The 53,348-nt window shown below is 69.3% G+C and carries 41 protein-coding genes and 2 pseudogenes; 20 read left to right on the forward strand and 23 right to left on the reverse strand.

Annotated features, from left to right (window positions below):
• The first annotated feature begins 98 nt into the window (after positions 1 to 98).
• The 4 genes from ACWGJ2_RS32980 to ACWGJ2_RS32995 all read left to right on the forward strand — a co-directional run bounded on the left by ACWGJ2_RS32980 (position 99) and on the right by ACWGJ2_RS32995 (position 4,088).
• Complete coding sequence (locus ACWGJ2_RS32980) at positions 99 to 908, forward strand: hypothetical protein (protein ID WP_453349992.1); 810 nt, start codon at positions 99 to 101, stop codon at positions 906 to 908.
• The gene (locus ACWGJ2_RS32985; protein WP_453349993.1) at positions 905 to 2,947 is read left to right on the forward strand and encodes a hypothetical protein; all 2,043 of its coding nucleotides are present in this window, start codon (positions 905 to 907) and stop codon (positions 2,945 to 2,947) included. Before ACWGJ2_RS32980 ends, ACWGJ2_RS32985 begins: the two co-directional genes overlap by 4 nt.
• Before the next feature lie 95 nt (positions 2,948 to 3,042).
• On the forward strand, positions 3,043 to 3,705 hold the full coding sequence (locus tag ACWGJ2_RS32990; RefSeq protein WP_453349994.1) for a hypothetical protein: 663 nt from the start codon (positions 3,043 to 3,045) through the stop codon (positions 3,703 to 3,705).
• Positions 3,702 to 4,088, forward strand: coding sequence for a hypothetical protein (locus ACWGJ2_RS32995; protein ID WP_453349995.1), 387 nt, complete (start codon positions 3,702 to 3,704; stop codon positions 4,086 to 4,088). The genes ACWGJ2_RS32990 and ACWGJ2_RS32995 overlap by 4 nt, the downstream gene beginning before the upstream one ends.
• 227 nt (positions 4,089 to 4,315) lie before the next feature.
• On the opposite strand, the gene ACWGJ2_RS33000 is transcribed toward ACWGJ2_RS32995, so the two are convergent.
• Positions 4,316 to 6,580 carry a Helicase associated domain protein gene (locus ACWGJ2_RS33000; RefSeq protein WP_453349996.1) on the reverse strand — a complete coding sequence of 755 codons (2,265 nt, stop codon included), beginning with the start codon at positions 6,578 to 6,580 and terminating at the stop codon, positions 4,316 to 4,318.
• A gap of 82 nt (positions 6,581 to 6,662) precedes the next feature.
• The gene (locus ACWGJ2_RS33005; protein ID WP_453350029.1) at positions 6,663 to 7,070 is read right to left on the reverse strand and encodes a TetR-like C-terminal domain-containing protein; all 408 of its coding nucleotides are present in this window, start codon (positions 7,068 to 7,070) and stop codon (positions 6,663 to 6,665) included.
• 268 nt (positions 7,071 to 7,338) lie between these two features.
• Between ACWGJ2_RS33005 and ACWGJ2_RS33010 the strand changes: the two genes are divergently transcribed.
• On the forward strand, positions 7,339 to 7,632 hold the full coding sequence (locus ACWGJ2_RS33010; RefSeq protein WP_453349997.1) for a hypothetical protein: 294 nt from the start codon (positions 7,339 to 7,341) through the stop codon (positions 7,630 to 7,632).
• An 82-nt stretch (positions 7,633 to 7,714) separates the two neighbouring features.
• Here ACWGJ2_RS33010 and ACWGJ2_RS33015 read toward each other — a convergent pair whose 3' ends face one another.
• On the reverse strand, positions 7,715 to 10,567 hold the full coding sequence (locus ACWGJ2_RS33015; RefSeq protein WP_453349998.1) for a DUF4365 domain-containing protein: 2,853 nt from the start codon (positions 10,565 to 10,567) through the stop codon (positions 7,715 to 7,717).
• Positions 10,568 to 10,701: 134 nt separating this feature from the next.
• On the opposite strand from ACWGJ2_RS33015, the gene ACWGJ2_RS33020 reads away from it, so the two are divergent.
• Positions 10,702 to 10,827, forward strand: a complete 126-nt coding sequence (locus ACWGJ2_RS33020) for a hypothetical protein (protein ID WP_453350032.1) — start codon at positions 10,702 to 10,704, stop codon at positions 10,825 to 10,827.
• 102 nt (positions 10,828 to 10,929) lie between these two features.
• Here the strand turns inward: ACWGJ2_RS33020 and ACWGJ2_RS33025 are convergent.
• Together ACWGJ2_RS33025 and ACWGJ2_RS33030 are read right to left on the reverse strand one after the other, a co-directional pair.
• Positions 10,930 to 11,148 (reverse strand): annotated as a pseudogene (locus tag ACWGJ2_RS33025) (AAA family ATPase); the annotation flags it as partial.
• Position 11,149: 1 nt separating this feature from the next.
• The gene (locus ACWGJ2_RS33030) at positions 11,150 to 12,349 is read right to left on the reverse strand and encodes an exonuclease SbcCD subunit D (RefSeq protein ID WP_453349999.1); all 1,200 of its coding nucleotides are present in this window, start codon (positions 12,347 to 12,349) and stop codon (positions 11,150 to 11,152) included.
• Between the two features lie 290 nt (positions 12,350 to 12,639).
• Here ACWGJ2_RS33030 and ACWGJ2_RS33035 point away from each other — a divergent pair, with 290 nt between their 5' ends.
• The gene (locus ACWGJ2_RS33035) at positions 12,640 to 14,550 is read left to right on the forward strand and encodes an ATP-dependent nuclease (protein ID WP_453350000.1); all 1,911 of its coding nucleotides are present in this window, start codon (positions 12,640 to 12,642) and stop codon (positions 14,548 to 14,550) included.
• Positions 14,551 to 15,003: 453 nt separating this feature from the next.
• Here ACWGJ2_RS33035 and ACWGJ2_RS33040 read toward each other — a convergent pair whose 3' ends face one another.
• Entirely contained in the window at positions 15,004 to 15,981 is a 978-nt protein-coding gene (locus ACWGJ2_RS33040) for a hypothetical protein (RefSeq protein ID WP_453350001.1), read from the reverse strand.
• Entirely contained in the window at positions 15,978 to 16,514 is a 537-nt protein-coding gene (locus tag ACWGJ2_RS33045; RefSeq protein WP_453350002.1) for a hypothetical protein, read from the reverse strand. The genes ACWGJ2_RS33040 and ACWGJ2_RS33045 overlap by 4 nt, the downstream gene beginning before the upstream one ends.
• Positions 16,515 to 16,936: 422 nt before the next feature.
• Between ACWGJ2_RS33045 and ACWGJ2_RS33050 the strand changes: the two genes are divergently transcribed.
• Complete coding sequence (locus tag ACWGJ2_RS33050) at positions 16,937 to 17,620, forward strand: hypothetical protein (protein ID WP_453350003.1); 684 nt, start codon at positions 16,937 to 16,939, stop codon at positions 17,618 to 17,620.
• A gap of 371 nt (positions 17,621 to 17,991) precedes the next feature.
• On the opposite strand, the gene ACWGJ2_RS33055 is transcribed toward ACWGJ2_RS33050, so the two are convergent.
• Genes ACWGJ2_RS33055 through ACWGJ2_RS33065 form a run of 3 tightly spaced genes read right to left on the reverse strand, consistent with a single transcriptional unit; the run spans position 17,992 to position 21,450 of the window.
• Positions 17,992 to 18,720 carry a helix-turn-helix domain containing protein gene (locus ACWGJ2_RS33055; protein WP_453350004.1) on the reverse strand — a complete coding sequence of 243 codons (729 nt, stop codon included), beginning with the start codon at positions 18,718 to 18,720 and terminating at the stop codon, positions 17,992 to 17,994.
• The gene (locus ACWGJ2_RS33060) at positions 18,720 to 20,828 is read right to left on the reverse strand and encodes a hypothetical protein (protein ID WP_453350005.1); all 2,109 of its coding nucleotides are present in this window, start codon (positions 20,826 to 20,828) and stop codon (positions 18,720 to 18,722) included. The genes ACWGJ2_RS33055 and ACWGJ2_RS33060 overlap by 1 nt, the downstream gene beginning before the upstream one ends.
• Positions 20,829 to 20,853: 25 nt before the next feature.
• Positions 20,854 to 21,450, reverse strand: coding sequence for a helix-turn-helix domain-containing protein (locus tag ACWGJ2_RS33065; RefSeq protein ID WP_453350006.1), 597 nt, complete (start codon positions 21,448 to 21,450; stop codon positions 20,854 to 20,856).
• An 18-nt stretch (positions 21,451 to 21,468) separates the two neighbouring features.
• On the opposite strand from ACWGJ2_RS33065, the gene ACWGJ2_RS33070 reads away from it, so the two are divergent.
• From ACWGJ2_RS33070 to ACWGJ2_RS33080, 3 genes are all read left to right on the forward strand, one after another.
• Positions 21,469 to 22,320, forward strand: a complete 852-nt coding sequence (locus ACWGJ2_RS33070) for a hypothetical protein (RefSeq protein WP_453350007.1) — start codon at positions 21,469 to 21,471, stop codon at positions 22,318 to 22,320.
• A gap of 87 nt (positions 22,321 to 22,407) precedes the next feature.
• Positions 22,408 to 22,644, forward strand: coding sequence for a hypothetical protein (locus ACWGJ2_RS33075; RefSeq protein WP_453350008.1), 237 nt, complete (start codon positions 22,408 to 22,410; stop codon positions 22,642 to 22,644).
• A 105-nt stretch (positions 22,645 to 22,749) separates the two neighbouring features.
• Positions 22,750 to 23,706, forward strand: coding sequence for a hypothetical protein (locus ACWGJ2_RS33080; RefSeq protein WP_453350009.1), 957 nt, complete (start codon positions 22,750 to 22,752; stop codon positions 23,704 to 23,706).
• 459 nt (positions 23,707 to 24,165) lie between these two features.
• Here ACWGJ2_RS33080 and ACWGJ2_RS33085 read toward each other — a convergent pair whose 3' ends face one another.
• Together ACWGJ2_RS33085 and ACWGJ2_RS33090 are read right to left on the reverse strand one after the other, a co-directional pair.
• Positions 24,166 to 24,573 (reverse strand): DUF6527 family protein, encoded by a 408-nt coding sequence (locus ACWGJ2_RS33085; RefSeq protein WP_453350010.1) that lies wholly within the window; start codon positions 24,571 to 24,573, stop codon positions 24,166 to 24,168.
• Positions 24,574 to 25,056: 483 nt separating this feature from the next.
• A pseudogene (locus ACWGJ2_RS33090) lies at positions 25,057 to 25,727 on the reverse strand (DUF6791 domain-containing protein).
• A gap of 414 nt (positions 25,728 to 26,141) precedes the next feature.
• Between ACWGJ2_RS33090 and ACWGJ2_RS33095 the strand changes: the two are divergent.
• The 3 genes from ACWGJ2_RS33095 to ACWGJ2_RS33105 are packed head-to-tail and all read left to right on the forward strand — an operon-like array spanning position 26,142 to position 29,479.
• Positions 26,142 to 27,185: an ABC-three component system protein gene (locus ACWGJ2_RS33095; protein ID WP_453350030.1), complete on the forward strand. Its 1,044-nt coding sequence runs from the start codon at positions 26,142 to 26,144 to the stop codon at positions 27,183 to 27,185.
• Positions 27,182 to 27,631, forward strand: coding sequence for an ABC-three component system middle component 2 (locus ACWGJ2_RS33100; RefSeq protein WP_453350011.1), 450 nt, complete (start codon positions 27,182 to 27,184; stop codon positions 27,629 to 27,631). The genes ACWGJ2_RS33095 and ACWGJ2_RS33100 overlap by 4 nt, the downstream gene beginning before the upstream one ends.
• Before the next feature lie 3 nt (positions 27,632 to 27,634).
• Entirely contained in the window at positions 27,635 to 29,479 is a 1,845-nt protein-coding gene (locus tag ACWGJ2_RS33105) for a hypothetical protein (RefSeq protein ID WP_453350012.1), read from the forward strand.
• A 184-nt stretch (positions 29,480 to 29,663) separates the two neighbouring features.
• Here the strand turns inward: ACWGJ2_RS33105 and ACWGJ2_RS33110 are convergent, their stop codons facing one another.
• From ACWGJ2_RS33110 to ACWGJ2_RS33140, 7 genes are all read right to left on the reverse strand, one after another.
• Positions 29,664 to 32,363, reverse strand: coding sequence for an AAA family ATPase (locus ACWGJ2_RS33110; protein WP_453350013.1), 2,700 nt, complete (start codon positions 32,361 to 32,363; stop codon positions 29,664 to 29,666).
• A 204-nt stretch (positions 32,364 to 32,567) separates the two neighbouring features.
• Complete coding sequence (locus ACWGJ2_RS33115) at positions 32,568 to 33,272, reverse strand: HNH endonuclease family protein (protein ID WP_453350014.1); 705 nt, start codon at positions 33,270 to 33,272, stop codon at positions 32,568 to 32,570.
• Between the two features lie 52 nt (positions 33,273 to 33,324).
• On the reverse strand, positions 33,325 to 33,540 hold the full coding sequence (locus ACWGJ2_RS33120; protein ID WP_453350015.1) for a hypothetical protein: 216 nt from the start codon (positions 33,538 to 33,540) through the stop codon (positions 33,325 to 33,327).
• A gap of 105 nt (positions 33,541 to 33,645) precedes the next feature.
• Positions 33,646 to 34,122 carry a hypothetical protein gene (locus tag ACWGJ2_RS33125; protein ID WP_453350016.1) on the reverse strand — a complete coding sequence of 159 codons (477 nt, stop codon included), beginning with the start codon at positions 34,120 to 34,122 and terminating at the stop codon, positions 33,646 to 33,648.
• 14 nt (positions 34,123 to 34,136) lie between these two features.
• Positions 34,137 to 35,453 (reverse strand): hypothetical protein, encoded by a 1,317-nt coding sequence (locus ACWGJ2_RS33130; RefSeq protein WP_453350017.1) that lies wholly within the window; start codon positions 35,451 to 35,453, stop codon positions 34,137 to 34,139.
• Entirely contained in the window at positions 35,450 to 38,335 is a 2,886-nt protein-coding gene (locus ACWGJ2_RS33135) for an ATP-binding protein (RefSeq protein WP_453350018.1), read from the reverse strand. The genes ACWGJ2_RS33130 and ACWGJ2_RS33135 overlap by 4 nt, the downstream gene beginning before the upstream one ends.
• Before the next feature lie 7 nt (positions 38,336 to 38,342).
• On the reverse strand, positions 38,343 to 39,851 hold the full coding sequence (locus ACWGJ2_RS33140) for a hypothetical protein (RefSeq protein WP_453350019.1): 1,509 nt from the start codon (positions 39,849 to 39,851) through the stop codon (positions 38,343 to 38,345).
• A gap of 1,487 nt (positions 39,852 to 41,338) precedes the next feature.
• Between ACWGJ2_RS33140 and ACWGJ2_RS33145 the strand changes: the two genes are divergently transcribed.
• Positions 41,339 to 42,775, forward strand: coding sequence for a NucA/NucB deoxyribonuclease domain-containing protein (locus ACWGJ2_RS33145; RefSeq protein ID WP_453350020.1), 1,437 nt, complete (start codon positions 41,339 to 41,341; stop codon positions 42,773 to 42,775).
• A 72-nt stretch (positions 42,776 to 42,847) separates the two neighbouring features.
• On the opposite strand, the gene ACWGJ2_RS33150 is transcribed toward ACWGJ2_RS33145, so the two are convergent.
• Entirely contained in the window at positions 42,848 to 43,318 is a 471-nt protein-coding gene (locus tag ACWGJ2_RS33150; RefSeq protein ID WP_453350021.1) for a hypothetical protein, read from the reverse strand.
• 322 nt (positions 43,319 to 43,640) lie between these two features.
• Positions 43,641 to 44,312, reverse strand: a complete 672-nt coding sequence (locus ACWGJ2_RS33155; RefSeq protein ID WP_453350022.1) for an HNH endonuclease family protein — start codon at positions 44,310 to 44,312, stop codon at positions 43,641 to 43,643.
• Positions 44,313 to 44,636: 324 nt separating this feature from the next.
• Here ACWGJ2_RS33155 and lanKC point away from each other — a divergent pair, with 324 nt between their 5' ends.
• The 3 genes from lanKC to ACWGJ2_RS33170 all read left to right on the forward strand — a co-directional run bounded on the left by lanKC (position 44,637) and on the right by ACWGJ2_RS33170 (position 49,312).
• The gene (gene lanKC / locus ACWGJ2_RS33160) at positions 44,637 to 47,243 is read left to right on the forward strand and encodes a class III lanthionine synthetase LanKC (protein WP_453350023.1); all 2,607 of its coding nucleotides are present in this window, start codon (positions 44,637 to 44,639) and stop codon (positions 47,241 to 47,243) included.
• 37 nt (positions 47,244 to 47,280) lie between these two features.
• Positions 47,281 to 47,415, forward strand: a complete 135-nt coding sequence (locus tag ACWGJ2_RS33165) for a hypothetical protein (RefSeq protein ID WP_453350024.1) — start codon at positions 47,281 to 47,283, stop codon at positions 47,413 to 47,415.
• Positions 47,416 to 47,503: 88 nt separating this feature from the next.
• Positions 47,504 to 49,312 carry an ABC transporter ATP-binding protein gene (locus ACWGJ2_RS33170; protein WP_453350025.1) on the forward strand — a complete coding sequence of 603 codons (1,809 nt, stop codon included), beginning with the start codon at positions 47,504 to 47,506 and terminating at the stop codon, positions 49,310 to 49,312.
• On the opposite strand, the gene ACWGJ2_RS33175 is transcribed toward ACWGJ2_RS33170, so the two are convergent.
• Positions 49,296 to 50,096 carry an AfsR/SARP family transcriptional regulator gene (locus ACWGJ2_RS33175; RefSeq protein ID WP_453350026.1) on the reverse strand — a complete coding sequence of 267 codons (801 nt, stop codon included), beginning with the start codon at positions 50,094 to 50,096 and terminating at the stop codon, positions 49,296 to 49,298. The genes ACWGJ2_RS33170 and ACWGJ2_RS33175 overlap by 17 nt on opposite strands.
• 880 nt (positions 50,097 to 50,976) lie before the next feature.
• On the opposite strand from ACWGJ2_RS33175, the gene ACWGJ2_RS33180 reads away from it, so the two are divergent.
• Positions 50,977 to 51,447, forward strand: coding sequence for a DIP1984 family protein (locus tag ACWGJ2_RS33180; protein WP_453350031.1), 471 nt, complete (start codon positions 50,977 to 50,979; stop codon positions 51,445 to 51,447).
• 629 nt (positions 51,448 to 52,076) lie between these two features.
• Here the strand turns inward: ACWGJ2_RS33180 and ACWGJ2_RS33185 are convergent.
• On the reverse strand, positions 52,077 to 52,316 hold the full coding sequence (locus ACWGJ2_RS33185) for a hypothetical protein (RefSeq protein ID WP_453350027.1): 240 nt from the start codon (positions 52,314 to 52,316) through the stop codon (positions 52,077 to 52,079).
• Between the two features lie 851 nt (positions 52,317 to 53,167).
• Here ACWGJ2_RS33185 and ACWGJ2_RS33190 point away from each other — a divergent pair.
• Positions 53,168 to 53,317, forward strand: a complete 150-nt coding sequence (locus tag ACWGJ2_RS33190; RefSeq protein WP_453350028.1) for a hypothetical protein — start codon at positions 53,168 to 53,170, stop codon at positions 53,315 to 53,317.
• Positions 53,318 to 53,348: the final 31 nt, after the last annotated feature.

The raw sequence follows: 53,348 nt of genomic DNA on the forward strand, positions 1-53,348 counted from the left end.
CACGTGGGTGGTGCCCACTGGTGGGCACCACCCACGTGCCATCGGCCGCCAGCATGAGGCATCCCGCACGTTCCCTCACGAGAAAAGGCTGCTGCCTCATGGCATCTTCCGTTCCGGTCGACTCCGCCGATGTCCCGCCGGAGTACGCCCTTGTGGTCATCGACGTGGTGAAATACAGCCATCTGTCCGAGGAGAAGATGGCTCCGCTCCTGGCGGACCTGGACGACATCCTGTCCACCGTGCTCGCCGACTGCCGGATCACCGATCCCGCCTCCGTTCCAGACGCCGCCAAGGACCGGGGCGACGGCACACTGTTCGTCCTGCCGCACCGGCACGCAGCACGGCTTGTCGATCCCTTCCTCCCGCTGCTCAGCCAGGCACTGGAGCGTCGCGAGCAGGCCCGGCTGGCGAGCTCACCCTCGCTGCGGCTACGGGCGGGCGTACACGTGGGCGTCCTGGTGCCGCCCAACTACCGAGGCAATGCTGCCAACGACGTCTGCCGACTGGTCGACAGCGACGCGGTCCGCCATGCCTCCGCCGCTGCCACGGACAACCACCTGCCGCTGGCCGCCGTGGTCTCGGACCCGCTCTTCCGTATCGCCGTGGGCGCGGACCGCACCCGGGCCCTGAAGAGTCACCACTTCCAGCAAGCCACGCTCCGTATCACGGGCAAGCCCGAGTACGAGCAGACGGGCTGGCTCCTCGTCCCGGGACTGGCACCGACCGCGCTGCAGCCCTATCTCACCGAGGACGGCCCCTTCTCCCCCGGGCAGGCGGTGCCGCCGGACGCGAAGAAGGCCACAGGCGGCGGACGCAGTGCGGGCGTGCGGCAAAAGGGCAAGGCCCGTGGCAAGGCCCGGCTGCTGCAGGTCGGCGGCGACTACCGCAACGGCCAGGAGCAGTCATGACGAGCGCCCAGGACACCACGGCGGAAACGATCCAGCGGGGCAAGGCCACCGGCAAGGCCCGCCTGACGCAGATCGCTGGCGACTACGAGGAGCACAACCACCAGTACGTGCGCGGCTGGGAGTACCTGCGCGGGTCCACCGTGGACGGCAACGAGATGGAGTTGGTGAAGCACGCTTTCGTCGATCCGCCCGGTCCCGGCGGATCCGGCCAGACCGCGCACGCCCTGCGGCTGCTCACGCGGCACCACGCCCCGGCCCGGCTCCTGGCACTGTGCGGCGAGACCGGCACGGGACTGCGCGCCATCGCGATTCACCTGCTGCACAAGGCCGGGGTGCCGGACCAGAAGATCCGCTGCCTGGCGCTGGACTGGGACCGGCCGCGCACCGAGCAGATCCCCCATACTCCGGGCCATGGGTTCGTCCTGGACCTGCGGCGCTACCGCACGCTGCCCGAGGACTTCTACACCGGGCTCGCCAGCCTGCACAAGGCCGCCGAAGCCGCCGAAGCCATTCTGATCATCCTGGCCGACCCCGGCGGGTGGAATCCTGGCACGCTCGCCACCGTGCCCACCGTGCAGATGGTCCGCGCACACGCGCAGCAGATCGCCGAGACGCATCTGCGCCACCTCGCGGCCCACCGGGTGGACTGGCTCTCCGGCGATCCTTTGAAGCCGCTGCTGACCGACGCAGTTCAGCCGTCCGAGGCCGCCCGCCTGGCCTGGCTCATCGCGCAGGCCCGCGGTGACGGCGAGGAGGGCAAGAACGCGGTCGCGGAGGAGTTCACCGACTGGCGCGCCCATCTGGCGGGCTGGTTCGAGGATCATGCGGAGCCGGAAGAGCTGCGCGAGCGGTGTTTCCTGCTGGCCGCCGCCCTGCTGGAGGGTGCCCCGGCCGCTACTGTGCTGGATGCGGCGGACGTCCTCTTCCACGAGGTCGGCGGCAAGCTGCCGCCCGGTGGCGCACTGGCCGGACGTGATTTGGACAAACGCCGGGAGGTCATCCGCGCTTCCCTGGTGGAGGGCGAGGGTCTTTCCCTGGAAGCCGAACGGCACGGGCTGCCGCAGGCGGTCTTGACGTACGTGTGGGAGCAGCGGCCGCAGTTACGCAGCGTGCTGCTGGAGTGGGCCTCAAGGATCAGCGGTCCCAAAGGGACGGCCGTGCATCATCTGCGGCGTATCGCCGACTGTCTGGTGCAGTTGTCGCTGCTGCCCGGCGGCGCCGTGGTGGGATCCGTGGCCACCGAGTGGATCGAGGCGGGAGGAGCTGCGCACCGCCGTCTGGCCCGGGAGGTCCTGGAGACGATGGCGCTCCACCCGGTCACCGGTGTCGCCGTGCGCAAGCAGCTCTACGACTGGGCGCTCCAGAAGTCCACCAGCCAGAAGCTGGCCACGGCGGTTGCCCAGATCTGCGCGGGCCAGTTGGGCCGGCACTACCCTCGGGTCGCGCTCACCCGGCTGCGGCTGCTGGCCGCGCGCAGCGACGAGGCGGCCCGCGACGCCGTGGCCGATGCCGTGCGCACGCTGCTGGAGGTCCCCGAGCGGCGCATGCTGGTGCTCTCCGAGATCGTCGGGTGGGCCGAGGCCCAGGACGGCGACACCCGCAAGGCCGGTGCGCACACCTTCCTGGCGCTGACCGGCCTCGACGGCGACGCCCTCCCCCTGCGCCCCCCGGCGGCGGAAGCCAGCGGGGGGCCCGCAGACGGTACGGCTGATTGGTTCATCCGCGGCTGGCGGGCGGCCTTGGCGGAACCCGCCACGGCCGAGGCCGCCTACGGCACCTTGGAGGCATGGCTGGACTCCGAGGAACTGGCGGACGAGCTTGTGATGCCGCTGGCCACGGAGGTGCTGCGTGAACGTATCGGGCGGACAGGCGCCGCTGCCCTGCTGGTGGGCGCCTCCGCCAGCACCGAGACGGGGCGCGCCCGGCGCAGACAGTTGGTCAGCCGCCTGGTCTCACCGCCGTCCCCCGCCCCTGCCGGGCCTGGGCCGGAGCCGGCTGTTGCGCAGCCCGGCGGTAGGACCGGGCCCGCGGCCGAGTGAGCCTCCTGCCCCGGCGCCGTTGGCTGGCCCCACCCGTCCCGCCCTCTGTGGTGGGCGCGGGTCCGGCACATCCGCTCGCCGTCACCGGCGAGCGGATGGCCAGCCGCATTGCCAGCGTGTGCTTCACCGCCCGCATCGACGGCTTCTGGCACGAGGCAGGCGACTACGGACATCACGACCCGGAGGTGCAGGCGCGTGACTACCTGCGGCGGCAAGCCGCACAGATCACCCGCCACCACTGCGTCCTCGACCCCGCCGGCGCTCAGGACGCCGTCAACACCGCGCTGATGCAATGGAACCACCCGGCTCCGGGGCTGTCGGTGACCGGCCGGATCCGTCTGAAGGTCTCGGACCAGGACCGCGGTCTGGCGCAGGAGCACGCGCGGCGGCAACGGGCAGCCGATCTGGAACAGGAAGAGGAACTGCACCGCCTCCAGCACCTCCAGCAGATCCTCGCGGATCCCAGCCTGCGCCGGGTGTGGTGGATGGACCGCTTCCCCGACCGCCCCGACGGCCTGAACACGCTCAAGCAGGAGCTGGCCGACCTGCCGGAGCCACAGCGGCGTGTGGACGACGACCTGCGCTCGGACATCCGCCGCTTCACCGACCAGCTCGTCACCACCATGCACACACCGCAGCAGCGCGAGATCTTCCTCACCGCCCTCGTCCAGGCCCTGCGCGCCCTGGGCCACCACGACCTGCAGACCAGCGCCGACCGATGGCGCACCCGCCAAGACCCCGGGAGCACACCGGCATGACACTCCGCAACAGACGCTGGCTCCTCGCCCCCCTCCGGCAACTGCGCACCCAGCGCCTCATCGCCCGCCACGGCCCGACCCTCCCCTACGACACTGCGTGGGCCCTGATCGGCCTCAGCCAGGGTTCCGAAGGCGAGGGCGCAGCCGTGCGCACCTGGGCCCGGGAGAACCCCGACGGCCCGCCCGGCATCCATCACGACCACTGGCACGACCTGAGCGCAGCGGAACAACGGCGTCGCCGCAAGTGGCTGCAGCGCCACCGCCACTCCCCCGTCCAGCTCCTGCGCCTGAACGCGGCCCTCATACACAGCACAGGCCTGCACGTCCTCGACTGGGACCGCCCGCCCGAAGAAACGGCCGGCAGTCACCCGCACGGACGATGATGGCACCGCCCCGCGAACACGGATCCCGGGAAGCACATCTCATGCCTGGCTGGGTGCAGCTGTCCGTGGTGCGGGCTCCAGGTCATTCCCGGACCATGACGGAGCTGCCGCCTCGGGGTCCGCGGCCTCGGCGACAGACATGACGGCCCCTGTGTCGGAGCCCCACGCAGGTGGCAGGCCGAGCCGAACGTTGCGGCCCCCGGACCGGGCAGAGAGGGACGTGCTCCTCACTGCTCGGTGTGCAGACCGAGTTCGGCGAGTGCTGCCCGACGTTGGGGGGTGAGGGAAGAGCTGCGGCGGCGCAGGTTGGTCAGCCACTGGCCGAGGCGTACGGGGTCGCCGTCGATCTCTTCGGTGTGGCGCTGAGGGACGTTGAGGTGGCCTTCGCGGGTGAGGTAGGCGTGGGCTGCTGCCAGTCCGCGCTGGAAGGCGCGTTCCCTGGCCGGAAGGCGAGAGGTGCCGTGGGCGCCGGGTGCCTTGGGCGGTGCGGCGGGGGTGAGTGCGGGGTCGTGCAGGAGGCGGAGCTGGCCGGGGTGGAGGCGGGGGCCGCGGGCGCGTTGGGTCTTGAGCCACTCCCCTGCTTGGTGGTCTGCCGGGTCGTGGCCGAGAGTGCGGCGGGCGGAGTGGTAGGCGCGGTGCCAGGTCAGTGGCCAGGGCGGGTTCCACCAGGGGTCGAGTGCGGTGAGCGCTGCGGTGCGGTCGGGGGTGAGGTTTGCGGCGCGGGTGCGTTGGGTGGCGAGCCAGCGGCCGAGGGGGAAGCCGTCGTGGGACTCGTCGGTGCGGGGTGTGAGGTGACCGTGCTCGGCAGCGTAGGCGGTGGCGTGGGCCAGGGCGCGGTCGAATGCCTGCCGGCGGGGTCTCCAGATAATGTCCAGGTCGTCCAGGGCGCGGGTGCGGGCGGCATCGAGGGTGCCGGTGTGGTGCAGGTGGCGTTGCCAGTCCAGCCAGCGGCCCAGGGGGTAGTCGTGGTCGTCGGTGTGGTTCTGGGGGACGTCGAGGTGGTGGTGGGTGCGGTGGTAGCGGCGGGCCGCTTGCAGACCGCGGCGCCATTCGGCGCTCTTGGGCGCCAGGACGCGCAGCGAGAGGGCGAGGGCGACCTCGTCGGCGCGGACGGGGTGGTCGAAGTGGAGCCAGGCTTCGGGGTCATCGGGGGGTGCGGTGGGGCGGTGGGTGCGGGGGTCGGCCAGGCGGGCTTCGAGGCGGTTGTCGTGGGCGCGCAAGGCGGCGATGGTGCGCCACAGGGGGGTGTAGGCGTCGGCGCCGAGGAGGTCGTCGGGGTCTTCGTGGGGGGTGAGGTAGACGGGGACGACGAGGGTGGCTTTCTTTCCTGCGCCGGGGGGCTGGCGCAGGGCGCGGCCGACGGCCTGGACGGTGTCGACGGGACTGTTCTTGGGGTCGGCGAAGACGACGGCGTCGATGTCGGGCACATCGATGCCTTCTCCCAGGACGCGGGCGTTGGCCAGGACGGCGGGGGTGGTGTGGGTGGTGAAGTCGAGCAGGAGACGGCGGCGGTCCGCCGGGGTGTGGCTGCCGCTGATCCAGTCCGCCCACAATCCCTGGGGGCGCAGGTGTGGGGGGAGGGTGGCGGCGGTCGTGGTCAGGGTGGTGGCGAAGGCGCGGGCGTCGGCGACGCGGTGGTGGAAGGTGAGGATGCGGCGCAGCTTGTGGTCGTGGAGGGCGCGCAGGGCGGCGACCTGGCGGCCGGCCAGGTGGAGTCCGCCAGTTCCTGCGCCGGGGCCGGTGGCGAGCCAGTCGCGCAGGTCGGCGTCGGTGACGACGGGGACGAGGATGCGGTAGTCGGCCAGCAGGCCCAGATCGATGGCGTCGGAGAGGTTGAGGTGGTAGGCGACGGGGCCGAAGAGGGCTTGGTCGTCCATGGAGGCGACCGCCTCTCCTCCGTCGGCGTCGGGGGCCTGGTCGGGGTCCCACAGGCGGGGGGTGGCGGTGAGGTAGAGGCGGCGGGCGGCGGGGACCTGGTCGTCGTGGTGGACGGCGGCCCATGCCTTGCCCAGGCGGCCGGCGGTGCGGTGGGCCTCGTCGACGACGGTCAGGTCCCAGGAGGGCAGGAAGTGGTCGCGGTGGGCGGTGACCAGGGTGGGCAGGGAGGCGTAGGTGGCGTAGGCGGTGACCGGGCCGGTGCCGGCGTCCTGGACACAGGTGGCCAGGCGGGCGGGATCGGTGGTCATAGTGACCGTGGTGCTGACCGGCTGGTGCTCGTGGGCCTGCCGGGCGGAGCAGACGGCGAGGGCGGGGCCTTTGCGGCCCGCCGCGCGCCAGGAGCCGATCGCCTGGGAGAGCAGGTCCAGGGTGGGCACCAGGACCAGGACGCGCCCGCGTGGGGCAAGGCGGGCGGTGGTGCGGGCCGCGATGAGGGTCTTCCCGGTCCCGCAGGCGGCGATCACGCTCGCCCGGGCGTGCTGGGACAGGACGCGGACGACGGCCGCGACGGCGTCTTTTTGGTGCGGGCGCAGCGTCAGCTCGACGGGTGCCATGAGCGGTCGGGAACTCCTTGAAGGGGACGACAGGTGTGAAGGCAGCGGAGCAGGGGAGCGGTCTCCTCTCGCCGTGGAAAATCTAGCGGCCCGGCCGAGGGAGCGGGGCGTTCCCCGGGCCGCCCCACGTCGGTGCCAGCGCGGGCCCCCTCCCGGCTGAAGCCGCGGCCCGGGTCGGACGTCGATGGACACCAACTGCCGTGTCTGGGTTGCACCCTGGGCGCGCATTCAGCCGACCAGGGCGTATGTGCCACGCTCCCCCGCATGCCGAGCCTTCAGCACCAGGCACACGCGGGGGCCTACTGGCCAGCTGGCCGGGAGTGCCGATGCCGCGCATGAGGTTGTCGACGATCTGCGCCGGGATGTCCGCGGTAAGGGTGTCGGGGGCGGTGAATGCGCGGGCGTGCAGGGGGCCGATCAGGAGTTCCAGAACCAGCTGGGGGTCGAGGCCGGGGCGTAGTTCGCCGCGGCGTGCGCCGCGTTCTGTGATGCGGCGTCACCTCACGCTCCCTCAGCTGCAGGGCAGGGGTCTGCACTACAGTGCGCGCCGCCCCGACACCCAGTATCCTCCGCCGTCCCGGGCGGCCGAGGAAGGAAAAGCCGCCATCCGGCCCCGCATCCCCGCACCCTCGCCGCCGCGGACCTGGACCGTTCACCTCCGGACCGAGCCGGGCCTGGCCCGGCTGCACTGCTCCGCGTGCGGCGATCTCCCCCAGCCTTGCGGCGGTGTTCGACGAGCAGCCCTCGCCCACCTCGCCATGCACGCCCGCACCACCTCGCTCCCCCAGCACCTGCGCACCTGCCACTGCCCCGACATCGGCTGCACCAGCCACCCCCGCCACCGCGGCTGCGACGGCACGATCCTCCTCGCCCTCACCCACCGCCGGGGCAGCTGGCGACTGACGGACCTGTGCCACGCCTGCGCCACCGCCACCTCGCACACCGCGCCCGTGGCAGAACCCGTTCCGCGGCGGCCTGCACTGCCGTCGCCCGAGAGGGAGGAGGAACTCGCCTGGAACGCGGAAGAGTCCGGTGCGGAATGGCCCGCCTAGGAGACCGGAGCCGCCTCCGTGCACCGCCGTCCGCTGCGCTGGGCAGCACGGAAGGCGTGGCGGGAGACGCGCTCCGTGCCCCTCACCCGCCTCCACGAGAGCCGTCGAGAGGGTCCATCACGTTTCTGACCAGAGCTGACGGATGTCGGCCAAGCACAGCCACCAACTGCTGGCGGCGTTCGTTGTCAAGCTCGGACGGCAGTGCCTGCGCCACGGCCAATGGGACCTGGCAGCCATCGTCTCCTGCGGCATCTTCGACAACGGACAGGTGCACGGGATCGGCGTTCGGGGCGAGGGCTCGGGTGAGGGCGACAACAGCCGCCGCCCTCACTCCCGGGTGTGGATCGGCTGCCAGGGCAAGCAACAGGCCTTGGGCCGCGGGTCCCTCAGACCCTGTTCCAGCAGCGTGCGCCAGCATGCGGGCCGCCGCCGTCCGCTGCCTCGCGTCGCCGTGCAGCATGCGGGCCGCCGCCGTGATGGCCGAGGATGTCGCCAGCGTCCCCAGAGCAAGACCGAGCGCTGTTGCCACCTCCCGCAGGTCTGCAGGCGAGGGCGCGTCGAGGAGGTGAACGGCGCGCAGTTGCTCCGGCTGCGCCGCGGCGGACTGCCGGATGCTGTCCGCCGCCTGTGGCGGCAGCTCATGCACCCTGCGCGCCAGCAGCCGCAGCCCGCCGAACTTGTGGTCGGCGGCCGCGCACGGGTGGGTGAGAAGTGCGAGTGCCGTGGGCCAGTCGGCCTGGGCAGGGAGCGTCAGGTTGCACCAGACCAGCAGCCACCCCCAGTCGGTGCCGCCCATGCCCCAGCTGCTGCCTTCGGCTTCCGCGAGCTGACGTCGGCATCCTTCGACGGCGCAAGCGGTCAGCCGGCCGCTGGCCGCCTCGGGCTTACGGGAGTCGGGGATCTCGTCGAAGGCGTAGAGGTCGCCGGTACGAGCGCGGCGCAGGAGGGTATCGAGAGCGCCCTGGTCTCCCGCCCGCGCCAGCAGGCCGAGCATGGCCGCGGAGATTTGTCCATCACGCTGTCGCGCTGCGGCCTTCTTCCACTGCCAGACGCTGGTCTGCCAGGCGGCCGGCCGCAGTCGGCCTGTCAGGTGAGGGAGTTCTTCCCTTCGCACAGAGCGCTTGCCGAGATTCCGCCGCACTTGCTCTGCCGCCGCCTCGTGCGTGCTGTCGCTCGCGGCCGACAAAAGCCGCCACAGGGCCCGCATCGCGAAATGGTCGGGCTCGAAGGTGGGGCGCACTCGTTGTTCGAAAGCGTCAGAGTCGTTCAGGATGCTCAGGCATTCGGCCGCCGCCCGGTCGGCCTGCTCACGGGGTAGCAGGTCCCCCGCGGCGGCCCACAGGGCCAGTTTGGTGCGGGCCGTGGTGTGCCGCCACGGGGCGTTCAGGGAGCGGCTGAGGGCGTGGATCAAGCTCTGGGCCGGGCCGCTTCTCCACAGGCGTCCGACGGCGGATTGGAGGTCTTTGGTGCGTCCGTGGCGGCGCAGGACGTCGACGGCCTCGGTCAGCGCGTCGATGGCTTCCTGGTCTGTCGGCATGCTTCGCCAGGCCGCTTGATGACACCGCACGGCGTGATGCGCGTGGTGGGCTGCCGCTTCAGCCGCGCTGCGGCGGGCGCCGCTGAAGGCCGCTTGGACCCACACTCCGTGCAGCCGGTCTTGAGCCCAGGCCTGTGAAGGGGCGTCCGGCTCCTCCGACCGCCCCCAGGCGGCGAACGCCTGCGCCTCGTGGCCAGCCAGCGCCCAGGCGGTGGACTGATCGCGCCACCAGGAGGAAGCGGTGTCGCCCAGGGCAACGGTTTCCTCGGGGGCCGGCCGTCCTTGACGGCTCCAAAGGGCGGATTCGAAGAGGAAGGCGGCCGCTGCGGCGACGATGGTGCGGGCGGTGACGTCGTCGGCGTCGAGCTGCACGGCAATCTGGCAGCGGGCGGCCAGGCTTCGGGCAGTGGCGATGTCGCCGCGTTCACCGGCCAGCAGCGCTTGATGGAGCACGACCCAGGCATGGTCGACCGGCGGCAGTTCCTCCCCCGCCCGGGCGAGGACGTCCTCCGCCTCCGCCCAGCGCTCAGCCTCGGTAAGGAAGACGGCACAGGCTACCGCTGCTGCCGCGCTGCGGTAGGGGTGGTGGGGGTGCCGCGAGGAATCGGACGCCGCCAGCTCCAGCAGTCCGTCCAGGTCGCCGTGCTCGACGGCTCGGCGGTAGGCGCGGAAAAAGGTCCATCGCCAGCCGCTTTGCTGCCGCGGGGAGGGCAGCGTGCCCTTCTTGGCGTGCCGCTCGAGGTCACTGGTGCGCCCCTGGGTCACGAGCGCGACGGCCTCTTCCGGCCTCAGGTCACGGTCGGTCTTCGCGTTGGGATGCGGGGCGATGAGCCGCGGAGACACCAGAGCGTGGCGCAGGGCGCGTCCGGGGGCGACCACGTCGGCCCCCGCCCGCCACACCGTGCCTTCCAGGGACCAGCTCGTCTTCGCCGAGGCGGCGGCCTCAAGGAGGGCGGACAGGTGTTCGGGGGCCACCCACTGGGTGGCCGGAACCAGGATCTTGAATCCTTCGCCCGCGGACTCCACGTGCTGCGGGGTCACGTGCGCCCAGTAGGAGCGCCGGAGGTGGTGGTTGTGCAGGACCAGCAGATGAGGGAGGCCGTGCTGGACCCAGTCCTCGAAATGCCGGGCGTCCGCTTCCGCATACCACCAGCCCTCCAGCACGCCCTCGGCGTTGCGCGCGGGGCTGGTGAAGTAGCTGTCGCCGGCTTTGACCTGGGCCGTCATCAGCACCGTGCGGTCGAACCGCCGCTCGTCGCGGACCTGCAGGAACAGGTCGATTCCCAGGTCGTGCTGGTTGTTCTCCACCGGGCCCCAGCCCAGCTCCTCGAAGTCGGCCACCACCCGGTGGACGCCGGCGGATCCGGTGCTTTCCTGCGGGCTGCTGCGCATGGCCATGGGGCGGCTTCCTTCCTCAGCTGAGGTGACAAGCAAGGGGGTAGCGCGGTTGCCAGGTACGGATTTCCAGGTGGTGGATGCGGGCGTCCGCGTGGAGACGTCCGGTCTCGGTCAGCCACTGGTGGACGGCGGCAGTGACGTCCCCTCCGGCGGCGTCCACGCGGGCGGCGAAGTCGGCGGCGGCGAAGCCGCCGGTGGCCGTAGGAGCGTTCCTCGGTGTGGTCGGCGCGCTGGATGACCTCGCGGCGGATGCCGGGTGAGTCGGTGCGGCTGCCGGAGGGATGTACGTAGCCACTCTTGGCGAGGCGGACGGTGAAGGCCAGGCGCAGCCTCTGGCGGGCGGCTTCGGCGATCAGGGGGCGCAGGCGGGCGTGCGCGTGGTGGCTGCGCAGCAGCAGGTCGCGGTCGCCGGGCGGCTTGCCGTACAGGGCGAAGCAGATGCCGGCGAAGACGGTGCTCTTGCCCGCGCCGGTGTCGCCGTGCAGGAGGAAGAGGCCGTCGGCGGACAGGGTGTCGAAGTCGATGGTGTGGGTGGTGGCGAAGGGGCCGAAGGCTTGCAGACGCAGGCTGTGCAGGCGCATGTCAGACGGTTTCCTTGTGCTGCTCGTTCAGGCGGGAGGCTTCGACGGCCTGCTGGAGCAGGGCGTGTTCGCCCGGGGTGGGGGCGCTGCCGCGCATGCCGTGGAGGAAGTCGCAGGCGATGTCGAGGTCGCTGCGGCCGCGGATGCGTTCGCTGTAGGTGGGGGGTTTGGTTGCTTGGGCCGGGTCGTGGGCGGGCTGGTACTTGAGGGAGAGGGTGTGGGGGAAGCGTTGGCGCAGGCGGGCCATGGCCTCGAAGGGCAGCGCGGTGTCGGTCAGGGTGACCTCCAGCCAGGCGTCTTGCAGGGTTTCGTGGGCCGGGCTGGTCAGCAGTTCTTGCAGGGAGCCCGTCATGCGCTGGAGGCGGAAGGGGGCGGGACAGGGGCGGGGGGTGAGGGCGGGGGCGGTGTGTGGGGAGAGGTCGACCAGAGTGATCGATTTGGTGTGGCGGGTTTCGGAGAAGGAGTAGGGCAGCGGGGAGCCGCTGTAGTGGATGCGGTCGGTGACGTGCTGGGCGCCGTGCAGGTGCCCCAGGACCACGTAGTCGATCCCCTCGAAGATGGTGGCGCCCGCGTGGGCGACGCCGCCGACGGCGATGTCGCGCTCGCTGTCGGACTTCTGGATCTCATCGCGTTCACTGCTGTGCCCAGTGCCGGAGGTGATGAAGGCGTGGGCGAGGACCACCGAGCGGGTGCCGGGCGGCCGGCGGGTGGTGAGGTCGGCGCGGATCCGCTCCAGTGCGGCGGTCAGTACCGCGTGGTGGGAGGCGGCGTCGGCTTCCAGCTTCTCGCGGACCATTGACGGCTCGAGGTAGGGGATGCCGTAGACGGCGACCGGTCCGTCGGCGTCCTGGAGGAGGACGGGGCGGTCGCAGGTGTCCGGGTCGGTGTGCAGATGGATGCCGGTGCGGGCCAGGAGGCACGATCCGACGCCGAGACGGTGGGCGGAGTCGTGGTTGCCGCTGATTATGATGACCGGCACGTCGAGGTCAGCGAGTTGGTGCAGGGCACGGTTGAACAGCCGTACCGCATCCAGGCTGGGGATGGCCCGGTCGTAGATGTCGCCCGCGACGAGGACCGCATCAACGTGGTCGTCCCGGGCGGTGTCGGCCAGGTGGTCGAGGAAGGCGCGCTGGGCTGCTATCAGGTCTTCTCCGTGGAACCGGCGGCCCAGGTGCCAGTCCGAAGTGTGCAGAAACCGCATGCGCACAGACCGTAACCATGGATGCGGCAGCTACGGGCGGTTTCACGGTGACGAGCAGTGGGTGGAGGGAAAAAGGGCTGTTTGCCGGAGGTGGGGTAGTCCGTGGGACGTACCGGTGTCCGGGCGTTGGGTGGTAGCGCCGTGTCCACTGCGGAACGAGGTACGCGAGCAGGTGCACGGGACAGAAGCGACCGGGGTGGCGGGGCCCCTAAGATGAGGCATTCGATACGGAAGGCGGCCGCTCCCGCACCGCATCCGGCACTTGGTCGCGCACACGGCCTGCGGGAGTGGTGGCGCAAGTCGCGGAGCAGGGCGGGCAGTTGCATCTCAGGAGTTTCACGGTCACCGGCTTCCGGTGCCTGACGGACATCGCCAGTATCCCGGTGAGCAGCCCGACCATCCTTGCCGGCCACAACGACGGCGGGAAGAGCGCCCTGTTGGACGCTCTCGCCTTCCTGCTCGGAGCACGCAAGCTCGAAGACGAGGACCGCACCTACACCGGACCGGCCGCGGACGACGCGACGGTGGCGGAGCGCTGCGCGCAGACCACGGTCACCGGCACCTTCGACCTCGACCCGTGGGAGCAGGAGACCTTCGCTCTGGGCGCCCAGGTGCAGGTGCGCCGCCGCTGCGGTGAGGACCTCGTGGCGCATCTGGAGATCTTCGGGCCGCTGGCGGACGACGAACGCCTGCGGGATCTGGCGTCCCACCTCGTGCCCGCCCTCAAGGAACTTGTCAGCGAACTGGGACTCAACCCCGTCAGCCAACGACGCGCCGACCTGGAAGAGAGCCTCAGAGCCCATGCCGCGGCCCACTCCAGCAGCCAGGGCTGGATGTCGGCTCCCGCAGGGCTGGACAAGCGCATGCCGCGGCTCCTGCCCTTCGACGGCAAGACCGCTCACCCCGATGCCGCCGTCAAAACCGCCCTCACCGGCCGCTTCCACAGCCACATGGAGGACCCGGAACTCAGCGGCCGCCTGCACCAGCTCGAGGACGACGTCAAAGAACGCCTGCGTATCGACGCCAAGTCGCTGTGCGACCACATCACCCAGCGCTGTCCCGAACTGCAGCAGGTGACCGTCGACCCGGACATCTCTTTCGGACAGGGCTTCCGCGCCGCACCGCTGCGCCTCTCTCGCAGGCCCGGAGAATCCGTCGGCCTGGACCGCTCCGGGCTGGGCAGCAACCGCCGTGTCTCGCTGGCGATCTGGGAGTGGACCAGTGAACTCCTCGCGGGGGAAGAAGCCGGCGACCACTCCCCCGGCCCCGCCGGTGAGACAGCGGAACCCCAGGCTCCGCCCCTGCAGAGCATCGTCGTCTACGACGAGCCCGACACCCATCTGGACTACCACCACCAGCGCAAGGTCATGCAGCTCATCCGGGAGCAGAGCGCACTGCCCCATGTGAATGTCCTGGTCGCCACCCACTCGATGAACCTCATCGACGGGGTCGACATCTCCGATGTCGTCCACCTGAAACTGCACGAACACCGCACCATCGTCGAACGCCTGGCCTCCGGGACGGTGGGTGACGATGTCGATGTGCATCTGGGGCGCATCGCCGCGGCCGTCGGCCTGCGCAACTCCGTACTGCTGCACGAGCGCTGCTTCCTGGCCGTCGAGGGAGAGACCGAGCAGCAGGCGTTTCCCCTGCTGTTCCGGCTGAGTGAGGGCCTCTCCCTGCAGGCGGCCGGGATCGCCCTGTGGGCCTGCTTCAACAACGAAGGCGCTCTGCATCTGGCCCGGTATCTCGCCCAGCACGGCCGGAGCCTGATGCTCGTGGTCGACGCCGACAGCCGCAACGTTGCCAAGAGTATCTTCAAGCCCGCGAAACTCACCCAGTTCTTCGGGCCCGCAGCGTCCGATTACGTGAAGTTCATCGGCGAGTCCGAGGAGGCGGGCGGGGAGATGTACAACGAACTGGAGGAGATCTTCCCCGACACCCTCTGGGCCAGCACAGCCAACAAGATCTGGCCCCGGCCCGTCGCACAGGGCCCATGGGCACCCGCAGACTTCGCGGCGCTGCGGGAATCGGGGAAGTTCAGCGCGCGCGTCCAGGAACTGCTCCAGGCGCAGAGCAGTGACGGGCCGGGCGGCAAGCCGGAGATGATGTACCAGCTGTCCATGTCCCTGCAGGACCCGGACGATGTTCCCGAGCAGCTGCGCCAGATCTTCCGTGAGCTCAGGCAGCTCGCAGCGTAGCCAGCAAGAAGCGTGCCGTCCCGGGACGCGGCGTGCCGGGAGACCGGCGCCTGGCCTTCATGCGCTCCTTGCGTTGCTCCAGCGTCGGGGGCTGCCACTTGTGCCAGCCCACCGGCGGCTTCCAGCGCTGCATGTGCTCACGCTCCTCCACACCGCACCACCGGCAGCCTCCCGGAACAGGAGACTGCTGTTCAGAGCCACCGTCCATAACGGGCATCACCGCCTCCCTCCACTACCGTGATTCTTCCCCACGGCACTGACAACCGCGCCTCGCCCAGACAGAGCCGGACACAGGCGGACCAGGGAGCGGGCGTCACAGGCCCACGGCGGGCTGAAGAACCCGCCTCGCTGTCCGCCAGGTCCTGGGCCAGGGGCCCAGCCACACGGCTGAGAGGCGGCAACCGGGCGCAAGGTGTACGCCTGCCGGAACAGGGGCCCCGGCAACGGGCGCGTCTACCGGTCCCAGCGCTCCAGCTGACCGGCGAGTTCCTGGTGCCAGGCGATGCGGGACAAGCCGGCGTCCGTGCGGGGCTCGGGGCCGAGGGCCACCACGGGGTCGGTGACGGAGTGGGCGAGACGGTAGGTGAGGACGTCGACGGCCAGATCCATCCACTCCCGGGTACCGCGCGCCGGGGGCAGGGGGCCCAGCACGGTCACGAACCACACGGGAAGCCGGGCCCGCTCGCGTACGGCGTCGGCAAGACGGGTACGCAGTATCCCCTCCAACTTCTTGTGCGCCCTAGCGCCCGCCTCGAGGTCCGGCTGGGCGGTCCGGCTCAGCTCTTCGTCCTGTGCCAGCGCCTCGCGGGCTTCCTCCGCCCTGGCGGCCAGCGCGGGGAGGCGTTGGGCGGCGGCCTCCTCCTGGCTGACGGCGGAGAGGAAGCGGGTGCGGGCCTGGTGGTGTGTGTCGCTGCGGTAGGGGGTGCGAGCCAGGACACCAGCGGCGTCGACGGCACTCGTGCGGTGTCCGTCCCGCTGCGCGAGGGCGTTGTGGTAGGCGGTGATCTGCTGGCGCAGGGCGCTTCGCTGGGCAGGGTCGAGCAGGTCGGCCCGGGCGTAGCGGCGGCGGCTGGCGGCCGCGGCCAGTTCGTGGTGCTCCGGGCTGTAGGTGTCCAGGTCGGCTTCGGGCGCGTCCGGGCCAGTGGCTGCGTGGGTCTCGAGTGCCTGAATGCGGGAGCGGAGCCGCTGGAGAGTGCCTTTGATGCCCCTCAGCTCGGCACGCAGATCCGAGCTGAGGGTGTTCACGGTGTCCTCGGCATCATCGACGGACTCACGCAGCGTGTGCAGTTCATGGTCGAGGTTGTCGGTGTCACCCAGCGTGTCGCGCACCCGTCTCAGGCCGCGTTCCAGATCGTCGATCCGCGTGTCGAAGCCGTCGGCCCGGATGTCCAGGTCATCAAGGCGCTCGCCATGGTCCGGCCCGGAGTTCATGCCGCCGCCTTGCCCGCGCCGAGGCTGGCAGCCGCGAAGGCGATCACGATCCAGGCCGCGAGAACGAGGGCCAGGCACCAGGAAGGGACCACGCTCAGCAGGATGAGCAGAGTCAGGATGCTGGCAGCGTCCCCGACCAAGGCTACGTTCCTACGGGCAAGATGTCCGTAGGCCGTCACCTTCTGGGAGGTCCCGGCCAGCGCGCCGAGCAGGTGCAGCACCAGCAGCGGGAGCCACCACAGGGCGTGGTCCTGCACGAGAACAAGCACGATCATGACCAGGGCGAGGACAACCTGACCCCGCCACGACCACAGCACCATCAGCTCACTGCGCTCCCGGGCCGGTTCGGCCAGCAGCCGGGGCAGTTCGTCCTCGTAGCGCAGCAGCCGTCGAGTGCCGTGAACAAGCCGAGCGTATCCGGCGGGAAACCCCTCATCCTCCGTGTCGAGATCCTTCAGCTCGCTGTGCAGCTGTGCGACCTCCTGTTGCGCACCGCGGTACTGCTCGCGTATCTCTCGTTCGCTGCTGCCCATTGCCGACCCCCACCGGGACGTGACGGATACTCGACCGGACTCTTCCCACCAAAACCCCCGGCCAGCCACAGCCCCGATCCCCGCCGCCGCGCCCCTCTCCCCGCACCACCAGGCCAACGGCCCGGAACGTCTCCGGAACAGCCACGCTGGCCAGGGGCCCCGGGGCGGGAGGCGGGCGCGGGCAGTATGGTCTGCCCCGCCGGCTGCTGCCAGGAGGCGCCAGAACGGCGCGGAGGGCAGAACACGGAAGGGAGGGCCGGATGAGTCAGCTGTCCGCGAACCGGTACGGGGGCGTATGCGCGGCCGATCACTGCTCCCAGTACGTGGAGCCCGGCGCTGGGGTCCGTGTCCGGCTCGGAGACCGGTGGCGGGTGTACTGCCGGGCCGATACTCCCGGATCCACCGGAGGAAATCCCTCACGCGTGGATTCTTCGTCGGCTGCGGAGAGCCGGTCTGCCGACACGGCGCCCCGGAGCGGGGCAAACCGGTTCGCCGGACCGTGCCTGGAATGCTCCATCCAGGTCGCGGCAGGTGCCGGGGTGCTGGTTCCCTGCGAGGACGGCAAGCGGAGAATGCAGTGCCCCGTGTGCCAGGAGGTTGAGTTCCGGCACACGCGCTGGAACGAGCACGACCAGTTCGGCACTGAGCCATGGATCTCGGACAAGGTCCCGGCCGGCTGCGCGGCCACGATCGCCGTTCGGGTGCTGGCGCTGGACCGGCCGTGCTGGAAGTGCGGAGAAATCACCACGTGCGTCGTCGCCTTGCATCCGCACCGACCGGCCCCCACCGACAGCTATCCGCGGATGGTGGACGAGACCTCACGGGTATGGATGAAGGGACTGCTGAAGGGCGCCGGGCTGATCCGCATCGCGGAATCGATCAAGCCCCGATGGAGTTCCACTGTGGGCGGACAGTACCTGAGCAGCGGCTGCATGCACTGCGACGCGCTCCAGGGCGATTTCCCGGTGCACGAGGATGCCTCTGACCTCTTCGGGGAGCAGGGCATGGAGGCGTTGTCCACGCTTCTCGTGACGGACGTGCCCACGCCGGTGTGGCACCGTCTGGTCCACGGTGAACACGGCGCGGGATGCAACCTGCTGATGTGACTTGCCTCTGCCCCACCCCGGCGGCATCAGATCCCTTGGCTGAAGAGCATCGCTCGGCCCATTGGGCCGCAGAGCAGGGGTACCTGCTCCTGCCCCATCGGCCCTCTCCTCAATGAAAGAGTCTGCCAGCTGACTCACATGGCCGGACGAAGATGCCCGTCTGCGGCGTGCGTCGTTACGGAAGGGGCCCGGGCCCTCGGTCGGCACGAGTGAGGGCGTCTCGGCACAAGCCGTGCGTGTCCGGGCCCCTTACCTCCTCCGTAGCCTGGCTGGGCCCAGCACACGGTCGGACGCCTCCCGGAGCTGTCCCGGTCCATCGGGTCTGTTGCGTCGCCTGTGCGCACCGGCGGGTACCGCAGGTGGCGCCCCGGTCAGCGCGGACGCCAGGTGCGTACTTCGAGGTGGGTGATGCGGGCATCCGTGTGGATGCGTCCAGTCTCGGTGAGCCAGTGATGGACGGCGGCGGTGACATCGCCGCCCGCGGCGTCGACGCGGCGGGCGAAGTCGGCGGCGTCGTGGCCACCGGTCTGGGCGGAGCCGTAGGAGCGTTCCTCGGTGTGGTCGGCGCGCTGAACCACCTCGCGGCGGATGCCGGGTGAGTCGGTGCGGCTGCCGGAGGGATGTACGTAGCCACTCTTGGCGAGGCGGACGGTGAAGGCCAGGCGCAGCCTCTGGCGGGCGGCTTCGGCGATCAGGGGGCGCAGGCGGGCGGAGCCGGTGGCAATCGCCTGGGCGCCGACGCGGCCGGTTCCGGTGCCGGTGGGGGTGATCAGGACGGCTTTGCCGCGCACCCGGGCGCGGGTGCCGGAGGCGGTGGTGCGGCGGGTGATGCGGGGGGCGGCCAGGGCTTGGAGTTCCTCGGGGTCGGTGATGCCGCCAGTGCGCACGGCGGCCAGGACGTGGGTGAGGGCGGGGACGAAGGCGGCGCCTTTGCCGCGTGTGTAGAACTGGGAGACCAGGGAGGGGTCGCGGTCCAGGATGCGGGCGACCTCGCGTTTGGTGTAGCCGGCGGCCTGGAGCTGGTCGGTGAGACGGGCGGCCTCGTTCAGCTCACCCTGCCGACGGCGGGCGGAGCGGCGGGAGCGGGGGCGGGGTGGCATCAGGACCTCTCCGCACGGGTGCTGAGGGCGGCGCGGCCGGCATCCCGCAGGGCGAGGAGGTCTTCCTCGCTGGCAGGAGCGGGAACGGGCCCGGTGAGGTGGCCTTTGCGCAGGTAGTCGCCGGGCTGGCCGTGGTAGGGCCAGGACTGCTGGGGGTGGGTGAGGTAGAGGGCGTCGGTGCGGAAGGCAACAACGGTGCCGGGCGGGGTGTGCAGGGCGCCCGCGTGGGTGTCCTCGGCGCGGTGGCGCTGGGTGAGCAGGGCAGCGCGGGCGGCGGACCAGATGGCGGCGGCCCACTCTGGGTGGGCATGGGGGTCGCGGGCGAAGCCGGTGGGCCGCTGCCAGGTGATGGTCTCCTCGTCGAAGCCGAGGATCTCCGCGTCCGGGGGCAGGTCACGTTCGCTGGTGCGGGGGGTGGTGCCGGTGACCAGACGGGGGCGCTGGGCGAAGGAGCCGATGCCGTACAGAAGGAGGGCGCGCACCGCGCGGGCGGCCAGGTGGGCGGCGTGGGCCTCGTCGGGGTCGGCGTGCAGGCGGGAGTGGGAAGTGAGGGTGTTCCAAGCGTCCTTGAGGCGGGTGGCCCATTCGTCCAGGGGCTTGCCGTCGTCCCACAGGATGCCGTCGAGGATTTCGATCTTCCAAGGCTGCAAGGGGTTGGTCAGGGCTGCGTGGACTTCGGGGCCGCCGGCCCAGGTGGTGAAGGAGGTGCCGGGGGTGGCCGGGTAGTGCCAGGCGCGGTCGCCGGGGGCGGGGGCGGGCAGCAGTCCGACGTGGTTCCAGCCGTGGGGGACGGCGGCGCGGATGTGCCAGTGGCCGCAGCCGAACAGCGCCTTGGTCTGCTCTTTTCCGCTCCAGGAGGCGAAGGCGGCGGCGGTGATACGGCGGGGGGTGCCGACGGGGGATTTCCAGGTGTGCTTGGCGTAGGCGAAGGTGCGGTCGTACTCGACCAGGGCGGGCAGTTGCTCGGGCACCTGGGGTGGGGTGAGCAGCTGGGTGCGGCCCTGGCCGGCGGTGGCGTGCAGCAGGCCGCGCAGTTCCTCCGAGAGCACCGGATAGCCCTCGGCGTACTGGCCGCGGGTGGGGATGGTGCGCGTCCACAGATCGCGGCCGGTCTGGGAGGGCGAGCCCATGAGGACCGCGTCGCTCCAGTGGGTGCGCAGGGCCTTCCACAGCAGGACGAACGCGTCGCGCACGGTGGCGGGTTCGGCGCCCTCGGGGTCGAACCACTCGCCCACGGAGCGGATCTCCACGTGGCGCTGTCCGTCCTCGGACTGGTAGCGGGCCACGGGCTGGCGGGGGTGGACGAAGTGGCCGGCCATGCGGTCACGTCCGCGGCCGGTGTCGGTGCGCCAGCCGGGGGTCGGCGCGTTCAGCCAGGCGGCCACCGCGTCCCGCAGGTAGGGGTGACGGGCGGCGTCCTTGTGCCAGGGAGCTCCTGCGGTGATGTAGATCCGTTCCACGCCCTCGGGGACAGTATGGAAGACGGCGGTGAGGATCTCGCTGGCCGAACCGGTGGGCAGGTCGAGCCGCACGGTGCGGTCGCGGTGGACCAACAAACCGCTGTCGGCATCCAGGAAGACAGTGGAGCGGGCCTGCTGGGTGAACTGGGGCCGGGTGGAGGCGAGACCGCGGGTGTGGGTGAACCAGGCATCCCCCTCGCCGCCTTCGGGGATGGAGGGCAGGGTGCGCGGCTCGCCTTCCCCCATGGCCGGGGCTGCGGGCGTGGTCGGGGCCGCAGGCGGCGCGGGTGCCTGCAGGGCTTCGGTGCTCGGACTGGTCGGCGGTGCGGTGAGCTGGGGCACGTGCGGTTGCGGTTCGGTGAGGGGAGCTCCGGCCGGTTCGTCGGCCGCTGCCGGTTCCGGTGCGGGCGTAGCGTCGGCGGCCAGGGGTTGTGGGGCCAGGGCCGGTGCACGGTCGACGATTTCGGCCAGGCTCAGTCCGGCGGCCGGGGCAATGCGTTCGGCCTTGGCCTTGTCATAGGTGGCCAGTTGGACGATGCGCTTGTCGCGCTCGGCTTCCAGTTTGGCGAGTGCCGTCCGGGTCTTCCTGATGTCGTCGCGCACCGTCCGCAGGTCGGTAAGAGCGGCGTTGTAGCTCTGTGCGTCCATCGGATTCCTTGTCCGGGCTTTAAGTTCAGCTGGCGGTGTGCGTGGGGACGTAGGCGATCGCGCCGCCCGAGTGTGAGGCGAGCCGGGTGCCCAGGAGCAGTTCGGCGAGCTCCTGGTCGCCGTCCACGCGGGAGGTGATGGTGGTCGTCGGGGTGGCCAGGTCAGTGACGTAGCCGGCCAGGCGGGCGTCGGGGAAGGCGTGACGGCCCTCGTCGTTCCTCTCCCACCGCTCCAGCCCGGTCAGCACGGCCACCACGTAGCCGGACAGGGTCACCGGGAGCACTCCCCCAGCCGCAACGCTCGCCGCGTCGCACCGCCACCAGCCGCGCAGTGCCTTGAGGACGTCGTCGGGGGCGAGGGGGGCGGCGAAGCCGATCCAGTTCCGGTCCGATTCGTCGACTCGCTGGGCCGCATCGACCCGCAGGACACCAATCTCCTCGGCCGTGATCTGGTCCAGGGCAGCGTGGCGACGTGCACTGAGGGACTGCACTGCCGAGAGGGGGATCATGACCCGCACGCCGCGGCGGGACAGGCCAGGCAGCAGCCCGGCATGCACGAGGCGACGGAAGGTGGTGACAGCGCACCCCAGTTCCTCGGCCGCCTGCCCTGTCGTCAGCAGCACCGAGTCACACTCCCATGCTTGATCAGATATCTGATTAGGCATGCAATGCTAAAGGGGAGCGGATGTGGTGTCAAAGGGCGGCGCCGGATCTTCTCCCCCGTATTCGCGGGCCTCTTCAACTGCGGATCCACCGGCGTTGATCTTGCGGAGGCGGGAAGCGATGCCTCCTTCGTTGCGGCCGAGTTCCTGAGACAGTTCGGCCGGCTAGGCGCCCTGCGACCAGCGTTTGGCCAGGTGCTGGTCGTCTTCGGGACTCCACGTCTTGTAGGCGTGGGAGTGAAGCCGCCGCTTCTCCTCCTCCTGGGCATCCGCCGTCCCCTGCCCGAGCTGAGGAAGGTCTGTCGTGCAGTGCTGGCCTCCACCACAGACCCGGTGAAGCCGCCGATGCCGCGGCAGGTCGAATTCGAGCAGGAGACGCTGTTCGGCGATGCCTGGCGGGATACACGGCCCGCGGGGGGCGGACGCCGCCAGCCAGAGCGGGCCGCGCCGGTCTGCGGGGCCCGAGTCGTATGCCCCTGTACCGGCTATTGCTCCATACGGCAGTCCGCCCGGCCCCGGAATGGGCATCACGGGCGTCACCCGCCCGGCGGCGGCTCGTTTGCTCGGTGGGGAACGCCGCAGCAGCGCGAGGGAGTGCCGATGGGCCCGTCGTTTGTGATCGAAAGGCTTGAGCCCCAGCGGGGCGGCGTCTGGCGCGTCCGCTTCTTCAAGGGCTTGGTCACGTTCCTGGTCGGGCACTCGAAGCCCGCTAAATCGACGGCCATCGAGACGCTGCTGTACCCGCTCCGGCTCACCACGGCAACGATCATGCCGGAAGTACGCAGTTGCGAGCATATCCGTCTCGTCTTCCGGGTCGCCGGCACCCGCTGACAGGCCACCCGCAGCAGGGCGGATCCGCGGGCGCGGGTCCTGCTGAAGAATCTCGACGCTCCGGACGAGTTCGAACACGCGCTGCCCGTGACCACGGCCAAGCCCGGAGAGACCACGGCGGGCGCGTTCGTCCAGGACCTGCTCGTTCCGCCGGCCGCGGCCCGCGGAACGACCCGCATCGGACTGGACGACTTCTACAGCACCGTGATCGCGCTGCGGCAGACCACGATCGCCTCCGAGTTCCTCGGCGGGGGCAAGGACGCGGCGCGGGCCCTTGCCCTGGAGGTGATCCTGGGACTGTGGAACGAAGATCTCGCCGGTTAGGAGAAGCACGCTTCGGAGGCCGAGTCCCGTCACCGGGCTGCTCGTTCCGCGCTGACCCAGTTCAAGAAGCTGCGCGACACCGGCGCGCTGGCCGATCCGGACAGCATGCGCGCCGAGTACGAGCAAAAGCTGCGGGAGCACCAGGCGGCGGCCGCGCCCGGGCAGCGCGTTCCCGATGCGCTGACGGCCGCGATCGGGGAGCGCGGACGGCTCGTAGCCCTGCACAGGGCTGCCGAACAGCAATGCAGGAAGGCTGCGAGGCAGGCGGAGGCCGCACGGGGCAAGCTGAGCGGTGCCGTGGCCGATCACGCACGGGCCGAGGGGGAGCTCGCCGCCCCGGTGAACGCCGCGCCAACGGCCTGCGCCCAGTGCGGGCAGGTCCTTCCCGAGCGTGAACCCGGGCTGTGCCAACAGTGCGGGCAGTGCGGGCAGGCACACGCGGGTGCTGAGAACCAGCGTGAGCGCCAGATCGCTACCACCCACGCGCGAGTGGAACGGTTGCGGCTGACGCTGCAGGACGCGGCGGCACGTACGTCCGAGGCGGCGCAGCAGGACGAGGAGGCAGCGGCAGCCGCGCTCGCCGCTCGCGACGTCTACGACCAGGAGCATCTCGCTCCTGCCCGCACGGCGGCGCAGCAGGCGGAGAAGGACACCCACGGGCTCAGCCGGGACATCTCCCAGCTCAAGCGACGGCTGGAGGACGCCGGCTACATCAGCGCCCAGAAGAAGGGCGTCAAGGCGGCGCAGCAGGAGATGGAAGCCGCGCAGGCCGCCCGGGACGCCGCCAAGACCACGCACGGTGTCCGCCGCAAGGAGGCCACCGGACGCTGGTCGGAGTTCTTCCTCGCCCGGCTGCGGCAGATCACCCCGGGCGTCGAAACCGCCTCCACCGGCCCGCAGGACTTCACCACCCGGGTGAAGGAACGCGACGAGGTCGACAAGACGTTCGCCGAGAACTCGGTGGCGGGCAGTCCGAAGGCCGCCACCAACACCACTCCTTCGTTCCCTCCCTCGCTCACACACTGCGTCCTGCCGCCGACCGAACGGTTCCGTGGCCTTTGATCAGCGCTTTGGACCGCAGTCTGGGCAGACGTTGTCGTCGTTGAACTCAAAGTGCACCTCGCTCGGCTGCAGATGGTTGGACCTGCAGACGGTGCACAAGTCCCCGCCGCAGTTTCCGCAGCCCACGTAGCGGCCGCCGGCGTACTCGTAACGCCGCTTCTCAATCCATGGGGCATCGCATGCCATGCCGGGTCTCCCTTCGGCGAGATCATCCTATTTCGCCTCAGAGCAACGAGCGCATCCACAAGGTGGTTACAGGGGGCAGGACGTACAGCCGCCGAGGGTGTATCCGTGGCCGGGCACCACCAGCTCCCTTGGAGGCCGGGACCAGAGCCTCGGCCAGCGCTTTGAACGGCCAGCGTGAGGGAATGGCCCCAGAGGCTTGCGGATGTGGTGTGTGCGCCGCTCGGTCTGTAAGGTCTGTCCGTCCGGAAGGGCAGTGAGGATTCGCCCGTCGGGCTACGGGCGGCGCCAGAAACGGAGACGGTGCCAGACCCCATCCCGTGGGTTCGGACGAGGATCTCCGGTGTCGTGGGCGGCCAGCAGGCGGCGGTCCCGGTTCCGGGTCTGGTCGATCTCCGCCGTCGAGTACCGGCGGCTCCAGATGACGTGGCCGTCACGGATCCAGTAGTGCGACCGGCACGGGAGGGACCAGTTGCCGATCGAGGGGGCGAGGGACACGCTCTCGCCGTCATACGTGACGCACCATTGCGCCGGGGAGAGCGGCGTGATGACCTCGTTACCGCAACCGCAGCAGCAGAGGTGACCGCAGGTACGGTAGGGGATCGAGACGTACAGCACTCCTGCGTCCATCGCTGAGGGGAAGGTCTCGGTGAAGGCCGGGTGCAGGGTGGCTTGTGCGGTCACGGCAGGTCCTCGCTGGCGATCTCGTTGGTGATCAGTGAGTACGTGGTGTGGCTCTCGCCGGTGGCGTCGGCGTAGATGCCGATGGCGCGTTTCCAGCGGATGACGGCCAGGACGGCGTTGAGCGCGTTGAGATCCGCGGTCTGGATGTTGCGTGCATATGCGTCGCGTTCGGGCGCCGGCTGGGGAATGCGGCGGCGTGCTTCGTCTCGGCGGCCCGGGAGGCTGGTGGTGACGCGCAGGAGTCCGCTGAGGCGGCCGTCAATCTCTTCGATGCCCATGCCGACGTCGATGAACGGTACGTCGTGGGCTTCGAGCCAGTCGATGATCGCCGGCTTGCCGGCGGCGTCGTCGGAGGCGAGGAACGCGAACGTGGCCCCGGTGAGCAGGTCGAGGTTGTCCTCGTCGAGGTACTGCTCGCAGGCGGACACGCCTCGGTGCATATTGGCGTAGATCGAAGCGAAGTAGGTGGCCTTGGGCGGGCGGTCACGCAGGGTGTCGAGGGTGGGGGCGCCGGGGGCCCGGAAGGCGTTGTGGTTGTCGAAGGTGTCGCCGTCGATGAGGAGGATCGAGTCGACCTCGGTCTTGGCGACCTGGTCGAGGATGTAGCTTCCGCTGCCGCCGAACGATGCGGTGGCCTCGGAGGCAGCGATTGACTGCCGCGATACCGGCACGGGAGGTGGCGGTGTCACGGTAGGCGAAGGGGCTGTCGTCCTCGGTCTCCTGCCATGCTGCGCCGGGAGTTGAGGTGGCCGAGGAGCCGAGTGCCTGCGCCTGGTCGGCGATGACCCTCGCGTACGCGTTGATCTTCGTGTACTCGTCGGGTAGCCGTCGGGGCTGGGTTTGCTGGAGAGCATGAAGTTCGCCTGCATGCCCTCGGCGATCACCCGGTTCTCGGGATTGGCGAGGGCCAGGGGGCGACCGTGCTCGTCGCAGGGGGCGCAGCCGCTGAACCAGATGCGGTGGTCGGTTCCGGAGACCAGCCGGTCCCCGCTGATGGTCACGGGGTAGGCGAGGAAGCCGTGTTCGACGGTGCGGTTCTCGCTGACGTACGGGATGTACCGGACGATGATGTGGCCTGAGTGGACGACGACGTCGTAGCCGTCGTCGAGGAGACGTGCCAGGTCTGGGTCATGAGCGAGAAGTGCGGTAGGCATCGAAGACCATCCCCTTCTTCACTCTGACGCTGTGGCCAGCGGTGAGGCTGCCTGTGCCGGGGCGTGAGCGGGCGGTGGTGGCGGGCTCCTTCGTAAGCGACGCCTGACCTTGATGCCACCCTTCCGGCCGGGGCCAGCCGACTCCCTGGCGGTGTCCCTCGCGTCCTGGAGCGCCGGGGTGGAGTATTGCGCCAGCGCACGGCCACGCGCCACCAAGAAAGCAAGTGGGGCCACTTGAGGGCGCCGTGCCGGTCCTGCCCGAGCTGCGGTGCCCGGTACTCGGCGTGGCCGTGCATAGGTCTAGATGTCATCTGTTCAGAAGTGATATCACTTGATGTCGTCTAACGGGCAGGGGGCTGAGTGTCGGAGTCACAGGAGGCGCGGGCGGAGAAGGACGGGCCGGCGCCGTTGACAGTGCTGCCTGCCACGCTGCGCATGGCTCCGGTGCCCACGCCGAAGCAGTTGGTCTCCTTCTATGACCCGGACGAGTTCGAAGTCTTCGTCAAGGAGTGGGTGCCAGCGCTGGAGGGGAGATACACGCTCGTCGAACGGCACGGCGGCACCGGGGATCACGGGATCGACGTGGCTGGCTACCTGTCGCGCGAGAGACTGGAGGGGTCGTGGCACAACTACCAGTGCAAGCGCTACAGCTCCGCCGTGACCTGGTCGGTGGCGGCCGGGGAGATCCGCAAGATGTTCGTCGCCGCCGCGGCGGGTCACTTCGCCGTCCCCACCCGGTACATCTTCGTGGCGCCCAAGATCTCGCGCAGCCTGCCCCGGCTGTTCGCGACGCCCACCGAGTGCCGCGAGAAGTTCTGTGCGGAGCTGTCCGTGACCGGTGACGCGCTCGTGACGGGCCTGGCGGACGACCGGCGCCGGGCAGTGGAGGATCTGGCCGCAGCCACCGACTTCGCCATGTTCGAGTGCGTCGACCTGGATGAGATGCTCGCGCTGCACCGGACCACCCCGCACTGGGCCGAGCGTTTCCCGCACGCCCCCCTCGAACGGGGGCCTGCGGTGATGATTCCGCCGCCGCAGCACGGCGAGGAGGAGACCCGCTACATCCAGCACCTCGTCGATGTCTACCGGGAGCGGTACCCAGAGGTGATCGACGGCCTGGAGCAGGTGGGTGAGGTCGCCGAGGCGGACGGGCATCTCAAGCGGCAGCGTGTGGCCTTCTACGCCGCGGAGTCGCTGCGGGTCTTCGCCCGCGACGCGGCGGGTCCCGCCTACTTCGAACGGGTGATGGAGGACGTGTACGACATCGTGGTGGAGGTGGCGGACCGTTCCCACCCGGACGGGTGGGAACGGCACGGCGCGGTCACCAGCGTGGCCGGGACAGTGCAGCTCACCCCGACGGTCCTGACGCCGTTCGTGGGGCCGAAGGCCCGCAAAGGGGTGTGCCATCACCTGGCGAACGAGGACCGTCTGGTCTGGTGCCGGGAGGCGGGGAGGTGACCCCGCTCAACAGTCCGCTGGAAGTGGGGATGCGCGCCCTGGTCCTGCTGGCCGAGAGCTACCCGGAGCCGCTGGACCTTGCGCAGCTGACCGCCTGGGACTATGTGCTGCTCCACAGCGGGGACTTCGACGGGCCGCCCAGTCTGCATCCGCATCTGCCGGCCCGCGCGGGTGAGCTGGGGATGAAGCGGACAGTCCTGGAGCAGGCGCTGCTGGTGCTGATCAGGGCCGAGCTGGCGGGTCTGGTGGATCGCAGCGACGGGCTGATGTATGCGGCCACGGACCGCGGGCCGGTGTTCGTCGATGTGCTGGAGTCGCCGTACGTGGAGTCGTTGCGGGAGCGTGCCGAGTGGGTGGTGAACGACTTCGCGGCGCGGACCGACGCGCGCGCCGCCACCGGGGAGATCGTGGGCCAAGCAGCGTCCGGCCCGGGGCGGGGGGGGTAAGGGATGGCTGATGTGCTGCGTCTGGTCCACCTCACCTACGCGGGCTCCGGCAAGCCCACCGCTCAGGTGGAGTTCGATCCTTCGCTGACGCTGGTCTACGGGGCCTCGGACACTGGCAAGTCCTTCATCGCCGAGTCCATCGAGTACATGCTCGGCGGGACCAGGCTGGCCCTGGTGGACGAGGCCGAGGGCTACAGCCAGATTCTGTTGGGTCTGCGGCTGCCGGGCGGCAGCCCGTTGACCCTGGTGCGCGCCCCGCACCACAACACCATCCATGTACACCGCGCGGATCTGAGGGACCTAGTCACACGGCCAGCGGACGCCCAGGTCACCGCAGTGCACACGGCGCGCAGCAGGAACAGCCTTTCCCTGCTACTCCTGGGCGAGCTGGGCCTGGAGGGGCTGCGGATCCGCAAGAACGAGGCCGGGGCCACCCGTGCCCTGGCCCTGAGCGACCTGGTGCATCTGGCCGTGGTGCCCGAGACCCGCATGGTCGACCCGCTCTCCCCGGTCCTGCACTCGGCGGCGTCCAGCGGCAAGACCGCGGCGGCCTCGGTCATGCGGCTGCTGCTGACCGGTGAGGGCGACCTGGAGGTGGAGACCGGGCTGAATGCCGGGCAGCGCCGCGTCAACAAGGGAAAGGTCACCCTGCTCGACCAGATCATCCTCGATCTGCACGCCAAACTCTCCACCGGAGAGCCGGTCAGGGAACTGCGCAACCGGCAGGCGCGTCTCCAGGCGTCCATCGATGAGCATTCCGCCACCTTGCGTACGGTCACCGACCGGCATCTGAACGCGGTCACCGCGCGGATGCGGGCCGCCGAGGACCTGGCGGGGGTGGAGGCCCGCCTCGGCGAGGTGGGCGATCTGGTCTCCCGGTTCCTGCTGCTGGAGGAGCAGTACCGCTCCGATCTCGCCCGCCTGGAGATGGTGACCGAAGCCGGAAGCCTCCTGGGCTACTTTCGTATAGGGGCGTGCGTGTTCTGCGGTGCTGAGCCCGAGCACCAGCACCCGGGCCACAGTGATCATGAGACCACGCAACTGCACATCGCTGTGCAGAGCGAGACGGCGAAGACCAGCACACTGCTCACCGATCTGCTTCCCACCATCGCGGACCTACGTGCCCAATTCGACGAGCTCGCCGCCCGCAGAATCGCGCTGTTGGAGGACACCGCCCGGTGGGACGAGGAGATCGATACGACCGAGCAGATGATGGCCCCTACGCGGGCCCGCATGGACGAGCATCTGCAGGCCCGTTCGGCCATCGAACGGGACCTGGAACTGCACCACCGCATCAACGAGTTGGAAGAGCGTCGCTCGCGGCTGGACGGTGAGCAGTCCAGCCCTGCACAGCGGCCAGCCGAGTACGTCCCCAGCCGGGTGCTGTCGGTGTTCGATAACACGCTCCGCCGCATCCTGGACACCTGGGAGGTTCCCTCCGTCGGCTTCGCCGAGTACGACCAGTACGCGATGGACATCCGGGCGGGAGGGCGGCGGCGAGCCAGCCGGGGCAAAGGGGTCCGCTCGGTGCTGCACTCGGCGTTCACCACCGCGCTGGCCCAGTTCTGCCTGGATCATGACCGACCGCATCTGGGCTTTATCGTCCTGGACTCCCCGGTGGTGACCTATCGGGACCCCATCAGCGACCCGGTCGGCGAGGATGTGGATCTGACCTCGAACGTGGTGGACCACTTCTACAAGGGCATGCTCGACGTCCCGGGCCAGGCCATCGTCTTCGAGAACGGGGACCCACCGGAGGAAGTGCGGGCCCGCACCGAGACCTACCGTTTCACCGGAGCCAGGCCGGGCAGATCCGGCTTCTTCCCCCGTCCGGCCAGCCAGGGCTGAGCCGCAGCTGGCGCGATACCGCGGGAAGAAAGGCGGCGCCCGGGCAGGCGTGCGCGGTTCATCACGGGCTGCCGGATTCCCGGCGATCGAGCTGGCAGGAAGCCGGAAGCAGCTAGGTAGCCCGTGATGAACGCCTGGGCCCCTCTCCCGTGCCGGGCCTGTGGTCCGACTGCGCAGGAGAGACTCAGGAAGCGGCTGTCCGTGCGGCGAGGGCTTCGATGAGGGCACGCTGGTCATCGATCTCTGCGGCCTGCACGGGGGACAGCTCGTAGTGCCGCAGACGGTCGATCTCAGTACGCGCGGCGGCATGGTCGCCGGTGTGGGCCAGGACCACGGCGCGCTGCGAGCGCAGCGAGAGTGTCAGGTCGCTCAGGGCGTATGCGTGCGCGAGGGGTAGGAGGGTCTGCTCCAGGAGTGTCAGGGCGCCGGGCGGGTCGCCGAGCTCTACGAGATCGTCGGCGGCCTCCTGGCCCATCAGGACGGTTGCCCGCCACGCCCCGGCGAGGTGATAGAACTTCATCGCGTGCATGGCCGCGAGCCCGTGGCCCTGCTGCATCTGCTGTGTGCAGCGCACGGACAGGGCCAGGCAGTCGGCGAGGCGTTTGCAGTCGTCCTCCCAGTGCGCGCCGCCGCGGTCCAGTTGGGCTCGCAGGCCGTCTATCCCGACGGCGACAACATCGGCCTGTGTCAGGCCCAGGTGGGTGTAGTAGTGCTCGGCGAGGCTCAGGGCCAGGAAGTCGGCCTGCTCCCAGCGTTCGGCCAGGGCCAGGCACTGGGCTTGGGTGTAGCGCAGGATGCGTCTGCCGAGGCTGTCTTTGGGGACCTTTTTGCGTGCCGCGAGGTAGCTGGCGTTCATGGCGTCGACATTGCCTGCGGTGGCGTGCCGGGTCATGGTCTGGGTGGCCAGGACGCACACCGCCCGATGATCGAGCAGCAGGTTGGGATGCGCATCGGTCAGTGCGATCAGGTCGTCGGTCAGCTGCCGGTGGGTGTCGGTCTCCTGTGCGTTGTAGGCCATCAGGGCCAGGGCATTCAGCGCGTCGAGCCGGTTGCTGGGTGTGGCAGTGTCGTCGGTGGCCACGGCTGCCAGCGTCGGGCGGAGCGCGCCGGTGAAGGAGTGCTCGAAGAAGTAGTCGTGGGAGGCGAGATCGAGGAGCTGGCCGGTCTGTCCGGTGCGCTCCAACAGTAGCGCCCATCGGGCCAGTCTGCTGATGGTGGCGTTGCCTTCGCCGATGGAGGCGCGCAGGAGGCGGCTGAGGGTGAGCGCGGCAGCCTGCTCGATCCCGGGAGTGGGGAAGCATTCGGTGGCCGGGGGGCGCGCGGCGTCGTGGACACTGAGCAGGCCGCGGCCGGTGCGCTGGATGAGGCCCAGGGCGGTGAGGTGGCGCAGGGCGCGGGCGCAGGCGGGCGCGGTGACCTCGGCACTGTGGGCGAGGGTGCCCAGTTCGTCCTGAGTCAGGGGGACCTCGGCGAAGGCCAGGAGGAAGGCGACCGTTCGGGCCTGGGGATCGAGTCCGCCGAGCACGTCGCCCAGGATGAGGTCCTGGGCAGTGGGGGTGTCGTGCAGGCGGTCCTCGAGGGCCTGGCACATCCGGGCGGGGTCGGCGTCGTAGTGGCTGTGCGCCAGGGCCACGGCGCCGTGCACGTAGAGCGGGAGTCCGCCGGTGAGGTGCAGGATGCGCTGGACGACGTGCGGGTCGGCCGACGTGCCGGCGGCGGTGAAGGCGGCGGCAACGCTGTCGGCCGACCAGCCGGGGAGGCTCTCGGGGGTGATGTGCAGCTGGGCGGCCAGGACAGCCTGGTCCGGGCGGGGCTGACCGAGGAGGACGAGCCGGGTCGTGGGCAGGGCGTCGATGATCTGCTTAAGGCTGGCGGCGTCGAGGCGGTGGACGTTGTCGAGGACAATGGCGACGGGTGCTGCGGCGAGGCGCTGGTGCACGCCTCTGAGGATGTCGAGGCCCGGGCCGTGGACAAGTTCGGTGCGCTGTTCGGCCTCCAGGTGTCGGGCGGCCAGTTCCCGGGCGAGGGCCCCGGCGGCGGCTTCGCCGGTGAAGGCGGCGATGTCGAAGTAGGTGAGGGGTTCGGGACTGTGCTCGGCCGCGTGGGCAGCCCAGGCGGTTTTCCCCGCACCGGAGAACCCGGTGATCACACGGATGCGGGCGTCGGTGAGCAGGGCTGGTTCTTCGGCCTGGGGCAGGTAGGGGTCCGGGGCGGCGGGGAATGCCTGCAGTTCGGTGACGAACTGCTCGTAGAGGGAGGACAGTTGCTCAGGGCTGAAGGCTTGCTTGCTGTGTCCGGTGCAGGCGTAGACGACGCGGGCGGCCAGCTTCCACACCAGAGTATGCGGTGCCAGGGAGGTGAAGGGCACCTTCTCCGCCTGGCCGGCGCACCAGGTGATGGCTTCTTCCAGGCTCTGCCATGCAGGCGGCAGCCACGCGTGGGGGCTTGCTGCTCCGGGGTGGAGGACGTGCACGTCCTGGGGCCAGTCCGGGGCGGCGAGCTGGGCGGTCAGGCCGGGGCCGGGGGGCGAGTCGGTGACGACGATGAGGGTCGCATGTCCTGGACGGGAGCCGTTGTCGTGCTCGGTGCGCACGACGGCGAAGTTGTCGACGGCACCTTGGACGTCGCCCCACTGCAACGGCCGGTTGCGGGTCTTGACCTGCAGGTACAGGCGCTCGCCGGGCAGGAGTACCTCGATGTCCTCGTCCCGCTCGACCAGCAGGCGCTGCACTCCCCCGCTGCCCATGCGCAGCAGACACCCCACGGCGTAGAGGTGCTGGTAGAGGAAGCCTTTGTGCAGCGCTGTGATCCGGATCAGCTGGGCCGGATCGATGACGGCGTCATCAGCGGCGAGGGCCGGAAGCGGGGCGGGTATCTGGGACACGCCATTCATCTTCACACTCTCGCGGCGGACCGGGGGATTTCGTGGCCGGAAGGTTGCACGGCCGCGGCCCCGGGGTGGCGGACTGCCGACGGGCCTGCTCGCGCAGGTGTGCAGCGGGATCGGGTGGTGCGTCGTGAAGGTGGCGGTCTGCCGCGCGGTGTCGGTGCCCGCCGCTCCCCCAGGGCGCGGTGCCGTCGCCTGGCTTCAGGCCAGGTGAGGCGAGGTGTCGCTGTCAGGGGCGGTCTCGGTCTCGGTCTTGGTCTTTGTGCTGGAGCAGCCGCGGGCGCGTTCGTTGAGTGCGGCCCGCTCCTGCTCGTCGACGCTCAGCCTCCAGCGGGTCTTGGTGCCCACCCAGTCCGACAGGTACTGGCAGGAGGCGTCCGCGCTCGGCACCCACCACTGGGCCGGGTCCTTGTCCGCCTTGGCCCGGTTGTGCTTCGCGGTCACGGCGACGAGCGAGCGCTCGGCATCGAGGTCGTTGGCGTAGCGTTCGCGTTTCTCCGCGTCCCACTTCGAGGCCCCGGCGTCCCATGCCTCGGCGAGGGGGACCACGTGGTCGATGTCCAGCGACCGTGGGTTGTCGGTGGCCAGGCCGTCGTAGTAGGACAGCCACTTCCCGCCGGTGAGCCTGCAGCCGGGGCCGACCTCGGGCTTGTCCGTGGCCTCGGCGATCAGCACCTCGGCCCGCGTGTTGCACCCGTCCTTGTCCGCGTCCACCCAGTGCTTGAAGGACGACCGCTTGTAGCCCGCGCGGGACTCCTCCGCCGCGGGCAGGGCCGCGATGGCCTCCGCCACCGGCATCGACACCCGCTCCGCGGCGGGGGCGGGCTCGGCAACCGCGGGAGCGGCAGCGGCCAGCAGGGACGCGGCAAGGACGGCGGCACCGAGTCCGCGCACAATCGTGATCATGGGAGAAGGAAGCCACGGCCCCGCGCCGGATCCCCGCCTGACCAGGGCGGATTCACCCTTCCGAGTACCGGTGCTTTTCGGCTGTTCCCTGCAACGCCTGTGCCGCCAGTCCGCTGGCATCAGCTTCCTCGACGAGGGCGGCCAGGGCGCGGTAGTTCTTGTACCTGCGTTCGGGGAAGTAGCAGTCGAGCTGCCGGACGCCCGCGAGGCGGGCGGCTGAGTCCAGGGTGAGGGCCGGTGAGCCCGGTGTGCCGTTCTCGTAGCGCAAGGCCCCGCGTAGCTGTCGAGGTAGACGACGCGGCCGTTGGACGCTTATCTGCCGACCTTGGCGACGAAGGGCTCCGTCGTTAGTACTGTGTGACCACGCATGTGGTCATTCGTCACCGAAGTCCTCGGCCACTTCACGAATCTCCTCGTCGATGCTCTCGCGCGCCCGGACGCACAGGTCGCGGAGAGCAGCATCCAGGCCGAGGTAGTCGAGCAGTTCGGCCATACGCCGGTAGTCGTCGCTCTCCACCGCCTCGTCCAGCAACTTCCGTACGGCTGGCGGGACGGCGGTCTCGGCGACGGAATGGGGCAGCCTGCCGAGCACTTGGCGCACCCGAAGCGTGTCTCGGACCCGCAGTGCGGTTCTGAGCAAAGGGGGGATGAGCGCTTCGGTGATGTCGGTGCCGAGGGCCGCCAGAAGCAGTAGCGCCTCGTCCCGTGTTTCGAATGTCTTCAGGGCTTCTCCGAGAACGCGCGCGGTGGCTTCCCTGTCCTGTCGCAGCGGCACGAGTGAGCGGTTCAGGGCGCCGGCTGCCGCGAGAGCATGCGAGAAGGGCTCCCGTTCCGGTTCGGTGTTCGACACGTGAGTGTTCTCTTTCACTTTTTGCTCTTCCTCTTGTTGCCCGCCCATTGCCAGTCCAGCGCGGCAACCCGGTCCCGGAAGTCACCAGCGCTCATCTGCTCCGTCGGATAAATCGTTCGGTGCCCCCACGGTGCGTTGCCTCCCTTGTCCTCCCCGTCGGCATGCAGTCCCAGTCCGGGCGGGAGCACGGCGTCCTGCGGCAGCACGTGGTATTGGCCCGTGGTCGGTGCCCGTTCAGGGTCGATGAAGGTGGAGGCGCCCGGGACGTGGTCGGTGGGAGATTCCGGTGCGAAGGGACCAACGATGTCGTCGATGTCCTCCGCTTCCAGGTCCCGGTCCAGCCGAACCGGTCTCGGCGCTTCCTTGTTACCGAAGGCATGCAGCCGTTCGGGGGCGTCCGCACCGGGACCGGCACCATCCAATTCTGCCCCGTCCCCGACCGGAACAGGCCCTGCCTCGTTGATAAGTCCGTGGTTCTGCGCCACATGCCTTCTGTCATCCACAGGGTCGATGGGCTCCGCCCTCGCCGGCTCCTCTCCTGCTGCCGGGTCCCCAGGTTCCTGGAGCGCGTCATGCTCTTCGCTGGCGGTCGGGCTCCTATCCCAACGCGGGTCTTCAGTAGAGCCTCTGCCCCGTGCGTCTGCGGAGTCGTCATGCTGCTCCCGCCCATCCAGCTCCGGGCGATCGGCGGATTCTCCCGTATCCTCGTCAGGATCATTCGGCTCTGCAGCCGGACTATCTGTCACGTCCCCGTCGCCCTCACGTCGAGACGCTTCCGTGCTTTTCTCCGGCGCAGCCAGTTCCTCATCATTCGCAGTCTCTGCCATAGGAGCGGATCCCTCACCGGCTCCGTTGGATTCAGCAGACCACTTGCCCGAGCTCTCCGGATCGCCCAGATCCACGCCGATAGCGACTCCGTCGTCCGCAGGGGCGGACAGCGGGCCCTCCGACGTCAGCGGACGGCTCCCTGCATCACCTTCGTGAGCCTCATCCTCAACATCACCTACGGCATCTATATCCCCCGCTGTCGAATGCCCTGATTCGTCGCGGTCTGAAGACTCGCTGTCGATCGGCTCCGCCGACTCCTCCGGTGCACCGTTGCCGTCGGCCTCCGCCCTCGGCACCCCCGTCTCTTGGCCACCGTCGACCGGCACTTCCAGGTCCTCCGGCACGCCGTCACTGGCCTTCTCTCCTTCTACGTCAGCGCGGGAGGGAGTGGCGGCATCAATGTCCTCCATTGTGGTGTGGCCGGGCTCATCATCGCCCTGGGAGGAACCGTTGTCCGGCGGATCCGGTGGTGGAGGCGGCGGTTCCGGTGTGTCCGCGCTCATGGCGCTCCCCCGACTGTTGTGGTCACTGCCCGTACGAATGACTTCAGTGGCCACCACGGTGCCTGGAGGAAGGAGGCCGCCTTCTTCAGCCGTTCTTGGGGATCTCTCGCGTTGTGCAGGGCATCGCATGCCTGGCGCCAGGCCATGGATTGGCCCCTCACTGTGGTCTCCGATGGTCGCCAGGTGTCGGGGTGTGCCTTCCAGGCTTCCAACTGCTCCGCGACGGTGCGGCCAGACAGCCGCAGCCCCCGCTCGGCCCAGGCGGCCGTATCCGGGTGAGGGCCCTCATCCGGTGCGTCGGCCGCCTTCAGTGCCCGGTACACATGAGCCCAGCGCCAGGTGCCTGCCTGCCACTCGACTTCACCACGTGGGCAGGCGCTGCGTCCGGCCAGGACACGCAGCGCCGAGGCCGTTAAGTGTTCCAGCAGGCTCTCTGGCGGATAGAAGTCCGATAGCCCTGCCGAACGGTCGTCGACGGCTGCGTTGATGCGCGTAGCGATGGCGCACTCAAGGATCTGTTTGTCCGCCCGGTTCCGCAGTCCTTCGAGCCAGGATGCGTGGGGCTGGGGCGAGGGCCAGCCGCATACATGGGCGATCGTCAGTAGCTCGATCCAGAGGGTCAGGTCGGGGTCCTCGGCCAGATCGTTGCCGAGGCTGATTTCGCGCAGCGCAGGGGGCTGGTCCCAGTCCATATGCCCGAGTGCGGAGTGCGGGTTAAGCAGTGCGGGAATGGCTCGGGTGGCTTGTTTCGTGCTTTCGCGGGCCAGTCCCAGCGGTACGGCGATCCGCAGGGGGCGGTCCATGCCGTCTGTGTAGGCGGCCGCGCGGCCTGGGGGGAGGGCGACGATGTGCCGGGACTGCTGGGGGGTGAGGTTCATCGTCGCGCCGACGGCTTCGCGGTCGTCAGCTGCCGGGAGGCGGTGGACGATTTTCAGGGCGGTGTTCTTGACGATGTCCGGCAGGATCTTCGACGGGATCTGCTCGGCGATCACGATGCCTTCGCCGTAGGCGCGGATCTCGGCGAGCAGTGAGGCGAAGAGCTCTACCGCGTGGGCGGCCGGGTTGCCCGGCGGGACGTTCTTGAGGAGTCGGTGGGCTTCTTCGATCACTGTGACGTGCCGCAGTCCGCCGCCTCCGGTGGTGTCGGTGCGGTGGACTCGCAGGTGTTCGTAGATGCGGATCAGTATCGCTCCGATGAAGAATGCTTTGTCCTGGTCGTTGCCGATGTCTTCGATCTCCAGCACCACGTTTCGGTCCAGGAGGCTGCTCATGTCGATGGGGTGGTGGGCTTCGAAGAACCAGCCGGGGGTGCCCATTCGAAGTGATCCGAGCCGTACGTCGATGAAGCCGCGTACGTTGTCGGCGACCTCTTTGCCGTATCCGATGTTGTTCACGACATCCAGGGCAGCTTTCTGTACGTCCGTCAGGCGGGGGTAGCGTGGTGCTCTTGGCACGCCTCGGCGGGTGCCCAGCGCCAGGTTCCAGCCCATCTCCTGGTAGCACCTGGTCAGCGCCTGGCTGAGGATCTGCGGAAAGGGGTCCGTGGCTTCGAAGGCGGCCAGGAAGAGGGCCCGGACGAGGTCGAGGTGGGTTTGCAGCGGGAACCCGGGCTCGGGTTCGAGCGGGTTCAGGCCCACGGGGACGTCGTCGGGGGCGCCGGGGCGGATGACTGTGACTTCTGCGCGGTCGGCCAGCCGGCCCGCCATGTTCGCGTATTCGGCTTTGGCCGGCTCGATGACCAGCCAGGGGACTTCGATGTCGTGCAGGGACTCCAGCAGGTGTCGTACGGTCTGTGATTTTCCGGAGCCGGTGGCGCCTGCGACGAGGGTATGCCGGTTGAGGGTGTGCGTGGTGATTCCCAGGGCAGTGATGGGCTGGTCGGCTTCGTCGAGGACCGAGCCGAGCACGATGTCGCCGGTTGATTCGGGAGTGACGTCGAAGTCGGCGCGCTCGATGTGATGGAGGCCGGGGAGTTCCGTGTGTGGTGGGCGGGCCAGCGCGGCCAGCAGTTCCGTGCTCGCGGGGAAGGGAGAGGCTGGTTCGCCGTGTGAGGTCACTGCCGTGTGCCACGTGTGTGTCAGGTCGCCGCCGGGCGGTCCGGGTATGAGGGTGTAGGGGTGTTCCTCCATGTCAGTGGAGCTGCACAGGAGTGCGGCTGCTCGGCGGGTGGTGGCTGCGTCGGGTGAGCCGACCAGGATGTGGATGTTCCACATTCCGCTGGGGCGGGCCCTGGACAGTTCGCGGTAGCGGGCTTGGGCGCGTTCGAGTGCGACGCGCTCCAGTTCGGAGTTTTCCCGTTGCCTAAGCCTCGGGATGTTCGTGGTCAGGGCCGTGCGCTCTTTCTCCAGCGCCTCGTCGCTGAGCGGTTCCGCGAGCACCATCCAGGCGAAGGAGTCCCGCATGTGGCGAACGTGGTGATCGAAGCCGCCGCGCATGACCTTCGGTCGGTCTTGCGCGGGAGTCCACAGGGGGTCGGCCTGTCCCCGGCAGCGGGCCCAGGAGGTGAAGCCGGCTAAGTCGGGGACAGGTGCGGGCTCGGCCACCGCGCCTGGCGGGTAGAGCAGGGGGTAGCCGCGAGTGCCGGCGAGTTGGCCGCGGTCTCTGGCGAACGGTACTCGGGGGCGTCCTCCCACCAGGATGTCGATCTGCTGGCTGCCGGGGGGCCTGTGCCACACCACGGCCAGTGCCGCCCCTGGGTGTTCGTTGAACTCGGCCCGTGCGGCGGCGAGCGCGGCGAACAACTCGGCCGGGGTGCGGTCCGGCGCTTGGTCTTCGAGCGCCTGCCGGGGGATGTCCAGCAGTCGGTGGAACTCGAAGCCGTCGAAGATCGCCGATGCTCCGCTGGAGGAAGAGCCGGGATTTCTGTGGTCGGTCGCGCTCATCGCTTTCCTACTCCGGTAGCCGTGGGGCGTCGGCCACGTGCGGCAGGAGGGAGATGGCGGGATTACAGTCGCCGAACAGGACGCGGCGGTATTGCGGACTCGCTTCGACCAGGATGAGTCCGGTAGGCGGCAAAGACTGGATCTGTGTCGGCTCCACCGTGAATTCATAGACCCGCGATACCGTCTCGCCATGCGTCACGGAATCGGTGGACGAGCTGTTCACGGAGTCTTGCCAACTAGTCGACCATCCTCCCCTCTCGCTATCACCTTTACCGTAGCTGTAGGACCACCCCTTGGAGTGTGATTCACCGTAGCTGTAGGACCGCCCCTTGGAGTGTGATTCACCGACCTGCTGCGTCATCTGGTTCATCACGAATTTGTGTCCCTGTCCGATGAATTCGGCGGCGGCTTTGGCTTCCGCGGCGTTCCCCAGCCTCATGAGGACCGTCGCGCTGTCCTGACCTCCGAGAAGCGGCCGGATGTCCTCACGCACATGTGTCATGAGAAGCATGAGCCGAACGCCCGCGATACGCGCCTGGCGAGCCATGGCTTCCAGAGCGGAACGTCCCAGGTGCTCCGCGCCGGCGATCACCAACGTCCCGGCGTCCGCCGGGATGCGGCCTCGGCGAAGCTGATGCAGGAGCAGGAAGAAGACGACGCGGTCCATGACGTCCTTGCGGCGCTCGTTCACATCGTGCGTGGAGAGGATGGTCAACTGCCCGGGGACCAGCCACTGGTCCGAGGCGGGGAGGGTGACGGGATTTTGTTGGGCGCGGGCCAGCAGACGCGTCACGTCATATACGAAACGCAGCTCGTTCTGGATCCGCTCGCTTTGCCCGACAACGTCAATGGCCGCGGTGAGCCTGTCCAGCTCACTGGGCGTCAGTGGTTCCGGCGCTCGGTCGGGTTCGTGGACGCGCAGGAGGACCTCCAGTCCGGAAGCGATCCGGCCGAAGGTGACCGGCGCTTCCAGCCGCTCGAGGACGGAGTGCAGGATGCTGGCGTCCGTCGCGCGCAAGTCGACGTCGGCCCCCTCCGGCCGCAGCGTGGACAGGGCCTCTGCCAGCACCTCGGCCAGTTCGTCCGCGGCCAGCCCCCACGACAGGTCAGGAGGCACGGAGGCAGAGGGCAGTTCCACCCGCGCCACCGGCACCCGTTGCACATCCGCCAAGGCCGCCAGCTCCCGTCCCACCGTCTGATGACTGAGGTCGAGGAGCCACAGCCCCTTTCCGTTGGCCATGAGAGACCCTCCCAGAGTCGCCAGGAGAGCCGCCCACCCATCCGCCGTACCCCCATAGACATCGACCCGACGTGGGCGGGACACGAGCTGAACAGGAAACCACCGCAACGCCTCGTCGACCCGCCGCCGCTCCGCGGCATCGTGCGCGAAGACATCCCTCTTCCAGAACTCGAAGGCGGCTTCGTAGGACGCTCTGAGTTCTTTCCGTTTCTTCTTGTATTCAAAATATGGGGCGATGCGCAGGAAGAGAATTGCCCCGGCAAGAATCCACAGCACAAGGGCTCCAGAGGCCCCCAGCATTGCAAATATCACTCCCAAAAGAAACGACGTAACGAAGACGCACCCCGCAGCAGTAGAGAGCCCGCCAGCGGGCATGGGAGGCTCGCGCCATACCGGCGGATTGTCATGATATGGGTGTGGATACGGAACTGGATGGATATACTCCCACCCCAGCCTCTCCACGCCGTCGAACACGCGTCTTGCTAACTCGATGCCCGCGTCGGGACTTCCCTCCACCGCTCCCCCTCATCGTCTCCGCAGCACCCGTCACGCCACCAAGCCACGACGGAGCGACGCACGTCGAAGCGGAAGGTCAGCGCACCTGGCAGCACTCCCGCTGAACAACCGGACACCTCGTCAACAAGCCCTCTACCATCGTGACCGCCGACTTGACGCCAGAGCGGATACCCACCCGATCCAGCCGCACAGACGCTTGGCACTTGTCACTTCGAAATCCCCCACCCGCTTAGCACCACGGCATGACACCACGGCACGACACCAGCCCTCCACCCAAATCCCAGCCATTGCGCAGCAGTCACTCACCCACGCCAGCGGGGTCCTCGACTACCTACATCTGCTGCTCGACGCCACCCCCATATGCCCGTCCTGACAAGGCTGGGCACCGGAGCTTCAAGGAAACTCGACACCCGCGAGGAACAGGACGTTGGCCGGCTCGGCGTCCAGCGAGTCACTCCACACCTCGTAACGCCAGCCCCTGGCCTCCACCGGTCCCCGGGTCCAGGCGAAGGTGAACGCGCGCTCCGGCTCGACGGCATGGTGGCGCGGTAACGGCTCGCCCGCTATCGAGCCGCTCCGGCAGCGGCCGCGGCCCGCGCACCGAAATACGACGCTCCGGCCAGCAGCACAGTGCTTCCCACAGGACGTCCGACACAATCCGTGGCGAAGCCCCACGCCCCGGAAAACGCTCAACCCGCCAGACGGTGGACGCCCCACTCGATGGCGAAGGCGGCAAAGCGTTCGACGGCCTCCTTCGCTCCTGGGAAGGCGAGGTCGGGGTAGTAGGTCACGTAGCCAGCAGCGCGGCCTCCTATGCACTATTCCCCTCCCAGACGAACGAGATCTCGCTGCTGCGGGAGCCGACCCGTACGGCGCGGGCGCGCGCCTGCAGGCAGTCGATGGTTCGTCGTCCGGCCTTGCCGGCACCGCCGATGAGGAGGATGAAGGCGGTGGCAGTGAACAAGACCCGTAGGGCGTGCAGGATGTTCCGCCGTCCCTGGCCAAAACATGCCGCCGACACCTCATGCGTCACCATCCGGCTGGCTGATGGCGCTTCTCCCTCGGAGGCGGTGCGACGCCAAGGTCTCCTGGCCCCGAGGCGGTGCGGCCGAACCCGGCTGTGGGCCGATAGTTGCGACGTGAACTGGCGCAAATCACCATTGACGCCGCATAACTTTCCATGATCACGTAGCGGGCGACCTGGAGCCGCCGACCGCGGCTCACCACGAATCACCGAGGGGGAAGACATGTCGCTACACGCATGGCTGCGTTCCAGACCCAGACCGCGGACACTGATCGTCGGCGCCGCCGCGGCCGTCCTGATACCCGTCTCCGCTCCCGCCGCCGCGGGCGCCGACGGGCAGGAGCAGCTGCGGATGGAGTCGACGGTGCTGCCGGTGGGCGCCCAGGCGCCCTCACTTGGCGAGCTGCAGGCGGATCCTTCCGGTGCCCGGGCCCGGCTCGCCGAGCTGGCGCAGCGCGGCGTTGCTCAGGGCGCGCGGGAGACGGTGGGTCCTGCGGCCGGCTACGGGGTGCTGGCCGAGGGAGAGTCGGCCACGCCTTCGCAGACGGCGGCGGCCTTGGGGCCGGAGTCGGGGACGCAGACGTTCGCTGTGGATCCGCCCTACCCGGAGCCGGGGCGCAGTATGACCACCCAGGAGTGCTTCGAGGCCCTCAACGGGACGGGGGCGAAGTTCTATATCAAGTCCCGGTTCGCCGTGTGCTCCGGCGCCTCCTTCACCCAGACCTGGTTCAAGAACAACAAGCCCGTGGGTGAGAGCCAGTTCGTGCTGGTGGCCAAGTCGACGATCGCCAAGAGCAGTCGGGCGGTCAACGTCGAGTACGACTACCTGCGCCTGGAGCAGACGGGGAGCACCGGCACCAGTGGCCTGATGATCGGTCCGGACGCCACGCTGCCGCAGGTGTGGCCCTCCTCTGCCACGGTCCGGCAGAGCGGCAGCATTCCCGCTCCGCGCAGTTGGGCGGCTGTCAAGGCTGATCCGGATCCCAGCTTCACTCATACTCTGACCGTCGATGCCGGTCAGGGCAGTGGTAAGGACGACACGGTCTTCGCCGTCTACCAGCCCAAGGTCACTCTCAAGGCGCCTGCGGGCTGGAAGATGGGCGGGGATCTGAGCGGTGAGCCGTTCTTCCTCGCACCTCGCTGGGACACCGCTCCCTATCTGGGCAGGAAGGGTGCGGCGGTGATGAGCTACCTCGTCTCGATGCCTTTCTCCACCAAGGCGGGAGCGCTGGAGAAGCAAGCGGCCGAGCACATCGAGGATGCCTTCACCAGTCCGGGCAGCACCATGCCCAAGAATGCGGCCAAGGACATTCCCGGCCGCACCAGCAGCCGTCCCCTGAGCCGGCTGTACTACGACACCGACCGGCGGGACGCCAACCGCAATCAGGCGATCAAGACCTGTAAGGAGAGCTGGGGCGAGGACTACGCCGAGGACGGCAAGTACGAGTGTGACGAGTTCCCTTTCTCCTCCACCTACGAGGGAGCTGCCCAGGCGCTGCCCAAGTACGACCCGCAGGGCAAAGCTCCCAAGAACAACTACTCGGCCAGGCCGATCCTCACGGCCGACAACAACCGCGGCGGTAAGATCATCCAGGGGTTCTACCAGAAGAACCGCATCATCGACGGCCCGGACGACGGCTTCACCGTGAGCGTCTCCTGACTCCGTAAGCCGCTAAGAGGGGGGAAGGCCGGGAGCCGGTCTTCCCCCCATCCGTGCTGTCCTGGCGCACACTCACATGCTGGGGGCGGGCCAGAACTGAAGCAGGTAGCGCTCCACTTCGTGCGCCACACCGTCCCGGGTGGCGCGGGCGGCCTCCGCGCGCCCGGCGCTGAAGATCCGCAGGCCCCAGTTCTGCTCGACGGTGCCCAACTCCAGCGGCTCGAGGGCCGGTCCGCCCACGGTGTGGAAGACCAGCTCTCCCGTCTCGGAGTAGATCTCCGTCGTCCCCTGTGCCTCCCACACTCCGCCGGGCGGTGCGTCATCGTCCGGCGGGCCGTCCCAGATCTGGGCTGTGACCGGCGCGGTATGGGTGTGACCACCGCTGGTCACATCCACACGCCCCTGGTAGGAGGTCAGGAATTCCTCCGAGGGAGGCCCGTCCGGGTAGGGCACCGGAACCAGGTCTTCTTCCGCCTCTTGGAGGCAGAAGTGGTGGAACTCGATACGCACCTCCATCGTCTGCTCCGACACCAGCTGCGACAACCGGTCCCACTCCCCTCCGCGTAAGCGCCTTGGATCCTCTACAACCTCCATCCTGCCGCGCCCCAAGGCCCGCCCCTGACACCGGCCGTGCCGCAGCAAGCCAGAGGGCTCCGGAGTCCTTCCACCTACGGCAGGAGCCACGCACCGGTCGGTAACAGCCCGGCCGCAGGCGCACAGATGTCCCTGTCCCTTTCCCGCTGCGCCCGACCGTCGCAGCCGAGCAAGCGGCCTGGGACAGCCGAGGGTGGCGAAGATGCCACCACTTCCTCAAGACGCGGTGCCCCGCCCGACTCCAGCCCAGGCGGGGCGGGGCGGACCACTGTCAGTGGACGATCTCGGTCTTGATCTTTGTGCTGGAGCAGCCGCGGGCGCGTTCGTTGAGTGCGGCCCGCTCCTGCTCGTCGAGGGCCAGGCGCCAGCGGGTTTTGGTGCTCACCCAGTCTGAGAGGTACTGGCAGGAGGCGTCCGCGCTCGGTACCCACCACTGGGCCGGGTCCTTGTCGGCCTTGCTGCGGTTGTGCTTGGCGGTCACGGCGACGAGCGAGCGCTCGGCATCGAGGTCGTTGGCGTAGCGTTCGCGTTTCTCCGCGTCCCACTTCGAGGCCCCGGCGTCCCATGCCTCGGCGAGGGGGACCACGTGGTCGATGTCCAGCGACCGTGGGTTGTCGGTGGCCAGGCCATCGTAGTAGGACAGCCACTTCCCGCCGGTGAGCGTACAGCCGGGGCCGACCTCGGGCTTGCCCGTGGCCTCGGCGATCAGCACCTCGGCCCGCGTGTTGCACCCGTCCTTGTCCGCGTCCACCCAGTGCTTGAAGGACGACCGCTTGTAGCCCGCGCGGGACTCCTCCGCCGCGGGCAGGGCCGCGATGGCCTCAACCACCGGCATCGACACCCGCTCAGGAGCAGGGGCAGGCTCAGCCACCGCAGGGGCGGCAGCGGTCAGCAGGGACGTGGTAAGAGCAGCGGCACCGAGTCCGCGCACGATCGTGATCATGGGAGAAGGAAGCCACAGCCCCGCGCCGCCTCCCCGCCTGACCGGGGCGGATTCACCCTTCCGGGTACCGGTCGTCGAACTCCCCCGGAGTTCCTCGTTCGAGTGTTGCAGCGGCTCCGGCTATGTCGCTGAGTCGTAGGAACGCATATCGGCGAGTTCGTAGACCTGAGCAGGCTGGTCCAGCGAACAGGGGGGAGGCAGAAGGCGGCCGCGTCTGTTGCTGTGCTGGCCAAGGCAGCGGTAGATCGCTGGTAGATCACCGATAGACCCTCCCTTGCTGGAATGACTTCGCGTGACAGCGGCCGGCAAGGGGAGGGCAACGGGATGGAAACCGAGTACGCGGCTTTTTGCGCGAAAGACCCGCACTTCTACGACAAGATCGATGACGATCCCGCGGCGGAACGGCTCTTCGCGCCTCTCAGCGAGAACACGACTCCGACCGGCTGGCGCCGGATCACTGTGTGGGGCTGGATCAACTATCACCCGCCCCGCGTCCGTATGCCCGCCCAGGGCTGGAAGATCCACGTCTCGGCGTCGGTGGAACGGTCCGAGGAGGTTGCCCAACTGGTCTTCGACCACTGTGTCGACCGCGCCGTCCCATTCAAGCTAGTCCCCAGCGCCCACGAATACCACAGGCGTAACAGAAAGTACGCGGAGCGGGCGGGGAGCGGGAAGCTCGCCACCATCTACCCGTTGGACGAGGCGCAGCTGGAGAGTCTTGTCACCGAGCTTGGGGAAATGCTCCGCGATGTCCCGGGCCCGTACATCCTCAGCGACCTTCGCTGGATGGACAGCCCGGTCTACGTCCGCTATGGGGCGTTCGAGGCCCGTAAGGTGAAGCTGGCGAACGGGCGCGAAGTCCAGGCGATCGCCGATGCGGACGGCAATCTTGTGCCCGATCCCCGCGGGCCGGTGTTCTCGATACCGGAGTGGGTGTCGCTGCCCGAGTTCCTGCGGCCCGCGCTCGAGCTCCGCGACGCTTCCCGGATCGATGACCTTCCCTGTGAGATAGCGGGGGTCTTGCACTACTCGAACGGTGGGGGCGTCTACGAGGGGCAGGAGAAGAGCACAGGCGCCAAGGTGGTCGTCAAGGAAGGGCGGCCTCATGCGGGTTTGGACCTCTCGGGCCGGGACGCGGTCTCCCGGTTGCGCCGGGAGCGTGACATCCTCACCCGGCTGAGCGGGCTGCCCGGGGTGCCGGCGTTGAAGGGCTATCACAGTGTCGCCGGGCACGAGTTCTTGATCGAGGACTTCGTGGAGGGCCTGACCCTGCGCACCGCCTGTCTGCGCCGGAACCCGATGCTGCACGACGGCCCGCCAGATGGGCGGGAGCTGGCCGAGTACCGGCAGTGGGCCATGGCGACGTGGCAGCGCGTGGCCGATGTTGTCCGTGCGATGCACCAGCGTGGCGTGGTCTTCGGGGATCTGCACACACAGAACATCATCTGCTCGCCCCGGGAGGAGAGTGAGGAGCGGGTCTGCCTCATCGACTTCGAGGGCGGCTGGTTCCTTGAGGAGGACGGCCGGCAGGTGATGGCGAATCCGGGCTTCGTGGCACCTCGGGGGACCGCCGGGGCCGCGGTAGACGATTACGCCCTCGCCGCGCTCAAGTTCGCGGTCTTCGCGCCCCTGACGGAGATGTTTATGCAGAGCGACGGGAAACCGGCGCATCTGGCCGACGTCATCGCCGAGCGCTTCGGGGTGCCCCGCGCCTGGTTCGCCGACGCACTCGCGGTACTGCGCGGGCACCAGGCCGTCCCGGCTGACCTCGGTGAGGTAGACCTGAGCCCCGAGGCATGGCCGGCGCTGGAATCGTCGATGGCTGAGGCCGTCCGGGTGAGCGCCACCCCTGAGCGCACGGACCGTCTCTTCCCCGGCGACATCGCGCAATTCCTGGTCCCGGGAGCGCAGCTGGGCATGGCGCACGGAGCGGCGGGTGTGCTGTGGGCCCTGCGGGCAGCCGGGGCCGGCGATGCCCCGGAAGAAGAACGGTGGTTGGTGGATCAGGCGTTTCGCGACCACTCCGATGTGCCGCCCGGCTTCTACAACGGCTGGCACGGCGTGGCCTACGCGCTGTGGGAGCTGGGCCGTAAGAACGCGGCCGTGGACCTGCTGGCCCGGATGCCATCGGCCAGAAGCGACGAGGCGGACCTCAGCCTGTTCGACGGTCTCGCCGGGACCGGTCTGAACTGGCTGCACTTCGCCCGTGAGAGCGGTGAGGACCGGTATCTGCGGCGAGCACTCGAGACCGCCGACCTGGTCCGCTACCGCCTCGGTGACATCACAGATGTTCCCCAGGTCAGCGGAGGGGCGCACCCTCACGCCGGACTCATGCATGGTGCCTCCGGGCCCGCGCTGTTTTTGACCGCGATGTTCGAGCAGACCGGGGACACGGCGTATCTGGATGCGGCCGAGGTCGCCCTGCGTCAGGATCTGCGGCGCTGCCAGCGTGATGACAACGGGGTAGTGCAGGTCAATGAAGAGTTCCGGCTCATGCCCTACCTCGCGACAGGCAGTGTCGGCATCGGTGTCGCGCTCGACCGGTACCTGGTCAGCCGTCCCGACCCCGAGCTGGAAGCGGAGTTCGCGGCGATCGGGCGGGCGGCAAGGATGTCGTTCTACATCTACCCCGGCCTCTTCCACGGCAGGGCGGGCATGATCCTCTTCAACGCCAGTCACCAGCCCACCGATCGGTCGCTGACCGCCACGCAGGTGGCCGGTCTGGACTGGCACGCCCTGAAGTGGCGCGGTCACCTCGCCTTCCCGGGAACACAGCTTCTGCGCATGTCCATGGACCTGGCGACGGGCAGCGCGGGCGTCCTGCTCGCCCTCGCTGCCGCCCGCACAGCGGCCACGGAACCGGAGCGACGGCTGTCACTGCCGTTCCTCCTGCACCCAAAGACCTCGGGTCGCCCCCTCGGGGACGCCTGAGCCATCGCAACAACCCACGCGGAAAGGAGGTGTCTCCATGTCTGTTTACGACCTCCAGGGCCTGAAGGACGAGACCGCCTTCGAGGTGAACAGCTCCTACAGCGTCCGCTGCTGCAACCCCTCACCGGACCCCAGTAGCTGGTCCGCAGGCTGCTACCACAGCGACGTCTGATCAAGACCGCCATCCCGGGGCGGGCCGACACAGCGTTGTGCTGTGCCAGCCTGCCCCGCCCGCCCCGACTGGGAAAGGTGCACGACGCATGTCACACCGGGAATTGTGGCGCTTCCTGCGCCCCTTCAGGGCCAGGGTGCTGGGCCTGACGGCGCTGATCGCCGTCAGCTCCGCGACGGCCGTCGCCCCGGTCCTGATCGGGCAGCGGCTCATCGATGAGGGCGTGCTACGCGGCGACACCATGGTGGTGTGGACGCTGGGCATCGTCATGGCGGCCCTGGGGGCGGCCCAAGCGGCGCTGTCGGTAGCGGAACGGCGGTGCGCGGTGCGGCTGGCCGAGGACGTTGTGCTGCGCCTGCGCACCGACCTCTTCGACCACCTGCAGCGGCAGTCGCTCGGCTTCCTCGCCGCCGCCAGGACCGGCGCCGTCGTCTCCCGTCTGCAAGGGGACGTAGCCGGTGTGCAGCGCCTGGTCTCCACCACCCTCCCCTCCGCCGTCGGAGCTGGGGTACTGCTGCTCACCGCGGGCGCAGCAGTGGTGGCCATGGAGTGGCGCCTCACCTTGGGGGTGCTCGTCCTGGGCCCGGTGCTGTACGCGCTGACCACCAGGTTCACCACGGCGCTGCGCCAGGTCAGCAAGGACCAGCTGGCAGCCCAGGCCGACCTGGATGCCATGGTCGCCGAGCGCCTCAGCCCTGGCGGAGCGGAGGTGGTACGGCACTACAGTCACCCGGACAGGGACCTGCCCGTCTTCGGGCAGCGGGCGGGCCGCATCCGGGGCCTGGCAGTGCGGTCGGCCGTGCTCTCCTCCGCGCTGGGGGCGACACTCACTGTGCTGATGAGTGTGCTGACCGCGGCGATCTACACGTTCGCCGGGCAGCTGGCCATCTCCGGCGTCCTGAGTGTCGGTACCGTGGTCGCGCTCGTCGCCCTCATGGCCCGCCTGTGCTCGCCTCTGATCACTCTGCCCACCCTCAAAGTGGACCTGGTCGCCGGTCTGGTCTCCTTCGAGCGGGTCAGGGAGGTGATGGCGTTCGCACCGGCGATCGTGGATGCTCCGGACGCCCGTGAACTGCCCCGGCAAGCGGGCAGGCCACTTGAGGTGGCTTTCCGCGGCGTCCACTTCACATACCCGCCCAGCGGCGCAATGACGCTGTCCTCGCTCAGCGGCGGCCAGCGGGAGCCCGCAGACGCCGCTGCCCCCGAACCAGTTCTGGCCGGCGTTGACTTCACCGCCGCTCCTGGGGCGACGATCGGTATCGTGGGCCTGTCCGGGGCGGGGAAGTCCACCCTCACGCGGCTACTGACCCGCTCCTGGGAAGTGACCTGCGGTCAGGTCCTGGTCGACGGCACGGACGTACGGCAGCTGCGGCTCGATGATCTGCGGTCCGCGATCGGCGTAGTCAGCCAGGAAACGTTCCTGTTCAATGACACCATTCGCATGAACCTCCAGCTCGCACGCCCGGGAGCGGCCACCGAGGAACTCGTGGAGGCATGCAGGGCCGCTCAGGTCTGGCCGGTGATCGAAAAGCTGCCGACGGGCCTGGACACGGTCATCGGCGATCGCGGACTGCGCCTCTCCGGTGGGGAGCGCCAGCGGCTGGCCCTTGCCCGGTTGCTGCTGAAGGACCCGCCCATCGTCATTCTCGACGAGGCCACCTCCCACTCCGACACCGTCACGGAACGCGGCATCATGGACACTATGGGCCTGTTCCTGCAGAGCCGCACCTGCCTCATCATCGCGCACCGGCTGAGCACCGTCCGCGACGCGGACACAATCTTGGTGATGAAGGGCGGACAAGTAGTTGAGCAAGGCCGGCATGACACGCTGGTGGGCGCCGGAGGCTGGTACACCCGCCTGCACCAGGCCCAGCAGCCGCTCATCGCGGCCCCGTAGCCAAGCCCTCAAAGGCCGTAAGGGGCCTGGTGCTCAATACCTGGTCATCCGCGATGATCAGTCTGTGCAGCTCTTGCAGCTGCCAGCAGGGTTCCAGGCCCAGCTGCGCGACCAGACCATGGCGCAGCCGCTGGAAGATCTCCAGAGCGTCGGCTTTCCGGCCCGACCGGAACAGGGCCAGCATCAGCTGCCCCCAGGGCCGCTCCCGCAACGGAAACCGCGCGGTCTCTCGTCGCAGGGCGGGCAGCAGTTCCTGGTGGCGCCCCAGAGCCAGGCTGACATCCACCCAGCTCTCGAAGGTTGTCTGGCGCTCTTCCTGCAGTTCCTCAACTGCTGCCCGGAGCGGAAGAGAGAGCGGCACGTCCTGCAGGACACCACCGCGCCAACTCGTCAGCGCCCGCTCCAGGAGCTTTGAGGCTGCTGGGTCACCACGCCCCGCCGCGACCCGGCCTTGACGCGACAGCCCCCTGAAGTCCTCAGCATCCAGCTGTCCAAAGGTCACCACGATCCGGTAGCCGTCACCGGCGGTGTGCAGCAGCTCCGCTCCCGGCTCGTGGGCGCAGAGCAACCGGCGCAGCCGCCAGATGTAGGTCCGGATCAGGCTGATCGCGGAGCGTGGCGGCTTCTCATCCCATAGGCACTCGACGAGGGACGCCAACGGGACGTCCCGGTTGGCCTCGAGTAACAGGGTAGCCAGAAGCTGCCGTTGCTTTGGCTGGCTGACACTCAACAGCTTCCCCCGGGAATCGGATATCTCAAGCGGGCCAAGTATGCGGAAATGCATCAAAATCCTTCTGATATGCGGACGAAGAAAACCGGCTCAGCGCGGACTCAGTACGGGCCTCGTCGACTGCGGTATCGAGGCGAAGGGACACAGGGTTTCCTCACCCTGCTGGCCGGCCGCCGCGGCACGACAGCGGTCTCCAAGGGCAGCGCCTACACGAAGCCCCTGCTGCGGCAGGGTTGTTGGATGCTTGTTCTTCCCCTGGCCCCTTCCTGACGGGCAGGCTGCGCCCTCGCGACAGGGCTTGATCCCTCTCGCCTGGGAAAACCCTGCGGCAGATGGTTTGCGGAAACCTTGCGCAAACCTGGAATCTGCTGCTCAGGGGGGCCGCGATGTGTACCGCGAGGGTCGGCCCTCGCACCCGAGTGGATGTGTGGGGCACCAGCCTGTGAGCGGACGTCCTCCTAATGCTCCCGCTCGCCCTGCAGGTCGCCCTTCGTCGCACCGCGCAGCACGGACTTCTCCTTCCAGCCAGACAGCTGATCGCGGGCTGCGCTGTGCGGCGGGGTCCAGGGCTGCCGCGAGGGTCGATAACTGCAGTTCTTGCTCTGGTGGAACAGGGCCAGATCCGGCCGGGGCACGGCGAGCGGTACGTACGAGCGGGGCGAGCCCGCTGAGCAGAGTCCCCCTCGTCGGGGCGCCGGCGGACGGACAGGACCTGCTCGCCGACCACGGGGACCGCGATTCACATGAGAGTGACGATGCCGTGCGCGACGGCCTCGTCCCGTCCTCCTACCTCGCCAAACCGTTCGGCGCGCGCCTCTACCCGGGCCTGCGCCTGCCGTATGTGGCCTTCCAGTGGCTGGTCAAAGCTCCGGCGGACCTTATGCCGTTCGCACTCGTATACTCGTGCGAACTCACGGAGGGGGAGGTGGAGAGTGTGAAGCTTGCTGAGGCGCTGGCCGAGCGTGCGGAGGCGACGCGACGTGTCGAACAGCTCCGGGCGCGCGTCGTGGGCAGCGCGCGCTACCAGGAGGGGGAGACACCTGCCGAGGACGCGGCTCAGCTGCTGAATGAGGCCGATGAGGTGCTGACCGCTCTGGAGACGCTGATCCGGCGGATCAACCGGACCAATGCCGCCGTGGAGATGGGCCCGGACGGCACACTCACCGATGCCCTCGCACGCCGCGACGTGCTGCGGTTGCGCCACTCCGTGGTCACCGCGGCGGCGGATGCGGCGGCGGGCCAGGGCGAGCGGGGATACGGCCGGCAGCTGCGGTCCGAGTTGATGATGCTTTCGGCGCTTCCCGTCGCGGAATTGCGCGCTCAGGCGGATGCGCTCGCCCGGGAGATCCGGGAGGTCGACGTGCGGATCCAGCGTATGAACTGGGAGGTCGAGCTGCTGGACTGAGCAGCGCAGTCTGCTGGGACGATGTGGAGCAGGTAGCGGCTTCGGAGGCGTGCACACGCCGCGGGCTGGCGGTTTTCCAGCCCTTCCTGGCGCGTGAAGAGCAACGCGGGGGTTCGAGTCCCCATCAACAGCGCAGCTCAGCACCGCGTACAGGTAACGGTGCACCTCGCACAGCACATCACCACGTGCAGATCCGAGGCCGCGAGGGCGGGTTCGGGGCTTCCCACATCGCAGCACCATGAACAACGAGGATCCCCGGCAGTGCTGATGGAATCGGCAGGCGCTTACCTCGCGTCGTCTGCGGTGCTGCGGCCACCCCGCTTCGCGGGACGCTCTGGTACTGCCGGTGGTGGTCGTGCTGCTTGGCCAGCGCCGTGTGCGTCCGTGCTCGACGAGGAGAGCCGATGTGCCCCCTCCCCTGCCCCTCATGTGGTCGCGCCCGTGTGGTCCACTGCTGCTCGGCTTAGCGATGTGCTGTCGGCCGCGTGCATGCACACGCGCGGCGCCCTCCCATGACCGCGCTGATCAGGTTCAGCGCAGCGGTGGCGATGCCCCCGCTCGTGGCCCCGGCTCGTATGGTCCGGCGGCGACACTGCTGTCTCGGCCGGGCGCGCGGTCCGAGCCGTCCCTCATGTACGGGCGCGGTCGGCGGTGATGCGCTGAGTGCAGGCGTGGCAGGGGCGGTAGGACAGGCTGCGGGTGAGGTCACCGGAGCCAGCGGTGAAGGTTCCTGCGGGACAGGCGGTCTCGAAGACGCCGTCCCCTCGGCGCTGGCGGACCTTGTGGTCGCTTGTCCCGCCGTGCAGCCGCACTGTGTACGGCCAGTTGCTCTGCCGCCCGGCGTCGGGCGGTGGGTGGGGCGTGCTCACACCGTGCTCCGTTCGGTTTCAGGGCAAGCCGTCTTGAGGTGCGGGCCTGCCGTCCGGGGCTGGCCCGGGGGTGGTCCTTGCCGGAACGTACCTGGTTTCCCGCGGCGGTGGGTGCGGCGCCCGGCGCCGGCCTGGGAGGAGCGCTGCCCCGCTGGTGCGTCGTGGTGGGCGGGGATGCGGGAGGGCGGGCGCCGCATCCCCTCTCCGGCACTGGTGTCCCGCGCGCGTGAGACGGGAAAAGTGGTCCAGCCGGTGCCCGTGACGTGTTGTCCGGTGGCTGTGGCACCGGCGCGTAAGACAGGCCAGCTCTCGGGTGGATCGTTTCCCTCGAAGGGAACGTGTTTGCGGTGATTCACTCGTGCGGATGCCTGATTCAGGGATCTTTTCATACGACGCCCCGGGAGCAGTTCCTGAGAGATGGCGGCGCATGCCCCCTGGGGCGCGGAAGCGTTCGCTCTCCCTGATCGCTTGCGGCGCATAATTTACGCCTTGTGCTCTCGCGTGACGCGGTCTGTCGCCTGCTGCTCTTTTCCTGCAGATGCGGCGTCAGAAGAGTGCGGCACTGTGCGTGCGCATGCAATTGATGATGGATTTGCATGCCTTGAGCAATCACACCTCGGGAGTTGCGCTGCCGACAGCTTCCGCCTGTAGCTTCCTCGGAAATACAGAAGGCCCTGGGAGGGGCGGCTAACCATTCCCAGGGCCACGATCGAGTGGAGTTGATGATGCTCGACCGCTTGAGGCGGGGTTGTTTTTCCAGGACCCCGCAGGTCCGTGACCGTAGCATTCCGCGGCTTCCCGGCAGGAAAACCTGTGGGCTGGCTGCCTGGGGCGTCATGGTGCGCCGGGGCGTGCTCGTCCTCGTTGTGCTGGCGCTGTGGGTGACGGGCCACGCCGGTGATCCCGCCTGGTGGACCGCCGCCGGAAGCGTAGTGACGGCGACAGCGGCGTTCTCCATGGGCCGTCCCGTGCTGCGCTGCCTGCACCTTCGCCTCCGTTGAGGTCCGGGGGCCTGCCGGAGCCGTCGACGGC

This window comes from Streptomyces sp. NPDC054796 (genome assembly GCF_053611545.1).

What these genes read in the sequence shown, in the direction of transcription:
- ACWGJ2_RS32980 (WP_453349992.1), top strand. Translation starts at nt 99, where the DNA reads ATGGCATCTTCCGTTCCGGTCGACTCCGCCGATGTCCCGCCGGAGTAC.
- ACWGJ2_RS32985 (WP_453349993.1), top strand. Translation starts at nt 905, where the DNA reads ATGACGAGCGCCCAGGACACCACGGCGGAAACGATCCAGCGGGGCAAG.
- ACWGJ2_RS32990 (WP_453349994.1), top strand. Translation starts at nt 3,043, where the DNA reads ATGGCCAGCCGCATTGCCAGCGTGTGCTTCACCGCCCGCATCGACGGC.
- ACWGJ2_RS32995 (WP_453349995.1), top strand. Translation starts at nt 3,702, where the DNA reads ATGACACTCCGCAACAGACGCTGGCTCCTCGCCCCCCTCCGGCAACTG.
- ACWGJ2_RS33000 (WP_453349996.1), bottom strand. Translation starts at nt 6,580, where the DNA reads ATGGCACCCGTCGAGCTGACGCTGCGCCCGCACCAAAAAGACGCCGTC.
- ACWGJ2_RS33010 (WP_453349997.1), top strand. Translation starts at nt 7,339, where the DNA reads ATGCACGCCCGCACCACCTCGCTCCCCCAGCACCTGCGCACCTGCCAC.
- ACWGJ2_RS33015 (WP_453349998.1), bottom strand. Translation starts at nt 10,567, where the DNA reads ATGGCCATGCGCAGCAGCCCGCAGGAAAGCACCGGATCCGCCGGCGTC.
- ACWGJ2_RS33030 (WP_453349999.1), bottom strand. Translation starts at nt 12,349, where the DNA reads ATGCGGTTTCTGCACACTTCGGACTGGCACCTGGGCCGCCGGTTCCAC.
- ACWGJ2_RS33040 (WP_453350001.1), bottom strand. Translation starts at nt 15,981, where the DNA reads ATGAACTCCGGGCCGGACCATGGCGAGCGCCTTGATGACCTGGACATC.
- ACWGJ2_RS33045 (WP_453350002.1), bottom strand. Translation starts at nt 16,514, where the DNA reads ATGGGCAGCAGCGAACGAGAGATACGCGAGCAGTACCGCGGTGCGCAA.
- ACWGJ2_RS33055 (WP_453350004.1), bottom strand. Translation starts at nt 18,720, where the DNA reads ATGCCACCCCGCCCCCGCTCCCGCCGCTCCGCCCGCCGTCGGCAGGGT.
- ACWGJ2_RS33060 (WP_453350005.1), bottom strand. Translation starts at nt 20,828, where the DNA reads ATGGACGCACAGAGCTACAACGCCGCTCTTACCGACCTGCGGACGGTG.
- ACWGJ2_RS33080 (WP_453350009.1), top strand. Translation starts at nt 22,750, where the DNA reads ATGCGCGCCGAGTACGAGCAAAAGCTGCGGGAGCACCAGGCGGCGGCC.
- ACWGJ2_RS33105 (WP_453350012.1), top strand. Translation starts at nt 27,635, where the DNA reads ATGGCTGATGTGCTGCGTCTGGTCCACCTCACCTACGCGGGCTCCGGC.
- ACWGJ2_RS33115 (WP_453350014.1), bottom strand. Translation starts at nt 33,272, where the DNA reads ATGATCACGATTGTGCGCGGACTCGGTGCCGCCGTCCTTGCCGCGTCC.
- ACWGJ2_RS33130 (WP_453350017.1), bottom strand. Translation starts at nt 35,453, where the DNA reads ATGAGCGCGGACACACCGGAACCGCCGCCTCCACCACCGGATCCGCCG.
- ACWGJ2_RS33135 (WP_453350018.1), bottom strand. Translation starts at nt 38,335, where the DNA reads ATGAGCGCGACCGACCACAGAAATCCCGGCTCTTCCTCCAGCGGAGCA.
- ACWGJ2_RS33145 (WP_453350020.1), top strand. Translation starts at nt 41,339, where the DNA reads ATGTCGCTACACGCATGGCTGCGTTCCAGACCCAGACCGCGGACACTG.
- ACWGJ2_RS33155 (WP_453350022.1), bottom strand. Translation starts at nt 44,312, where the DNA reads ATGATCACGATCGTGCGCGGACTCGGTGCCGCTGCTCTTACCACGTCC.
- lanKC (WP_453350023.1), top strand. Translation starts at nt 44,637, where the DNA reads ATGGAAACCGAGTACGCGGCTTTTTGCGCGAAAGACCCGCACTTCTAC.
- ACWGJ2_RS33165 (WP_453350024.1), top strand. Translation starts at nt 47,281, where the DNA reads ATGTCTGTTTACGACCTCCAGGGCCTGAAGGACGAGACCGCCTTCGAG.
- ACWGJ2_RS33170 (WP_453350025.1), top strand. Translation starts at nt 47,504, where the DNA reads ATGTCACACCGGGAATTGTGGCGCTTCCTGCGCCCCTTCAGGGCCAGG.
- ACWGJ2_RS33175 (WP_453350026.1), bottom strand. Translation starts at nt 50,096, where the DNA reads ATGCATTTCCGCATACTTGGCCCGCTTGAGATATCCGATTCCCGGGGG.